The sequence below is a fragment of the Nocardioides convexus genome (assembly GCF_011090295.1).
The window spans coordinates 4317129-4371186 of record NZ_JAAMYA010000001.1 but is presented as its reverse complement, the minus strand read 5'-3'; the positions used below and the strand labels follow the sequence as shown (position 1 = coordinate 4371186).

Below are 54058 nucleotides of genomic sequence, written 5' to 3'. Positions count from 1 at the left end.
AGCACCCGCTCGACGATCTGGGCGGCGCGGGCGGCCTGGTCGCGCTGGGCGACGCGCAGGTGCAGCGTGGAGCCTGCCGACGCTGGTCTTGAGTCTGCTCGGGCGTGCCCTCGGCCACCTTGCGGCCGCGGTCGATGACCGCGATCCGGTCGGCGAGCCTGGTCGGCCTCGTCGAGGTACTGGGTCGTCAGCAGGATCGTCGAGCCCTGCGCCACCAGGCTCGCGGATGGTGTCCCACATCTGGCCGCGGGTGCGCGGGTCCAGGCCGGTGGTCGGCTCGTCGAGGAAGATCAGCGGCGGCCGGGCGATCAACGACGCCGCGAGGTCCAGGCGCCGGCGCATGCCGCCGGAGAAGTTCTGGATCTGCCGGTTCGCGGCCTCCTCCAGCCCGAAGCGCTCGAGCAGGTCCGCGGCCGTGCGCCGGGCGTTGCCGGTGGACTGCCCGAGCAGCCGGGCGAAGAGGATGAGGTTCTCCGCGCCGGTGAGGTTCTCGTCCACCGAGGCGTACTGGCCGGTGACGCCGACCAGCCTGGCGGATCTTGTGCGGCTCGCGTCGTACGTCGACGCCGAAGATCCGCGCCTCGCCCCCGTCGATCGGCAGCAGGGTTGCCAGCATCCGCAGCGTCGTGGTCTTGCCGGCACCGTTGGGCCCCAGCACGCCGAAGATCTCTCCGGGCCGGACCTCGAGGTCGATGCCGTCGACGGCGTGGAAGGTACCGAAGGTCTTCACGAGACCCTGGGCCTGCACGGCGTTCGTCGTGGTCATGGTCGCTCCTTCTCGCCGGGGATCGACCCGGCTGACGAGGGAAGCGTGGACCCGCGCGGTTTCACGGTGGTTTCACCGCGCCTTCGCGACCGCCACCTGCGCGTCGCGGGCCCGGCCGGGGGCGCCGCTCGGCGGCTTCGACGGGGACCCCGCCGCCGGCGTCGGCCGGGCACGGGACCGGGATCCTGCTCGCGAGCCGGCGGCACCCCGAGGCGCCGGCGAGCGGTGCCCCCGTCCTGTGCCACAACGCGCACGTGGCCGCCCCGAGCCGGGGACGGCCACGTGTCAGGCGAGAAGCGTCAGGAGATCCGGTGCATCCAGCCGAAGGTGTCCTCGTTGCGGCCCAGGCCTGCACGCCGACGAGCGCCTCGCGGATCCGCATCGTCAGGTCCTGGCTCGCCGGGGCGGGGACCTCGCCGCCGTCGTACTTGAGCGAGCCGACCGGGGTGACGACCGCGGCGGTGCCGCACGCGAAGATCTCGGTGATCCGGCCGCTCGTGACGCCCTCGCGCCACTCGTCGATGCCGAAGCGGCGCTCGGTGACCTGGTGGCCCATCTTGCCGGCGAGTCTCGATGATCGAGGCACGGGTGATGCCCTCGAGGATGGTGCCGGTCTCGGGGGTGACGATGGAGCCGTCGTCGAAGACGAAGTACATGTTCATCCCGCCGAGTCTCCTCGACGTACTTGCCCTCCTGGGCGTCGAGGAAGACGACCTGGTCGCAGCCCTGGGCGTAGGCCTCCTGCTGTGCGACGAGCGACGAGGCGTAGTTCCCGCCGGTCTTGGCCGCACCCATGCCGCCGCGGCCGGCGCGGGTGTACTCCTCGGTCAGCCACAGGGTGACCGGCTTGACGCCGCCCTTGAAGTACGCGCCAGCCGGGCTGGCGATGACCATGAAGGTGACGTGCTGCGCGGGCCGCACGCCGAGGAACTTCTCCGAGGCGAACATGAAGGGCCGCAGGTAGAGGCTCTTCTCGCCATCGTCGGCGTTGGCGGGCACCCAGCGGGCGTCGACCTTGACGAGACTCGGCGACGGCCTCGACGAAGTCGGGGACCTCGAGCACGGGCAGCGCCAGCCGGTGGCTGGAGCGCTTCATCCGCTCGGCGTTGGCCTCGGGGCGGAACAGCCACAGCGAGTCGTCCGCGTGGCGGTAGGCCTTCATCCCCTCGAAGGTCTCCTGCGCGTAGTGCAGGACGGCCGCCGCGGGGTCGAGGGTGATCGGGCCGTACGGCGTGATGCGCGCGTCGTACCAGCCCTGCTCCGGCGTCCACTCGACGGTGAACATGTGGTCGGAGAAGTGGGTGCCGAAGCCCGGGTTGGACAGGATCTCTGCCAGCCGGGCGTCGTCGGTCGGGTGCGCAGAGAGCGTGGTGGTGATCTGCATGGTCAAGAATCTAGTCCTCTCGGGGCGTGGGTACGAGTTGACGACGTGACCCACGCCACCGGGAGTCCGCAGGCGTGGATCAGCCGGCTACTCGTGCCGCGATCGCGTCGCCCACCTCGGGGGTACGACGCTGCGTGGCGGGGTCCCGGTCGGTGAGGTCGGCGAGCACCGCGGCCTCGATCCGGGCGGCCGCCTCGGGGTGGCCGAGGTGGTCGAGCAGGAGCGCGCCGGAGAGGATCGCGGCGGTGGGGTCGGCGACCAGGCTGGCCGGCGATGTCGGGGGCCGAGCCGTGCACGGGCTCGAACATGGACGGCGCGGTGCGGTCCGGGTTGACGTTGCCGGACGCGGCCAGGCCGATGCCACCGGTGATCGCGGCGGCGAGGTCGGTGACGATGTCGCCGAACAGGTTGTCGGTGACGATGACGTCGAAGCGCTGCGGGTCCGTGGCGAGGTAGATCATCACCGCGTCGATGTGGCTGTAGTCGGTCGTGACGTCGGGGTACTCCTGCGCCACCTCCTGGAACAGCCGCCACCACACGGAGCCGGCGTTGACGAGGACGTTGGTCTTGTGGACCAGGGTGAGACTTCTTGCGGGGGCGCTTCTGGGCCCGGGCGAAGGCGTCGCGGATGACCCGCTCGACACCGAACGCGGTGTTGACCGACACCTCGGTGGCGACCTCTGCCGGCGTACCGACCCGCAGCGCGCCGCCGTTGCCGGTGTAGGGGCCCTCGGTGCCCTCGCGGACGACGACGAAGTCGATGTCACCCTTGCCGAGCACCGCGTCGGAGAGCGGCGCGACCGAGCCCGGGAAGAGGCGCGAGGGGCGCAGGTTGACGTAGTGGTCGAGCTCGAAGCGCAGGCTTGAGCAGCAGGCCGCGCTCGAGGATGCCCGGCGGCAGGTTCGGGTCGTTGGGCTTGCCACCGACCGCGCCGAGCAGGATCGCGTCCTGGCCCTTGATCTCGGTGAGGACCGACTCCGGCAGCACCTCGCCGGTGGCGAGGTAGCGCTCGGCACCGAGGTCGTACTGGGTGCGCGAGAACTTCAGGCTCCGCGGGCGCGGCGACCTCGAGGACCTTGAGGGCCTCGGCGGTGACCTCGGGACCGATGCCGTCTCCGGGGATGACGGCGAGGTCGACCTGTCCGGTCGCGGGCGTGAAGGGGGTGGCGTCGGTCATGGCGAAAAGGCTAGTTGTCGTCCGGGAAGGCGTCGTCGCCGTCTCGCAGGGCAGTCCCGAAGGACGTGTCCGCGTCGTGCAGACGGGGCTGCTCGGGGTCGTGGCGCGCGGGGCCCCACTCCGAGGAGCCGGCGCTCAGGCTGGCGTAGCCGGTGGGGTTGGTACGACGGTCGGTGCTGAACATCGCTGGTCTCTCCTGGGATGAGCCTGGCTGGGCTGGGCTGGGCATGGTGCGTGGTGCAAGCCCTGACCTCTCCCACCGCGGCGGGTGGGCGTCAGCCGTGGGTCTCACGGGAGTCGACTGCGTCGGGGAGGCGGATCGCGCTGGTTGCCGATCGGTGGGCCCGCCGCGGTTGCGTCGGAGAAACGCCAGGGCTTCTGTTGGATCGAGAAGCCCGACGCGGTATCGGGGAACGCCGCGTTCACCGCGGCGAGGTGGCCTCTCTCAGGCCTCGCCGCGGCGCACGATTACGAGAAGGGCGCTCCGCATGATGGAGGAACCCTAACCCGCTCCCCCGCCCGTTGTCGCGCCACGTCCCACGATGCGGGCGCCCCGGCGCGTCTCTCCATCCGAGATCGCGGTCCCGCCCCTTGAACGCGGGGTGAGACTCGATCCATGAGCGCGCCCCCGGAGCCTTCCCGACATCGTCACCCGCGCGTTCGACGTGTCCCGCCGCGCGGGCTACGTCTCCTTCTGCCGCAACGAGACCGGTCGCCTGCTCGCCGCGCTCGCCGCGACCCGAGAGGGGACGATGGCCGAGTTCGGCACCGGGTGCGGCGTCGGCACCGCCTGGCTCCGCTCGGGCGTGCGCAACGACAAGGCCCGGATCCTCACCGCCGAGCTCGAGCCCCGGCTGGCCGCGGCAGCGGGTGAGATCTTCACCGACGACCCGCTGGTCGACGTGCTCGAGGCGGACTGGTCGACGCTGCTCGACAAGGGCCCGTTCTCGCTGCTCTTCCTCGACTCGGGCGACCCCTCCGCCGTTCGGGTCGACAAGGTCGGCGGACCTCGTCGAGCCCGGCGGCATCGTGGTCCTCGACGACTTCGTTCCCTGCGAGATGTGGCCGCCCATCACCGGCGGCCGGGTGGACACCCTGCGCGAGGAGTGGCTGACCGACGAGCGGTTCACCACCGTCGAGGTGATGGTCGCCCCGGACGCCTCGGCGCTGATCGCCACCCGGCGCTGAGCCGGTTCAGCCCTCGCCGGCGGCCTTCCGCTCGTCGTTCGCGACGTTCCGCGCGCTCGTCGAGCGGCCCAGCGCCCGCACCTCGGCGTCCATGCGAGGCAGGATGTCGGGGACGAGCCGCAGCACGGGCAGGTTGCCGACGGCGGAGTTGATGACGTTGCGGTTGAGCCCGGCGCCGCGGACCCAGCCGGGGCAGTAGACGTGGCGCGAGCGCTTCTCGACGCCCTTGACGAACGCCTTGACGCACGCGTCCACGTCGGTGGTCTTGTTGAGCGGCGGCGGGAGCTCGCTGAGCAGACTCGGCGAAGGTGGACAGGTCGCTCTTCGCGTCCTGCACGAGCGGGGTGTCGATCCACGACATGTGCGCGCAGCCGACGCCGATGCCGAGGTGGGCGACCTCCGGGCGCAGCGCGTTGGCGAAGTGCTCGACACCTGCCTTCGAGGCGTTGTACGCCGCCAGGCCGGGCGCCGCCGCGAAGGCGGCCAGGGAGGAGACGACCAGCAGGTAGCCGTCGGTCTTCTCCAGGCTCCGGGATCGCTGCGCGCGCGGTGTTGAAGACACCGACGACGTTGATGTCGAGGGTGCGCTGGAAGGCCGCCGGGTCGATCGCCAGGACCGAGCCGTAGGCTCGCGATGCCCGCGTTGGCGAGCACCGAGTCGAGCCGCCCGAAGCGCTCCACGGCCGCCGCGACGGCCGCCTCCATCGCCGCCAGGTCGGTCACGTCGGCGACGATGCCGAGCGCCCTGTCCGCGCCGATCGCGGCGACCGCCTCGTCCAGCGCGGGGCTGTCGAGGTCGGTGAGCACGAGCCTCGCTCCGCGGGCGGCGAGGGCCTTCGCGGTCTCGAGGCCGATGCCCCGGGCGCCGCCGGTGATGAGGATGACCTGGTCGTTGATCGCCATGCAGACGACTCTGTCAGATCTCCCCGGGTTCGGCCCGGCGGACCACGATGCGGGTCCAGGCCCCGAGGTAGACCCGTGCGTCCGCGCCGATCTCGCGCTTCTCCCCCGCCGGGATCGGGTCCTTGGGCAGCGCGCCGGTGCTCGTGCCGAGGTAGGTCCCGTTCGAGGAGCCCAGGTCCTCCACCCACCAGCGGGTGCCGTCGGTGGTGAGTCTGGCAGTGCCGGCGGCTGATGCCGTTGTCGGCGGTGAGGTCGATGTCGGGGTGGATGCCGCGGCTGCGCGAGGTGCGGCCCACCAGCACCGACGTCGCCCGCAGCGGTACGACGCTCGGCACGCCCGCGGACGGCAGGGGGTCGCTGGACTCCTGGTCGGCGTACCAGTCCGGGTCGATCCAGACCTCCGCCACCCACGACTCGGCGAGCGGGGGTGCCACCGGCTCGGCGGGTGCGGGCACCGGCTCCGCCGCGGCGGGAGCCGGGGTGTCGAGGTCGAGCGGCGAGGGGACCACCGGGCGCGGCATCGAGCCGGTGGTGAAGTCATAGCCACAGGCCTCGCAGAACAGCGCGTTCGGCGGGTTGGCCGCCTGGCAGTTGGGGCAGGCCGTCGTGGTCGGCTCCGGCGCCGCGGCCGGTTGCGGCTCCACGGCGGGTGCAGGAGCCGGCGACGCCGCCGGCGTGGAGCCGGCGACGATCGGCAGCCCGCAGACGTCGCAGTAGTCGTCGGACGCCGACTCGTGCCCGGACGGGCAGGTGCTGGTCACGAGGACTCCTTGCGGATCCGGGTGGTCTTGGTGGAGGCGGTGTCGAGGGCCATCTCGTCGGCCTTGTCGACCGCCCGCTTGAGCCGGACGGTGCCGGTCTCCTCGCTCTCGACGTCGACGACCTTGCGCAGGCTTGGAGGTGGCCTCGTCGTTGCCGGTCTCGGCGGCGAGCCTGGACGGCTCGGCCGAGCCTTGGTCGTCGCGGTCGCCTCGTCGCCGGACGCCTTGGCCGCCAAGCCCTCCTGGATCATCTGGGCGAGCTCGGCCTGGCCGGTGTAGTGCGCGACCTGCTGGTCGATGCGGGTGGTCAGGCTCGGAGTTGTTGGACCAGGTCGCCTTGACCAGGCCCTGGGCGACCACGTCGTCCCCGAGCGCCAGCTGCACCCGTGCGGCGAGCCTGCTCCTGGCCGATCGCCTTGGCGGGCACCCGGATCGCCACGTGGTAGTCGCGCGACTCGTCCGCCCACGCGCCGGTCGGGTAGTCGCCGGTCAGCGGGTTGACGACCGTACGACGCGCGGTGAGGTCCTCCACGGTCGGCGAGACCTGCCGCACGAACAGCACCTCCGCGCCCTGCGGCGTCCACATCCGCAGCGAGGCGTCGGCGACGCCGCGGGACATGGCGTTGCGCATGATCTCCTCGAACTGCGCCTTCATCTGCGCGGGGCTCGGGATGATGTCGACGGTGCCGAGCAGTGCCTGCGCGATCCGGCGGATCTCGGCGACCTGCCAGTCGGTGCCGGCGCCGCGGCAGTCCGCCTGGAAGTAGCCCGTGGCCCGGTTGATCGCCTCGTCGAGACGGCCCGGGCGCTCGCGGTTCTCGCCGTCGGTCAGCAGCAGCACGTGCCGCTGGGTGACCTCGGTGACCGAGGCGAAGAGCCTGGCCGGCGAGGTCGAGCCAGGTGCTGATGGCGGTGCCGCCGCTGCCGACGAAGCGGCCGATCGCGGCGGACGCGGCCTGGCGCGTGCTCGCGTCCATGCGCACCATGCCGGGGCCGCTGGAGACCTGCGGAAAGGCGAGCATCGCGCGGTCGGCACCCGCGATGACGGCGAACCACGTGCCGTCGACGATCTCCGCCAACGCGGCCTGGGCGGCCTCCTTGGCGGCCGACATCGTCGAGGGCCCCATCGAGCCGGAGGTGTCGACGATGATGATCTCGCCCGCGGCACCGGAGCCGGACTGGCCCGCCGTACCCGCGCCCTTGCAGGTGACGGTGACGATCGCGTTGACGTCCGTCCCCCCGTCGGGCAGGAACTCGTTCTGGTAGACGGCAGCGCTGAACTCAGCCATCGCTCGGCTCTCCTCCTGGGGTCGGCGTCCTGTCATTCTGCCCGAGGCCCACACGGGCCACCGCGGCGGTGATGTTGTCGTGGCCGCCCGCGGCGTTGGCGAAGGCGACCAGGGCGAGCGCGAGACTCGACGGGCTCGCTCGTGCCCGCGGCGTGTACCTGGGCGGCGAGCGCCTCGGGCGTCGAGGCGTAGTTCCACAGCCCGTCGGAGCAGGCCAGCACCCAGCCCGGCTCGGTGACGTCCAGCGCCCCCACGGTCGGTACGACGTCCTCGGAGTCCCGGCCCAGCCACTTGGTGATCGCGTGCGCCTGCGGCCCGGTCTCGGCGACCTCGCGCGGCACGCCGCTGGCCATCTGCGCCTGGGCGACCGAGTCGTCCACCGACAGACTGCAGCGGCACGCCGGCGTCGGGGATCCAGTACGAGCGCGAGTCGCCGATGTTGGCCCAGGTCAGCCGGGTGCCCTCCACGACGACCGTGGTGAAGGTGGCGGACGCGGGGTTCGGGGAGTCCGGGTCGGTGACCGCGACGATGGCGGTGTTCGCGGCGGCGGCCGCGTCGGTGAACACCTTGCGCACGGCGGCGTCCCGGCTCTGCGGCGTACCCATCCCGGAGGGCAGGGGCATCCGCAGGACCTCCCGCGCCGCGCGGGCCCCGGCGAGCGAGGCGACGTCGGAGTCGATGGAGTTCGAGACGCCGTCCATCACGACCAGCACCGCACGCGAGCCCGGCTCCGCGCCTGCCAGGAGAGCCATCGCGTCCTCGTTGCGGCTCTTGCGCAGCGCCTTGTCACACACCCCGGCCACCCAGGAGGCGGGCTGCTCGCGGAAGTGGTCGCGCTCGCTGGGCGCCTTGGTGCCGCACTCGAGGCAGTAGAGATCGGGTCCGACCTCTCCCCCGCACTCCGTGCACGGGCGCCGCCCCGGCGCCGGCGGGTCCGGCAGCGCGGCCGCGGGCTTGCGGGTGGGCGCGCTGATCGGGGCGTCGCCGAGCGGGTGGTCCGCGGACGCCGCGGGCAGCCCGGCGTCGGGGGCGGCAGCCGCGCCGCCGAGCCTGGGCGCCGCAGTTCTCGCAGAACCGGGCGCCCTCGGTGAGCGCGGCGCCGCAGGTCGGACAGACTCACGTGAGGCTCCAGTTCCGTACGGCGTTGGCCTGGTTGACCAGGCTCACCCGCTCCTGCAGGTCACTCGTGTCGCGGGCGAGCGCACGCAGGGCGTTCTCCAGCCCGTCGCGGACGCCGACCTCGGTGGCGGCCACCGAGCCGATCCGCGCACCGTCGGGCAGCCTTCGTGCCTGAGGTGACGACCGGCAGCGCCTCGTTGAGGATCCGCACCGTGTAGCGCTGCCGGGTCGGCCCGTCCACGCTGGAGGACTCGATGGTGCGCATCGCCTGGTCGAGCACGGCGAGGTCCTGCACCCCACCGGACAGCAGCACCTCCGCGCGCTGCTGGCGGCTCTCGGTGTAGCCCCGGCTGGTGTTCGGCACCAGGTCCAGCGCGGCGACCGCACCGGCGGTGTCCTGCCGCTCCGCACGAACCCGGGCCATCCCGAAGGCCGCCGGCGGGACGTACGCCGCGTCGGTGGACGCGCACACCTGGTAGAGCCCCTCGGCCACCTCGGGCAGGCCGCCGCGCTCGCAGGCGAAGGCCAGCGCCAGCCTTGGGCGCGAGCTCGCCGGGGACCTGCTGGTAGACCGCGTTGAAGGATGCCTTCGCGGTCTCCCAGTCATCGGCCTGGACCGCGGCCAGTCCCTCGATCCACAACGCCCGCCACTCCCACGGGTCCTCGGTGAGCAGCGACTGCGCGTGCGCCTTCGCGGTCACCGGGTCGCCGAGGTCGAGCGCCGCGCGGGCCCGGGCGAGCCACACCTCGGCGCTGTCCTGCGGCGCCTGCTGCAGGTCGGCGAGGCGCTGCCGCGGGTCGTCGGTGCCGATCGAGGACAGCCAGGCGTACTGCGGGTCGGTGGTGTCCTCGCGCAGGCTTCGGCGACTGGCTCCACGAGGTGATCGGCCGCGCGGTCGCCGGTGACTCGAAGAGCACGGAGGAGGCCGAGGTCATCGCGGTGCCCTGGCGCTTGCGCGCGACGACCTCGCGCAGCACGCCCAGCACCTGCGAGCGCATCTCGTCGACGGAGGCGAACCGGTCGGCCGGGTCGGGCGCGCAGCACTTGGCGATCAGCCTGGTAGAGCGAGTCGTTCTGCTGGAACAGCGGCGTCGCGTCCACCGGCGGCAGGCTGTGCAGGTAGGTGCCCTGGTAGCCGCGGAACTCCATCGTCAGCACGACCAGGGTGCGCCCGATCGTGTAGATGTCGGAGGCCACCGACGGGCCGATCTCGGCGACCTCGGGGGCCTGGTAGCCGACCGTGCCGTAGATCGCCGACTCCTCGTCGTCGATGCGCCGGACGCCGCCGAGGTCGATCAGGCTTCATCGCGTCGCCGACCTGGATCATGTTGTCCGGCTTGAAGTCGCAGTAGACCAGGCCGAGGTCGTGGAGGTACTGGAAGGCGGGCAGCAGACTCGAGGATGTAGGCCAGGGCCTGGTCCACCGGCAGCGGGTCGTACTCCCCGTTGTTGGCGCTCATCCGCTGCTTGAGGATCTGCTTGAGGGACTTCCCGCCGACGTACTCCATGACGATGTAGCCCGCACCCTCGTGCGTCACGAAGTTGTAGATCTCCACGATGAGCGGGTGCTCGACCTGGGCGAGGAACTGCTGCTCGGCGATCGCGGCCGCCAGCGCGTCCGGGTCGCCGGAGTTGAGCAGGCCCTTGAGGACCACCCAGCGGTTGGAGACATTGCGGTCGCGGGCGAGGTAGATCCAGCCCAGGCCGCCGTGAGCGAGCGCACCCGCGACCTCGTACTGACCGGCGACGAGGTCGCCCGGGTGCAAGCTTCGGGGTGAAGGAGAACTGGGTGCCGCAGGCTGGGGCAGAAGCCCTCGCTGCGCCCCGGCTGGCCGTCGATGCTGCGGCCCACGGCGTGCCCGCACTTCGCGCAGGAGCGCTTGTCCTCGGGCACCTGCGGGTTGGCCATGATCGCCTTGGCGGCATCGACCGGTGGCGCGGGCGGGACGACGGTGAGGCCGGCGCCGAGCCGCGCCGAGCGCATCCGCTGCGACCCGGTGCGGGTACGACGCGTGGCGTAGCTGCCCGTCGTACCGGCCCGCTTGGAGCCGATCGCCGCCGACTGCACGCGGCTGGCGGCCGTCGCCGAGGTGCCCTCGCGGCCCGAGAGCGGCTGGGACTCGGCGATCGCCGCGGCCTCGGCCACCCGGGCACCGGGCAGCGCGGGCGAGCCGCACACGTCGCAGTAGCCGTCGAGGATCTTGCCGGTGCAGCCGGGCTGCTCGCAGGGGTCGCCGTTGGCGGCCCGGGTGCGCTTGGAGGTCGTCTCCGGCGCGACGCCGGCGGGTGCGGCGGCGTCGGCCGAGCTCGCCGCGACCCCCGCCATGCCGCAGACGTCGCAGTAGCCGTCGACGATGCTTCCGGTGCAGCCGGGCTGGGTGCAGGCCGTGGCGCTCATGGCGACTCCTTCGTGAGCCAGGCTTGGTAGGTCGTGACGAGTCTGCTGGGCGATGGCCATCGGACAGGGCCGGCGCTCCAGCAGCGCGCGAGCGGCGCGCTCGCTCTCGGCGAGGTCGGGATGGGTGTCGATGCCGACGGCCTTCGCCTTCGCGACGTAGCCGTCGAGCAGGCCGACCAGCCGCACGTGCTCGTCGAGCGCGGCGGCGTAGGCGTGCTGGGCGAGACTCGAGGGCCTGCGAGACCCGGTCGAGCCGCTGCAGGTAGGGCTCGATCCCGTCGGGCGTCACCGGCACCGGGCCGAGCGCGTCGACGTCGGGGATCGCGTAGCGGGGCGCGGGGTCGACGGTCGCCACGCAGGTCGCGGCGAGCTTCTGCAGGGCCGCCTCGCGAGCCTCCAGGTCCGCGCGCGCTCCCGCGCGGAGATCACCTTGCTCCGGGCGTCGCGGCGCCGGGCGTTGCCGACGATGAGGTCGCGCTCGAAGGTCGTGGCCTCGGCCTCCATCGGCCCGAGCAGGCCGCCCACGTCGCCGCCGCGCTCGGCCTTCGCCGTGATCACCTCCAGCCGCGACAGCAGCCCGGCCAGCGTCTCGATCGCGGCGTCGCGGGTGTTGGCCGGCTCCAGGCCGACCTGGTCGCGGATCCGCTCCAGCCTGCGCGCGCAGCCCCCGGATCCGCGCCGCCGACTCGTCCGCCCCCGGCACCAGCGCCAGCCGGCTGCGCAGGCTGGCCGGTCAGCGCGTCGCACAGCCGCCCCGCCTCGGGCAGCGACACGGCCAGCCCGCCCGGGGGCTCGGTCGCGCCGTCGAGGCGCCCCCAGATCAGCGCCGAGATCCGCTCCCGCTCCTGCTGCAGCACCCGGCCGCCGTCCCAGGTCGCGAACACGAGCCTGGTACCGGTCGGAGATCGCCTTCCACAGCGCCAGGGCGAGCGACATGTCACCGGCCAGGCTCGCCCCCGCGACCCGCCCCGATCGCGGCCTGGTCCAGGCTCGTCGAGCTCGGAGCGCCGTACCCGCAGCCAGGTGTCGAGCGCGCCCAGGTACTGCTGGATCGCGGCAGGGTCCAGCGCGTCCCCGAGCCTTGCCGGGGGCGTGCGGCGCGGCGGTGGTGGTCTGCTGCACGCTCACCGGCCGTACGTCGGGGCCGGAGGCTTGGCCTCGCCCAGGTAGGCCTTGAGCCAGGTGTCGTAGGACTTCTGCCACGCCCCGTCGCCGCGACGCTCGTCGAGCACCGAGTTGATGTACTTGATCAGGTCGACGTTCTCTCGGGCGACACCGACGCCGTAGGGCTCGGTGGTCAGCCTTCTCCTGCTGAGGCACGCGGGCGTAGGGGTCCTGGGCGGCGAGGCCGGCGAGCACCGTGTCGTCGCCGGTGATCGCGTCCACGGCGCCCTGCTGGAAGAGCACCAGGCAGGCGGTGTGGTTGGCCGCGCCGACCGCCTTCGCCGTGGACTCGATGGTGGTGATGTTGTCGAGGCTGGTCGATCCGGTGGGTGCGCAGACTCGCTTGTTCGCCAGGGACTTCACGCCGTCCTTCTCGAACGCGGCGACGTCGTCGGTGCGGACCAGCACCTTCTGGGCGGCGTTGTAGTAGACCGAGGAGAAGCCGATCTTCGTCCAGCGGTCGCAGTTCATCGTCATGTTCCGCACGACGATGTCGACCTCGCCGGACTGCAGCAGCGGGATCCGGTCGGCAGCCGTGATCACACGCAGCCGGAGGCCGACGCCGAGCGCGTCGGCGATGGCCTTGGCGACGTCGATGTCGAAACCCTCGATCGCGAACTTGTTGAAGGGGTTGGCCGAGCCGAGCCTTGAGGGTGTCAGCGGAGACACCGACGACGAGCAGGTCGTTGTTCTTCAGGCTCCCTGCGTGCCGCCGTGCGATCGGTGCTGGGCGCGTACGACGTGGTCGCGTCGTCGCACGTCACGGGGGCCGCCGGAGCAGCGCTCGAGGACGCGTCGCCGGCCTCCTTCTTGGGAACCGTGGTCTCGTCGTACCCGCAGGAAGTGAGCAGCACCAGGCTGCCCGCCAGCACTCCCGCCAGGAGCCGGGTGCGCCTCATGAGAACTCCCTCCGTCGCTCGCCGATACCTCGCGCCACCGCGACCGCCGCGCCGACGCCGAGCAGGAGGGTCAAGATGCTGGTGGCGAGCGCGATGGAGCGCCCGCTGTCGAGACTCGTGGACCGCAACCTTCGACTTCTTGTCGGCCTCGGCCGCGATCACCGAGTCGAACTTCTTGAAGGGCTCGTTCTCGTCGCCGCTGCTGCCCGTCGCGAGGTTGCGCGCGGTGGCCCAGTCACCCTTGTCGTCGGCGGCGACCACCTTCTGGTGACGCTCGACGTACGCCTTCCAATCAGCGACCGCGTCGGCGCGGCCCAGGCCCTGCTCGACCTTCTCGGCCGCGGCGTTCCAGGCTCTTCTCGGCGGTCGCGCCCGAGCCACGCTGGATCAGCCGCAGGCTCTCGATCGCCTTCGCGTCGTTGGCCGCGGTCCGGGTCTCGGCAAGACCCACCGCGGCCGCGAACTCGTTGTCGCGCAGGCTGTCGTTGGGTTCGTCGCGGACGAACGCAGCGGACACGGTCACCACCGTGACGCCCAGCACGATCAGCGCCGCGATCGCAACGCCCCGGTTGAGGCGACGGTGGAAGGCCTGGGCGAGCCTGGCGGTTCAGCAGGACGAGCGCGGCCAGCACGAGGATCCCGACGAGCAGCAGCCAGAACGGGTGCTGGCCCGCCATCGAGCCCTCGGCACGATCGGTGTTGGCTGCCACGAGGGCGTCGAGGATCGGGATCGCGACAGCACGCAGGTCGGCACTGGCACCGCCGAGGTACTGCGCCCCGAGCGGGTAGCCGAGCCGGTTGTTGGCCCGGGCCTGGGCGACCGCGGTGGCGTAGTGGGTGACCGCGACGTTGAGGTCCTTGAGGACGTCGAGATCCGCTTCCTGGGCACGTGCGGCCTCAGCGATCTGCTTGAGCACCTCGTTGATCGCGGCGTCGTAGTCCGCGCGCTGGACCGGGTCCTCCAGACCTCCGACCAGGAAGCCGTTGGTGGCGAGCGCGTCCGCGTTCAGCAGCGTCGACTTGATCTGCTGCACCCGGCCGAGCTGCGCGGTGTCGTCCGCTGCGCGTCCGTCGGCCTGGTAGGAGACGAACTGCACCAGCGCGCTAAGGAGCCCGAAGACGATCGCGGCGCTCATCCCGATCAGTCTGCCACTGGTTGAGCCGGCGCGGGGTGTCGACGTACGACGGCGTGGTGGCGGCTGCGTCGGCCGGAGCCGTCGCAGCGACAGCAGCGGCCGGCGTGGGCGGCGGCGGGGCCGCCTGGGGGGTGGCGGTCTGGCTCACGACTCCTCCTGGGGGGCGCCGGGCCGGTCGGGCCGGCGCGGGTGCTGGGGCAGGGTGGTCTCGGTGCCGAACGGACCGGCGGCCTCGCGGGCCGGCGGCGCGGGCGGAGGCGGCGGAGGCGGCGTGCTCGCGGGCGGAGGTACGGCGCCCGGCCGCACGATCACGGTGGGCTCGGCGCCCAGCGGCGCGGCATCGGGGGCGGGTTCGGGCACCGGCTCGGGCTCGGGCGAGAAGGGCTCGACCGGGGCGGCCGGCTCGGCGTGCTCGGGGGGGACGACCTCGCCCTCGGCGGCGGCACCGGCAGCGGTGCCGGCGTCGTTCGGGTCGACGACCAGGTCCTCCGGCTCCAGGGTGCGCAGGCTGCTCGAGGGTCGGCTCGGCGATGTCGCGCAACCGCCAGGCGTGGCGGCCGACCGCGGCCTCCATCAGGTTGCGCACGAACCGCGCGTTGCCGAAGGACGGGCCGCGCTGCGCGGTGCCGAGGATCTCGCGGAGCCGGCCCAGCACCGGCTCGCCCGCGTCGTAGTCGGCGCCGGAGACCATCGAGGAGAAGATCTCCGCGAACTCGTCGTCGGTGTAGTCGGCGAAGTCGATGGTGGTGCGGAACCGGCTCTCCAGACCGGGGTTCTCGGAGATGAAGACGGCCATCGGGAGGGGGTATCCCGCGACGATCACGACGAGGTCGTCGCGGTTGTCCTCCATCTCCTTCACCAGGGTGTCGATGGCCTCCTTGCCGTACTGGTCGCCGGAGAGGGAGTACGCCTCGTCGATGAACAGCACGCCACCCTTCGCGGAGGCGACGACCTCGGCGGTCTTCGCGGCGGTCTGGCCGAGGTAGCCCGCGACCAGACTCGGAGCGATCCACCTCGACCAGGCTGGCCCTTGGTGAGCAGCCCGAGCGCGCGGTAGATCCCCGCCACCAGGCGAGCGACCGTGGTCTTGCCGGTGCCGGGATTGCCGTTGAAGACGAGGTGGCGGGTGATGGTCGGGGTGTCCAGACCGGCCTGCTTGCGCAGCCCCTCCACGCGCAGGACCGCGGCCTGGCGGTGGATCTCGCCCTTGACGTTGGCCAGTCCGGTGAGCGCGTCGAGCCCGGCGAGCAGGCTCCTCGACGGTCTTGGTCGGCTCCTCGGGCTCCACCTCCTCCGCAGGAGGTACGACGGGCTCGGCCGCCTGGGTCTGCACGCCACCGGCCTCCGGGGGCACCGACGGCGCGGGTGCCGGGGTGTCCGGGGCGGCCGGCGGGGCGGGCGTGCTGCTGTTGAGCGCACTGGCTGGCGGCGCACCTGGTCCCCGACGCGGCGTACCTGGTCCAGGACCTCGGTGCCGATGCCGGGCACCGGCTGCCGGGTGGGCAGGTCGAAGGCGCCCGGCGTCGAGGCGGGCACGTTCAGGGAGGCGCCGCCGCCCATCTGCGCGGTGGTCACGGTGGTCGCGGCACCGACGGCGTCCGGGCCGGGCTCGCCGAGCCGGGAGCCGGCGAGGGCGACGTCGGCCAGCGCGCCGGCGTAGTCGGCCGAGGCGGCGGACTTGGCGAGCAGCAAGCTCGGCCATCAGCGGCGTCGGGCCGGCCCGGAACCTGTTGCCGCGCTTGGCCGCGAGCCTGGTGCTCCTCGGCCGAGACGGCGCGACCGGTCTGCTCCGACCATGCCACGAAGGCACCCCGGGAGCGCTCGGAGACGGTCGCGGCGACCACCTCGCCCTCGGCACGCGCGGCGGCCTCGTCGAGACCGGCGGCACGGGCCGTGGCGACGAGCGCGTCGAGGGCGTCGGCGAGCGTGGTCATGGGGTTCCTAGGGTGAGGTCAGGGCCATCGGAGGAGTGGCCGAACTTGGCGTCGAGGAAGCGGCTGTGCGCGATCAGGGCCTGCGCGTCGGCTCGGTTGGCGGCGTCGAGGATCTGGTCCATCGTCACGCCGAGGAGCCTCGAGCGCCTCGATGAGCACCATCAGTGCGGTCTTCGGCCCGTCGATGGGCCGGGTGTCCGCCCAGTCCCGCGGCAGCCGGAGGTAGGACTGCAGCGCCTCAGGGAGGTAGTCGGTCGCGGTCGCCACCACCGAGTAGGCTCTCCTCGCTGCCCAGGCCCAGCCTGGCTCAACCGCGGCAGCGTGGCGTTGATGGTCCGCGCGATCCGCTGCACCCGGGACCGTACGACGGGCGGGGCGTTCTGCTGGTCGAGCAACGCGTTGACCTGGTTGAGGGCAGCACGGATGTCCTGCTCCGTCGGTGCCGGCGGCACGACGTATCCCTGCTCCGCGGCGCCTCCCCGGTTCCTGCGCCACCACGACCTCAGCCCCACGCGCGTCTCGGTCAGCCGATGTCGAGCGTGCCGGCGGCGTTGCGGGCGTCGTGCTGCTGCACCCGCTCGAGGTAGGCCTTGGACTTCTGGACCTCGTTCTCCAGCACGCCGATGGTGGTCGACATGTTGTCGAGCGCCTTGAGCCTTGAACTCGTCGATGGAGTCCATCGTGGCGTAGATGTTGGCGAAGGCCGCCTGCAGGCTGCTCGATGCCGATCGTGGAGGACGCGGCCTGCTCCTGGATGGCCGCGGAGTTCTCCTTGAGCATCTCCGAGGTGCGCTGGATCATCGCCGAGGTCGTCGTGTTGAGCGCGGTGATCTGGTCCAGGACGAGCTTCTGGTTGTTGAGTGCCTGGGCGACGATGACGGCCGTGCGCAGCGCCGAGATCGTCGTGGTGGTCGCCCGGTCGACGCCCTTGATGAGACTCGATGTTGTTCTTGATGATGATGTCGATCGCCAGGTAGGCCTGGATCGACACCGCGAGCCTGGGTGAGCAGGTCCTGGTGCTTCTGGCGGACGTAGAAGAGCACGTCCTGCGACAGCGTCTTGGCCGTCTCCGGGTCGCTCAGGCCCAGGCTCCGCGATCTTGGCCGAGAGCCTCGCGTCGAGCTTCTCGGCGACGTAGATGTACTGGTTCAGCCGGCCCATCACGCCCCAGAGGTTGGTCTTCTCCAGGTTGAGCGCGACGTTGTCGCGGGTCAGGCTCGTCCTGGCCGCTGCGCAGCGAGTGCAGGATGCCGTTGAGCCTGGGACTGCGAGGACTGGTACTTGCGGAAGTAGTCCTCGACCTTGTCGTTGAAGGGCAGGCTTGTCCCACCACTTCTTCACGCCGGTGGCCTGGCCCGGGTCCAGGTCCTCGACCGTGCGCCGCAGGCTCCAGCAGGGTCTTGCCGACCGTGGAGCCCTGCGCGATCCCGCCCTCCTTGAGCGCGTTGACCGGCCGGTCGAGCATCCGGTTCGAGGTCTCCGCGGCCTTGCGGATGTCGGCGTCGCCCATCGTGCGGACGTTCTCGGCCTGGGCCGCGAACTCCGGGCTGCCGGCCTTGGTGGAGGTCAGCGAGGTGAGGAAGTTGTCGACCTTGGCGTCGAGACTCGGGCACCACCGCGGCGTCCACCTGGGGCGCCATCTTGGGCGCCTGGGTCTCCACGACCGGGGCCGGGGCCTCGGGCGCGGTGAGGGTCAGCACCGGCTCGGGCGGGGCGAGCGGGCTGGGCTCGGGGGCAGCGGCCTGGGAACCGTCGGTGGTCATGCCCCGGAGCCTATCCAGGGACACCACCGGTTATGCAGGCTCAGCAGGGCAATTCAGGGACCGATCAGGGGCAACCCCGGGAGCCGGCGCGAGGTCTACCAGGAACCACGGCATCATCCACTGCGCGATCGGCCCGATGGTGAGCGCGTAGGCGACCGTGCCGAGGCCGAGGGTGCCGCCGAGCGCCAGCCCGATCAGCACGACGGTGATCTCGATGCCGGTGCGGACCAGCCGGATCGACAGCCCGGTACGACGCGCGAGGCCGGTCATCAGGCCGTCGCGCGGTCCGCGGCCGGGCTGGGCGCCGATGTAGAGCGCGGTCGCGAAGCCACACAGCACGATGCCGCCGACCATCAGCGGGATCCGCGCCAGCATCGATGCGGGGGCGTCGAACATCGCGAGCGTGGCGTCGGCCGCGATCCCGACGACCAGCGCGTTGGAGACCGTGCCGAGACCGGGCTTCTCGCGCAGCGGGATCCACAGCAGGAGCACCACGAAGGAGAACACGATGACCGCCTGGCCGAGCGAGATCGGCACGTGCTCGGTCACGCCGGAGTGCAGCACGTCCCACGGGGCCAGGCCGATGGCGCCGAGCACCATCAGGGCCAGGCTCACGCCGTAGAGCCAGAGGCCGGCGTACAGGCCTGGACGAGGCGGCGGGGCAACCGGCCGGCACGGAGCCTGGGCGATCGGCCCGAGGTCGGCGAGGGGGGTCGTGGACATGACTCCATGGTGAAGCCGATTGGACTGTTCCTCAATAGCCAATTGTGCAAGAGTGGCCTGCATGGCGCAGTCCACTCTGTCCGCCGGCCGGCTGGCCGTCCTCGTCGAGGGCTTCGACCGCTCCCCGGCCTACGCCGGCCTGGCCGATGCGCTGCGCGAGCCTGATCGGCGACGGCCGGATCGGCTACGGCACCCGGCTGCCCAGCGAGCGCGACCTGACCGACGCCCTCGGCGTCTCGCGCACCACCGTCACCCGGGCCTACGCCCTGCTGCGCGAGACGTCCTACGCCGAGGCGCGTCAGGGCGCCGGCACCTTCACCCGCCTGCCCGGCGGGCGCACCCGCGCGCTGGACCGGGCACTGTGGCCCAGCGACGTCGGCAACGGCGTCATCGACCTCGTCTGCGCGGCCGCCACCGCGCCGCCCGGGATGGCCGCGCGCTACGCCGAGGCCGCCGCCGAGATCCCCGCCCACCTCGGTGGGCACGGCTACTTCCCCGCCGGCATGCCCGCCCTGCAGGCCGCCGTCGCCGCGACCTACGACGCCCGGGGGCTGCCCACCGACCCGGAGCAGATCATCGTCACCCCCGGCGCGCTCGCCGCCAGCGCCGTCGTCGGGGCCGCCCTCGCCGGGCCGCGCGACCGGGTGCTGATGGAGTCGCCGACGTACCCCAACGCGGTGCGGGCACTACGCACCGGCGGCGGCCGGCTCGCCACCTCGACCCTCGACCCGTCCGGCTGGGACCTCGACGCGATCGGCAGCGCGCTGGCGCGGCACCGGCCGCGCCTGGTGCACCTGATGCCGGACTTCCACAACCCGACCGGGCTGGTGATGAGCGAGGCCGAGCGCGCGGCCTACGCCCGCCTGCTGGCGAAGCACGAGGCCATCGCGGTCGTCGACGAGGCGCACCACCTGCTGCACCTCGACGACGTGCGGGCCGGGCGGCCGTTCGCGTCGTACGCCGACGACGCGATCTGCGTCGGCAGCGCGAGCAAGAGCGTGTGGGGTGGGCTGCGGCTGGGCTGGATCCGCGCCCCGCGCGGGCTCGTGGACCGGCTGACCCGGGCACGGGTGGGGCTCGACCTCGGCGTGCCGGTCCTCGAGCAGACTGGTCCTCACCCGACTCCTCACCGACGGGTACGACGACCTGGTCGGCGTCCAGCGCGAGCGGCTCCGCGAGCAGCGCGACGCCCTCGTCACGGCCCTGCGCCAGCGGCTCCCCGACTGGACCTTCCGCCCGCCCGCGGGCGGGATGGTGCTGTGGTGCCACCTCCCGGCGGCCGGCGCCACCGCGCTGTCGACCGAGGCCGAGCGGCACGGCGTGCTGCTAGCGCCCGGGCCGTCGTTCGCACCGGAGGGCGGGCTGGACCGCTACGTCCGCCTCCCCTACGCCATCGCCGCCCCGCAGGCTGGTCGAGGCCGTCGACCGCATCGCCGACGCCTGGGCGGTCGTCACCTCGGGCCGCGCGTCGAAGCAGGCCCGCGGCGGCAGCGAGCCCTTCCTCGTCGCCTGACGACACGGTCGGCGTCCGCGGGACGCGGTCGGCTCGGAGCCGGAGGAAGCGACGAAGGAGCGACCGGAGGCGCAGGGAGAGGGCGTCCCGCGGGCCGACAGGCTTGCCGCCAGGCCGAGGCGGGACCTACGTGAGCCAACTGCGCGCGCGGCAGCGCGGCGCGGGGGACGAGCGACGCGGTCGCGCCATCCGGCTCAGAGGTCGACGGCGCGGATGGAGGTGGCCTCGATGGCGATCTCGATCTCGGCGAGGGTCTCGGCGGAGATGGCGGAGTCGACGGACAGCGCGACCAGCGCCTCGCCGCCCTTGTCCTCCCGGGAGACCTGCATGCCGGCGATGTTCACCCCGGCCTGGCCGAGCACCTGGCCGACGGTGCCGACCATGCCGGGCCGGTCGACGTAGGTGAAGAACGCGAGGTGGTCGGTCGGCTCGATGTCGATGTCGAAGCCGTTGACCTCGACCAGCCGCTCGCGCTGGTGGATGCCCACCAGGGTGCCGCTGACCGAGACCTGCGAGCCGTCGGCGAGGGCGCCGCGCAGGGTGATCAGGTTGCGGTGGTCGGGGCTGTCGCTCTCGGTGATCAGGCGCACGGCGAGGCCGCGCTCGGCGGCGAGGAGCGGCGCGTTGACGTACGACACCTGGTCCTCCACGACGCTGCTGAACACGCCCTTGAGCGCGGCGAGACCGAGCACCTTGACGTCGGTCTCCGCGATCTCGCCGCGGACCTCGACGTCGAGGCTCTGGGCGACCTCGCCGGCGACGGCGGTGAAGACCGGCCGAGCTTCTCCGTCAGCGGGATGCCGGGGCGCACGTCCTCGGCGATGACCCCGCCCTGGACGTTGACGGCGTCGGGGACCAGGCTCGCCGGACAGGGCCAGGCGGACCGACTTCGCGACGGCGATCCCAGCCTTCTCCTGGGCCTCGTCGGTGGAGGCGCCGAGGTGCGGGGTGGCGACGACGTTCTCCAGGCTCGAAGAGCGGGCTGTCGGTGCACGGCTCCTGGGCGAACACGTCGAGACCCGCGGCACCGATGCGGCCGGTCTTGAGGGCGTCGTACAGCGCGGCCTCGTCGACGATGCCGCCGCGGGCGGCGTTGACCAGCACCAGGTGCGGGCGGGCGGCGGCCAGGCTCCTCGGCGCCGATCAGGCCGACCGTCTCGGGGGTCTTCGGCAGGTGCACGGACATGAAGTCCGACTCGGCCATCAGGGTCTCGAGGTCGACCGGGCGCACGCCCATCTGGGCGGCGCGACCGGGCTGGACGTAGGGGTCGTAGGCGATCACGTTCATGCCGAAGGCGGCGAGACGCTGCGCGACCAGGACGCCGATCCGGCCCAGGCCGACGATGCCCACGGTCTTCTCGAACGAACTCGATGCCGGTGTACCTCGAGCGCTTCCACTCCCCGTTGCGCAGCGCCGCGTGGGCGGGCGAGACGTGGCGGGCGGCGGCGAGCATCAGCGCGATGGCCAGGCTCGGCCGCGGAGATGATGTTGGAGGTCGGCGCGTTGACGACCATCACGCCGGACTGGGTCGCGGCCCTCACGTCCACGTTGTCGAGGCCGACACCCGCCCGCGCGACCACCTTGAGCCGCTTCGCCGCGGCCAGTGCCTCGGCGTCCACCTTGGTCGCGGAGCGGACCAGGATCGCGTCCACGTCGGCGATCGCGGGCAGCAGGCTCGGCCCGGTCGGCGCCGTTGCAGGACCGGATCTCGAAGTCCGGGCCGAGTGCCTCCACCGTGGCGGGGCTGAGGCTCTTCGGCGATGAGTACGACGGGGCGAGCGGTCACAGCGTGGTCCTTCGGAGGTGGTGCGGGAGAAGGCGTGGCACGGCGCTGTGCGACCCTGCCAGCCTACCCGCTCCGCTCAGGCGAAGAGCGCCTGTCCGACGTACTCCCCGTCGGCGACACCGGGCGGCACGGCGAACAGTGCCTGGCCGGTGAAGCGGAGGTACTCCATCAGCGCGTCCTGCTTCGACATCGCCCGCTGCAGCAGGATGAAGTGGGTGCGCGGATCGCGCAGGTAGGCGATGAAGAACAGCCCCGCGTCCAGGCCGCCGACGTCGTTGCTGCCGTCGACGAAGTTGTAGCCGCGGCGCAGGATCCGGACCCCGTCGTTGAGGTCCGGGTGGACGACCCGCACGTGGGAGTCGACGGGCATGACCGGGCCGGTGCTGCCCTTCATGTCGAAGTCCGGCGCGGTCATCTCCTCACCGCCCGACAGCGGCGCGCCGCTGCCCTTGGTGCGCCCGACGAACTGCTCCTGGGCATCGAGCGACTGGCGGTCCCAGACCTCGATGGTCATGTTGATCCGGCGGGTGACGAGGTAGGAGCCGCCGGCCAGCCAGCCGGCCCTGGCGTCGTCCCCGGGCGCCACCCACACGTGCTGGTCGAGGGCCTCGCGCTCCTCGGCCTTGATGTTGGCGGTGCCGTCCTTGAAGCCGAACAGGTTGCGCGGCGTGGACTGGCTGGTGGAGGTGGTGGACGTACGACCGAAGCCGAGCTGCGACCAGCGCACCGCCGTCGTGCCGAAGCCGATGCGGACCAGGTTGCGGATGGCGTGGACGGCGACCTGCGGGTCGTCGGCGCAGGCTTGGATGCAGATGTCACCGTCGCTGCGAGCCGGGTCGAGCACGTCACCGGAGAAGCGCGGCAGCTTGCTCCAGCGCCGCCGGTCGGCGCTCGGCGATGCCGAAGCGGTCCTTTCCGTCCTTGGTGAACAGCCCCGGCCCGAAGCCGAAGGTGATGGTGAGCCGGTTGGGCGCCAGGTCCAGCGCCTCGCCGGTGTCGTCCGGCGGCGCGTTGCTCGGGCCGTCGACGGCCCCGACCGGGCCGGCCGAGCGCCCCTGGGTCATCCGCGCGGCGGCGTCGGTCCACGCCTTCAGCAGCGCGACGAGACTCGTCGCGGTCCTCGGTCGTGACGTCGAGCGCGACGAAGTGCAGCCGGTCCTGGGCGGGTGTGACGATGCCGGCCTGCCGCTCGCCGTGGAAGGGGTACGACGCCGCAGGCCCTGCCACCGCAGTGGTCTCCGGCGCGCTGATCCGGCCCGCCGCGAAGACGCCGGCCACCCCGGCGGCGGCCGCGCCACCACCGAGGAGACCGCGCCGGCTGACGCGGGAGGTCCCGGTCAGGAGGTCACCGCCGCGGTCAGCCTCGACAGCGGCTCCGAGAGCGCGTTGACGGCGTCGGAGAGCTGCTTGACCTGGTCCTTCGACAGACTCGGTGTAGAGCACCCAGCCGTCGCCGGACTTGTGGGAGTCGAGGATCTTCTGCAGCGCCGCGAACTTCCCGGTGAGCTCCTTGGCGAGCGCGGCGTCCTTGGTCTCCAGGAGCGGCCGGACGCCCTCGTAGGCCACCCGGGCGCCGTCGACGTTGCCCTGGAAGTCCCAGAGGTCGGTGTGCGACCAGGCCTCCTCCTCACCGGTGATCTTGCCGTTGGCGACCTCCTCCAGGAGACCGATCGAGCCGTTGGCGATGGAGGCGATCGGGTAGGTCAGCGCCTTGGCGCCGGTGGCCTGGATCCGGCCGTCGAGGTCCTTGGTGTTGGCGAGCAGGTCGTCGGCGTACGTCGCCCGCTCCTTGGCGCTCAGCGCGGTGTAGCCCTTCGCGTCCTGCGGCCACAGGTCCTTCTCCAGGCGGTGCCAGCCGGTCCACTTCTCGCCGGCGGCGAAGTCCACGTCGGCCTCACGGGCGTCGGTCTTCGGGTCGAGGTCGCCGAAGGACTCCGCGACCGTCTCGATGCGCTCCCAGTGCTGGCGCGCGGCCGGGTAGAGCGCCCGCGCCTCGTCGTCCTTGCCGGCCTTGTAGAGCGCGACGAACTGCTGGGTCTTGGCGAGCAGACTGCGTGGACTGGTCCTGGATGTAGGCTGCGGTAGTTGTCCTGCGCCTGGTCGATCAGGCTCCTGGTCCGACGCACTGACCTCCTGCTCGTCGTCGGAGTGGCTGACGGTGAACGCGGCACGGATGCCCTCGCCGACCATGCCCGGCTTGCAGGCGGTGAAGTACTTGCCCTCGGGCACGTTGACGGTGAGCTTCTTGGTGAGGTTCGGGCCGATGTTCTCGACCTCGCCGACGATCCGCAGGCCGTCCTCGCCGAGCAGGTAGAACTCGGTGACGTCGGTGCCGGTGTTGGTCACGTCGAAGGTGAGCGTGCCGGCCGGTGCCGTGCCCGCGGAGACCTCGCAGGAGTCCTTGCTCGAGGTGACGCTCAGGGCGCGGTCGTCGCCACTCTTGTCGCCGCCGCCGGAGGCGTTCTCGGTGCAGGCCGCCAGGGCAGGGACGACGGCGAGGGCCGCCACCGAGGCGAGCAGGGTCTTGCGCATGGGTCGGGTGCTCCTGGTTCAGGACGACGCGGGCGTCGTCGTACGGGGTCGGGAGAGTCGGGTGCGGAACAGGAAGAGCGCGCCGACCGGCAGGACGTAGAGGGTCCAGACCAGGGCCTCGAGCCTTGGTCGTGGCCGGCGAGAAGTTGAAGACGCCCTTGAGGATCGTGCCGTACCACGAGGACGGCGGGATCGCGTCGGAGACGTCGAAGGCGAGGTCGTGCAGACCCGGCAGGATGCCGGCCTCCTGCAGGTCGTGGACGCCGTAGGCGAGCACGCCGCCGGCCACGATGATGAGGAAGGCACCGGTCCAGGTGAAGAAGACGGTGAGGTTGAGCCGGATCGCACCGCGGTAGATGAGGTAGCCCAACGCCACCGCGAGGAGCAGGCCGAGCAGCGCGCCGACGAGCGGCTCCCAGGTCGGCGTGACCGAGCCGGCGCTCTCGCGGGTCCCGGCCTGGGTCGCGGCCCACAGGAAGAGCGCGGTCTCCAGGCCCTCGCGGCCGACGGCGAGCGCCGCCACGACGGCCAGCGACCAGCGCGCGCCCTCGGCGGCCTTGTCGATCTGCCCGCGCAGGCTCGGCGCCCAGGCCCCGTGCGGCCTTGGACATCCAGAAGATCATCCAGGTCACGAAGCACACCGCGAGGATCGACAGGGTGCCGCCGATCGCCTCCTGCGCCTCGAAGGTGAGCCCGCGCGGACCGAAGGTCAGCGCGGCGCCGAACGCCAGCGAGACCGCGACGGCGAGGCCGACACCGGCCCAGATCCGCGGCAGCAGGCTCGCGGCGCTCGGACTTGACGAGGTAGGCCACCAGGATGCTGACCACCAGCGCAGCCTCGAGGCCTTCACGCAGTCCGATGAGGAAGTTGGCGAGCACAATCGCCCAGGGTACGCCGCTTCGCTTAGCCTCACCTAAATCGTGTCCACTCCTGGGTCTCCCGCGCGCCGTCGCGCCCACGGTGCGGCGTTGCGCCCCCGAGCCACCGGATGTGCCCTAGGGTCGGGCGCACCGACTTCACCGACGACGAAGGAGTCCATGGCCATGCGGGTGTTCACCACGTTCGAAGAGGTCGCCGAGGCGGCCGGCACCGAGCTCGGGTCCAGCGAGTGGGTGACGATCGACCAACGCCGCGTGAACCAGTTCGCCGACGCGACCGGTGACCACCAGTGGATCCACGTCGACATGGAGCGGGCGAAGGAGGGGCCCTTCGGCGGCACCATCGCGCACGGCTACCTCACCCTGTCGCTCGTGCCGTGGCTCGGCAGCCAGGTCTTCACCCTGCGCACCCCCGGCGCCAAGGCTCAACTACGGCGTCAACAAGGTCCGCTTCCCGAACCCGCTGCGCGTCGGCAAGCGGATCCGGCTGCACGTGAAGATGGGCGAGGTCGTCGACATCCCCAGCGGCAAGCAGGCTCACCGTGCAGCACACGGTCGAGATCGAGGGCGAGGACAAGCCCGCCTGCGTCGCCGAGACGGTCGTCCTGCTTCTCCCCTGAGGCCCGGCAGCCCGAGGGTTCCTGACGTGTTCCTACGGTTCTTGGCCGTTGCAACGGCCAGGGAACCGTAGGAATCCCCCGGTAAGTGGGGATTCCTGCAGCGCCCCGAGCGCTCAGCCCGCGCGGCTGGCCCAGGCCTGCTCGAGCGCCTGCTCGAAGACCTCGGCCGGCTGCGCGCCGGAGATGCCGAAGCGGCCGTCCAGCACGAAGAACGGCACGCCGGAGGAGCCGTAGGCCCGTGCCTGCGCGACGTCGGCCATCACCGCGTCGCGGTACTCGTCGCTGCCCAGCACCTCCTCCACCCGGCTCGCGTCCAGGCCCGCCGCGGCCGCGGCGGTGCGCAGCACGGCGAGGTCGCCGAGCGACTCCCCGCGGGTGAAGTACGCCGCCAGGAGCTCCTCGACCATCGCGTGCTGCCGGCCCTCGGCGGCCGCGAGGTGGATCAGCCGGTGCGCGTTGAGGGTGCGCGCGTGCAGGGCGTCGGCGTGGGCGAAGGTGAGCCCCTCGGCGGCGGCGACCTCGTCGGCGCGACCCATCATCTCCCGGGTCGCCGCCTCGTCGGCGCCGAACTTGCGGCCGAGCACGGTCACCGTGGACTCGGTACCGGTCTCGGGCGCGAACGGGTCCAGGCTCGTAGGAGCGGTAGACCACCTCGACCTCGTCCCCGTGCTCGAACCCGGCGATCGCCTTCTCCAGGCGTCGCTTGCCGATGTAGCACCACGGGCAGACCACGTCGGCCCAGATCTCGATACGCACGAGGGGCCCAACGCGGCATACCCCCGATTGCTTCCCCCGAGGACCCCGGGGTCGGGTCAGGGTCGCATCAGGGGCGGGTCAAGGGATCCACCGGAAGCGGCGCACGGCCCGGCCGGACGAGGCTTCGGGTCATGATCACAGTCGAGTCCCTCTCCAAGAGCCTACGGCGGCTTCACGGCCGTCGACAACGTGTCGTTCACCGCCGCACCAGGCCGGGTGACCGGCTTCCTCGGGCCCAACGGTGCCGGCAAGTCCACCACCATGCGAGTCATGGTGGGCCTGACCGAGCCGGGCAGCGGCGAGGTCCGCGTGCTCGGCCGCCGCTTCCGCGACCTGCCCGACCCGGGCCGCGAGGTCGGCGTCCTGCTCGACGCCTCCGCGCAGCACGCGGGGCGCACCGGCCGCGAGATCCTCACCATCGCGGCGCTGACCATGGGCCTGCCCCGCACCCGGGTCGAGGCGATGCTGGAGCGGGTCAGCCTGACCGACGACGAGGCCAGCCGCCGGGTCCGCAACTACTCCCTCGGCATGCGCCAGCGCCTGGGCATCGCGACCGCGCTGCTCGGCGACCCCGAGGTGCTCATCCTCGACGAGCCCGCCAACGGCCTCGACCCCGCCGGCATCCGCTGGATGCGCGACCTGCTGCGCGGCTTCGCCGACGACGGCGGCACCGTGCTGCTCTCCTCGCACCTGCTGCACGAGATCGAGGTCGTCGCCGACGACATCGTCGTGATCGGCAACGGCCGGATCGTCGCCCAGGGCACCAAGGAGGAGCCTGCTGGCGGGTGCCGGCACGCTGGTCCGCGCCGCCGACGGGACGACGCTCGCCGCCGCCCTCCAGGCCGCCGGCATCACCGCGCGGCCCACCTCCGGCGGCGCCGTGCTCGCCGAGGCCGACCTGACCCGGGTGGGCCAGGCGGCCTTCGCCGCCGGCATCGCCGTCACCGAGCTCCGGGCCGCCGAGGGCGCGGGCCTGGAGGAGATGTTCCTCGCGCTCACGGCCGAGAGCCAGCGCGAGACCCCCACGAGCACCGAAGGAGCGGCGGCATGAGCACCACCACCGAGGCGATCCCCTCCACCGTCGTACCGGCCGGCGGGCGGGCTGCGCGCCCCGCGCCCGCCGCGACCCCGTTCCGCCGGGTGATGCACGTCGAGCCTGCGCAAGATGTTCGACACCCGCTCCGGCTTCTGGCTGATGGCGAGCATCGTCATCGTCTCGGCCATCGCGACCACGCTGACCGCCCTGCTGGGCGACCGCGACAGCCTCACCTTCGAGTCGTTCGCGGCGGCCATCGGCAGCCCGATGTCGATCATCCTGCCGGTGATCGGCGTGCTCGCGGTGACCAGCGAGTGGAGCCAGCGCACCGCGCTGACCACCTTCACCCTGGTCTCCAGCCGGCCCCGGGTGCTCGCCGCCAAGGCTGATCGACATCCTGCTCGTCGGCGTGGTCGCGATGTTCGTCGCACTCGGCGTCGGCGCACTCGGCACGGTGGTCACCTCGATGATCACCGGGTACGACGCGCAGTGGGACATCAGCGTCGCGGCCTTCGCCCAGATCATCCTCGCCAACAGCATCGGCATGCTGCTCGGCTTTGCGTTCGGACTGCTCTTCCGCAGGCTCCCCCGCCGCGATCGTCGCCTACTTCGTGGTCAACCTGGTGCTGCCCGGCCTGTCCGGCGCGCTCGGCGCGGCCCAGGAGTGGTGGGCCGACCACGCCGCGTGGTTCGACCTGAACGAGACCCGCTTCCAGGCTCTTCGACGGCGCCGTGCACGGCCAGGACTGGCTCCAGGCTCGCGATCACCGCGCTGCTGTGGATCGGCCTGCCGCTGCTGGTCGGCCTGCGGCTGGTGCTCCGCTCCGAGGTGAAGTAGCGCTACCGTCGTACGGCCCGGTCGCTCCCGGCGGCCGGGCCGTTCCGACGTCCCGCACCGGAGGTGTGCCCGTGGAGCCTGACCTCGACCTGGTGGTTCTGGGCCCTGCTGTCGGCGGTCTTCGCCGCGCTGACGGCGATCTTCGCCAAGGTCGGGGTGAAGGAGATCGACTCCGACGTCGCGACCTTCGTGCGCACCATCGTCATCCTGGTGACCCTCGGCCTCATCCTGCTGGCGCTCGGCAAGTTCCACTCCCCCGGCGAGGTCGGCGGGCGTACCTGGCTGTTCCTGGTGCTCTCCGGGCTGGCGACCGGGGCGTCGTGGATCTGCTACTTCCGTGCCCTCAAGGTCGGCGACGCCTCGCTCGTCGCGCCGGTCGACAAGGCTGAGCGTGGTGCTGGTCGCGATCTTCGGCGTGACCCTGCTCGGCGAGCGGCTCTCGCTGCTCCAGTGGGGCGGGGTCGCTCTGGTCGGCGCCGGGGCGGTGCTGCTGGTCCTGAGCGGGTGAGTCTCAGCCCACGTCGTGGGTGAAGACGCAGAAGGTGTGCCCGGCCGGGTCGGCGTAGACCCGCAGCGGCTCCTCGGGGTCGTCCACCCGGTCCAGCCGTACGACGGCGCCCGACTCCAGGGCGCGCCGGTGAGTCTCCTCCAGGTCCGCCCGGGTGTCGACCAGGAAGTCGAGGTGCAGCTTGCTGGGGCACCTCCGCGCCGGGCCAGGTGGTCGGCGGCAGGGTCTCCACCTGCTGGAAGGACAGCCGCTCGCCACCCGGGCCGAGGATCGCGAGCCAGTCGGTGACCCCCTCGACGTCGTAGCCCTCCGGGTAGGACCAGCCGAGCAGCAGGCGGTAGAACTCCGCCAGCCGCGGCACGTCGGTCGTGTCCAGCACGACGCTGCGCAGCCGCGGGCGGCCCATCAGCGCGCGTCGCCCAGGTCCGGCTGGAAGTCCGGCAGCAGGTCCGCGAGCGGGACGTCGAGCACCTGGCTCAGGGAGACCAGGGTCAGCAGGCTGCGGGTTCATCGGGGTGCCGGGGCGCGACTCCCCCTTCTCGTACTTCTGGTAGGTGAAGCCGGCGATGTTCGCCAGGTGCGCGACTCGCTCCTGGCTCAGCCCGCGCGCGGCGCGGGCCTTCTGCAGGTTGAGCCCGAGGGCACGTGCGTAGGCCAGCCAGGAGTGGTCGGTTGCCATGGCGCCATCATCCGCGTATGCCCATGCCCTGACGACCATACCTGCATGGGTACCCGCGCCGGCCGGCCCCAGTCAGGCCGCCGGCGGTCCCGCCTCGAACGGCGGCAGCAGGCTCGCGCACCGGCACCCCGAACCCGTGGGCGAGCCTGCAGCAGGGTGGACAGGCGAGGGTTGGCCGGCGTGCCCGGCCGGGACTCGCCCTTCTCGTACTTCTGGTAGGTGTAGGCACTGATGCCGGCCCGGTGCGCCAGGCTCCTCCTGGCTGAGGCCGCGGGCGATCCGCATCCGCTGCAGGGCGAGCCCCAGGCTCGATCGCGCAGGAAGGCCACCCGTAGTCCGCCCGAAGGCCCGGATCCTCGTTCGTCATGCGTCCATCATCTTGGTATGGGCACTTCCCCACGACCATACTGGTATGGGAATATCCGAGCACCGCAGTCGCGCCTGTGGATGACGGAGGGCGAGCGGGGGTTTGTGTCGCACCCCCCTCGTAAGGTGCGCGACACGGATCGACATCTTGGGGGATGACACACATGACCGGAGCAGACGCACCGACCTGGCTGGCGGAGGGGTGTCCGGCCTGGTGCGCGCGGGAGCACCAGGAGGACGACCACCCGGAGGACCGCTACCACCACAGCGAGCCAGCGCTGGTGCCCGCGGTCGCGGCCACGGCCGACACGCTGCCGGTCACCGCGTCCCTGGAGGCGATGACGCTGGTGGTCTGGCTCGGTCGTCACGTCGGCGAGCACCTCACCTGGGTGGCGGTGGAGCCGGCCGAGCGGCGGCAGCCACGGCTGGTGCTCACCGAGGCCTCCGCCCGGGCGCTGCACGAGCAGGCTCGGTCGTCAGGCTCGCGCTCGCCGGGCCCTGAGCCCCGGCCCGGGACGCACGAGCGCCTCCGGCCGAGGGGCCGGAGGCGCTCGTCGTACGACGGGGAGGGACTCAGCGCGCGGCGGAGCCCTCGGTGTAGTCGTCGTCGCTCTGCTTCCAGGAGAAGTGCGCCCGCAGCGCCTTGCCGGTCGCCTCGATCGGGTGCGCGGCCTCCTCCTCGCGGAGGCTTGAGGAACTCGGCGCCGCCGTTGTCCTGGTCGGCGATGAACCGCTCGGCGAAGGCACCGCTGCGGATGTCGTCGAGGATCGCCTGCATCGACGCCTTGACCTCGGGGGTCACCACGCGCGGGCCGGAGACGTAGTCGCCGTACTCCGCGGTGTCGGAGACCGACCAGCGCTGCTTGGCGATGCCGCCCTCCCACATCAGGTCGACGATCAGGCTGAGACTCGTGGAGCACCTCGAAGTAGGCGATCTCGGGCTGGTAGCCCGCCTCGGTGAGGGTCTCGAAGCCGGCCTGCACCAGGTGCGAGACACCGCCGCAGAGGACGGCCTGCTCACCGAACAGGTCGGTCTCGGTCTCCTCGGTGAAGGTCGTCTTGATGACCCCGGCGCGGGTGCCGCCGATGGCCTTGGCGTAGGACTTCGCGAGGTCCCAGGCGGCGCCGGAGGCGTCCTGCTCGACCGCGATGATGTCCGGGATGCCGCGGCCGGCGACGTACTCGCGGCGGACCGTGTGACCCGGAGCCTTCGGGGCCACCATGATCACGTCGACGCCCTCGGGCGCCTTGATGTAGCCGAAGCGGATGTTGAAGCCGTGGCCGAAGACGAGGGTGTCGCCGCTGGTCAGTGCCGGGGCGATGTCGTCGGCGTACGGCTTCCGCTGGTGCTGGTCGGGGGCGAGGATGACGATGACGTCGGCCTCCTCCGCGGCCTCGCGCGGCGTGAGGACGCGCAGGCCCTCCTCCTCGGCCTTGGGACGGCTCTTCGAGCCCTCCTTGAGGCCGACGCGCACGTCGACGCCGGAGTCGCGCAGGTTGAGCGCGTGGGCGTGGCCCTGGCTGCCGTAACCGATGACCGCGACGTTCTTGCCCTGGATGAGCGACAGGTCCGCGTCGTCGTCGTAGAAAATCTCAGCCACTGGGGCCTCTCCTTGCTGTGGGTGGGTTGGGGATTCAGGCGTGCGCGGCAGGCGGCACCGGTACGGCGACGGGCTTGCCCCGCTCCGAGATGGAGCGCGAGCCCCTGCCGATGGCGACCATGCCGGACTGCACGAGCTCGCGGACCCCGAAGGGCTCGAGCACGCGCAGGAAGTCGGTGATCTTGTCCGCGTTGCCGACCACCTGCATGGTGATGGCGTCCGCGGCGACGTCGATGACCTTGGCCCGGAAGAGTCTGGACCACGTCGAGGACCTGGCTGCGGTTCTCGGCGGTGGCGCCGACCTTGACCAGCACCAGGCTCCCGGGTGACGGAGGCGGCGTTGTCGAGACTCGACGATCTTGATCACCTCGACCAGGCCTTGTTGAGTCTGCTTGGTGACCTGCTCGAGCGGCGAGGAGTCGACGTTGACCACGATCGTCATCCGGGAGATCTCCGGGTGCTCGGTCGGGCCGACCGCGAGCGAGGTGATGTTGAAGCCGCGGCGGCTGAACAGCGCCGAGATCCGGGCCAGGACGCCGGGCTTGTCCTCGACGAGGACGGAGAGAGTGTGCTGGGCCATCACAGATCGTCCTCGTCGAACTGGGGCGCGAGGTCGCGCGCGTACTTGATCTCGTCGTTGCTGGTGCCGGCGGCGACCATCGGCCACACCATCGCGTCGCGGTGCACCCGGAAGTCGACCACGACGGGCACGTCGTTGATCTCCATCGCCTTCTCGATGGTGGCATCCACGTCCTCGGGCGACTCACAGGCCAGGCCCACGCAGCCGTAGGCGTCGGCGAGACTTGACGAAGTCCGGGATCCGCTTGGACTGCAGGTCGGTGTTGGAGTAGCGGCTGTTGTAGAACAGCGTCTGCCACTGCCGGACCATGCCGAGCGACTCGTTGTTGATGATCGCGACCTTGATCGGGATGTTGTTGATCGCGCAGGTGGCGAGGCTCCTGGTTGGTCATCTGGAAGCAACCGTCGCCGTCGACCGCCCACACGGTCTGGTCGGGCATGGCGACCTTCGCGCCCATCGCGCCCGGGACCGCGAAGCCCATGGTGCCGAGGCCGCCGGAGTTGATCCAGGTGTTCGGCTGCTCGTAGGCTGACGAACTGCGCGGCCCACATCTGGTGCTGGCCCACGCCGGCGGTGTAGATCGTGCCGGGACCGGAGATCGCACCGAGGCGCTCGATGACGTACTGCGGAGCGAGGCCACCGTCGGCGGGCTTGTCGTAGCCGAGGGCGTACTTCTTCTTCACCCCGGCGCAGAAGGTCACCCAGCCCTCGTAGTCGCCGGTCCGGCCGGCCTCGGCCTCGGTGCGCAGGGCGGTGACCAGGTCGACCAGGACCTCGCGCACGTCGCCCACGATCGGGACGTCGGCGTAGCGGTTCTTGCCGATCTCGGCGGGGTCGATGTCGGCGTGGATCACCTTGGCGCCGGGCGCGAAGGAGTCGAGGTTGCCGGTGACCCGGTCGTCGAAGCGGGCGCCCAGGCTGATGATCAGGTCGCTCTTCTGCAGCGCGGCCACCGCGGCGACCGTGCCGTGCATGCCGGGCATGCCGAGGTGCTGCGGGTGGCTGTCGGGGAAGGCTCCGCGCGCCATCAGCGTGGTGACGACGGGGATGCCGGTCAGGCTCGGCGAGGGTCGCCAGGCTCCTTGGCCGCGCCCGAGCGGATGGTGCCGCCGCCGACGTACAGCACCGGCTTGCGCGACTCCAGGATCAGCCGGGCCGCCTCACGGATCTGCTTGGCGTGCGGGCGGGTGACCGGGCGGTAGCCGGGCAGGCTGATCTCACTGGGCCACCGGAAGCCGGTCGAGGACTGCAGCGCGGACTTGGTGACGTCGACCAGCACCGGGCCGGGACGCCCGGTCGAGGCGATGTGGAAGGCCTCGGCGATCTTGGTCGGGATCTCGGCGGGGTCGGTGACCAGGAAGTTGTGCTTGGTGATCGGCATCGTGATGCCGCGGATGTCGGCCTCCTGGAAGGCGTCGGTCCCGATCAGCGAGGCTCCGACCTGGCCGGTGATCGCCACCATCGGCACCGAGTCCATGTGCGCGTCCGCCAGCGGGGTGACGAGGTTGGTCGCGCCCGGGCCCGAGGTCGCCATGCAGACGCCGACCCGGCCCGAGGCCGAGGCGTAGCCCTGCGCGGCGTGGCCCGCGCCCTGCTCGTGGCGCACCAGGATGTGGCGGATGCTGCTGTCCATCAGCGGGTCGTACGCCGGGAGGATCGCGCCCCCCGGGATGCCGAAGATGTCCGTCACGCCGGCCGCCTCGAGTGACCGGACGAGGCTCTGCGCCCCGGTGATCGACTCGGTCGAGCCCTGCTGCTCCGTCATCCGACTCATTCCTGTTCTGTGCTGTGCCGGTTCTGTGCTGTCCCGGTGGGGGTGGTCGTGCGACAAACAAAACCCCTCGGTTGCCGGGCAACGAGGGGCGGGACGCGTCGACTGACGAGGTCAGGCGGCGCGTCCGGTGCGTACGAGAAGCCTGGTCGAGCATGGCCCCACCGTACGCCGTCCGTCGTCGGCCGTCGAATAAGTGTGCCACCCCGTCCCACATCGCAAGACGGCTGTCTCACGAGTCGGCACGCTCGCGCAGCGCGGCGAGGTGCGCGTCGAGCCCCGCGATCGCGACGGCGGCCACCTGCTCGGCGTATGCCGCCAAGGGCTCCGCGCCGCACCGCCGCGCGTGCTCGGCGAGCAGCAGCGCGTCCCGGTGGTCGCCGAGCACGCCCTGCACCTGGTGGCCGAGCTTCCCGAGCGCGGCCGCCCGCGCGTGGACCGCAGCCACCGCATCCGCGGTGTGCCGCAGCCGCCGGGCGGCCTTGCGCAGGTCGTGCTCCGCGCCCCGGTCCGACCGGGCGAGCACCCGGCGGACCTGGCGTCGTACCGCCTTGCGGGCGACCCTCGCCGCCGGGCGCCGGGCCCGCTTCGTCAGCGGCGGCTCCTGCGCCCAGCGGTCCAGCAGCGCGTCGAGCGCGGCGGCCTCCGGACCCGCGTGCCACTCGACGAGGACCGCGTGCGCCGCCGCGTGGACCTGCTCCAGCGGCGCGACCACCACCGGTCCCAGGCTCGTCGGCGAGGCCGAGGTCCGCCAGCGCGGCACGGGCGTCGGCCGCCCGGACCTCCAGGTCCCGGCACTCCCCCAGCAGCCCGCCGTACGACGCCAGGGCCGCTCCGAGACTCGGCCGCCTCGGCGGAGTCGAGGCAGCGCCGGAAGGCGGCGAGCAGGTTCCGCAGGCGTCGTACCGTCGTGCGGAGCCTGGTGGACCGCGTCCGGCTCGTCGGCGAGCGCGGCCGCCCGGCCGCTCCGGATGCCGGCGGCGAGCTCGGCCACGACTGCGGCCAGCAGGTCGCCCGCCGTCGCCGTCACGGAAGAACTATGGCACTCAACCGGGGGTCCGGGTTGTGCGCGACCTCCCACCGGAAGCCGTCGGGGTCGGCGAAGTAGCCGGTGTAGCCGCCCCAGTCCCGCCGGACGCCGTCCTGCACCTCGGGCGAGCCGGCGGTGCGGGCGGTGGCGAGCACCGCGTCGACCTCCTCGGGGGTCGCGACGTTGTGGGCGAGCGTGATCGGCGCGAGCCCGGGGCCGGCCGCCAGCGCACCGACCTCGGCCTCGAACTCCGCGCGCGCCCACAGCGAGAGCACGGTCGCGGCCCGGCGCGGAACATCATCACCTCCCCGGGCACGTCGAGCTCGGGAACCCAGCCGAGGCCGTCGACGTAGAACCGCCGGGTGGCGTCGAGGTCGGCGACGGCGAGGGTGACGAAGGCTGATCCGCTGGTCCATGCGGACGAGTCAAGCACCGCTCTCCGACAACGACGAGGGGCGGCGAGGGAACCGGGGGCCTGCTGCCGGACCCTCCCTTGTGTGACCCTGTCCAGCACCGACCGACCATCGCGAGGAGACGTCTTGCCGAGCGCCGCCGACGCCGAGCAGTGGGAGCGCCTGCGCACCGGCGACTCCGCGGGGCTGCGGGCGGTCTACGAGGCCCACGTGGACGCCGTGTTCCGGTTCGCCTTCCGTCGTACGGCATCGGTGGCGAGCGCCGAGGACGTCACCCAGGCCGTCTTCGCGAGCGTGTGGCGACAGGCCCGCACCGGACGCCTGCCCGCGCTCACGCTGCCGACTCCCCGGCCGCTGCTGCTGCGGATCGCGCACAACGAGTGGCGCAACCTCGAACGCTCCGGCCGGCGCCGGCGCGCACTGCAGGACCGGCTGGAGCACACCACCGGGCGCGAGGTGGCCGACCACGCCGACGAGGTGGTGGACCGGATCGACGACGAGCGCCGCATGGCCGAGGTACGACGCGCGCTGGCGGCGCTGCCCTCGGGTCAGCGCGAGGCAGTCGAGCCTGGTGCTCTGGGAGGGACTCACCATCGCCGAGGCCGCGCACGCCCTCGACGTCGCGGAGGGAACCGTCAAGTCCCGCGTCTCGCGGGCCCGCAAGCGGCTCGGGGAGATGCTCTCCGCTGCCGGACAGGAGAACCGATGAACCTCACCGACCCCGGCCAGTCGCCCGACCCCACCCTGGACCCGGTACGACGCGCGGCGATCCTCGACCAGGTCCTCACCAGCACCTCCCCGGCCCGGCGTCGCTCGCCCTGGCTCCCGGCGCTCGCTGCGGCCGCGGCGGTGGTCGCGGTGGCCGGCGGTGGGTACGCGCTGTCCGTCCGCGACGACGACCGGCCCGCCCCCGCCGCCAAGGCCCCGGCGCCGACGCGGGCGACCGAGCCCGCCGTTCCCTTCACCCTCGGACCGCTCGCCGCGCCCGCCCGCTCCCGCCAGGCCGAGGCCTGCAACCGCCAGACCCCTGATCCGGAGGCGACCGTCACCGTGCCCTACGCCCAGCGCGTCCGGACGCCCTACGGGACTCGCGCCGCCGTCGTCGTGGAGCAGGCAGCCACCGCCTCGGCGTTCTTCTGCAGCGAGGACGGGACGTTCAGCACCCTCACTGCCCGGGACATGCGCCCGATCGAGCCGCCGACCCTGACGCGACCGGTGACGGTGGTCGACGGCGGCGGGACCAGCGCCAGCACCCGGAAGCGGACGATCACCACCCTCTTCCACGAGATCCTGCTGCGGGTGCACCCCGTGGTCGCCCGGGTCGAGATCCGGGTCGGCACCGCCGCGCGCCCCGGCACCTGGCACCGCTCGACGCCCCAGGGCGGCTACGTCTACGCGGGCGCCTGGCTCGAGGGCGACGTACCGGAGTCGACGCCGCTGTTCGTCGAGATCCGTGCCTACGACGCCGCGGGCGCCCTGCTCCGCGCGCCCGGGCTGGGCCGCGAGCGGCTCCGGCTCTACCTCAGGCACTCCGGGACGATGATGCCCGGAGCGGGCTGAGTCTGGCGCCCGTCGGCGTCGAAGCTCGCCGGGTCCAGCCAGCGCTCGTGCGCGGCGCGCACGGCCGGCCACTCCGCGTCGGTCACGGAGAACCAGTCGGTGTCGCGGTTGCGGCCCTGGGTCACCATGTGGTTGCGGAAGCGGCCCTCCTCGACGAAGCCCAGCCGCAGGGCCGCACGCCGCGAGGGCTCGTTGAGGCTGTCGCACTTCCACTCGAAGCGGCGGTAGCCCAGGTCGTCGAACGCGTGCCTCATCAGCAGTGAGATCGCCTCGGTCGCCGCGCGGGTGCGCTGCAGCGCCTTCCCGAACAGCACGCCCGCCACCTCGACCTGGCCGTGCGCCTCCTCGATCCGGGTGTACGACGCGATGCCGCTCGCCTTCCCGGCCCGCTCCCCCTCCCGCGGCACCAGCGCGAAGGTCACCAGCGCGGGGTCCTCGAGGTGCGCGGCGAGGTGCATCCACAGGCCCGGGAGGGTCTCCGGGCGCGGGATCGGCCGGTAGGTCCAGAGGTCGTCGTCGCTGGGACCGCACGTGGCGGCGTGCAGGTCGGCGTACTGGGCGGAGGTCAGCGGGCGCACCTCGACGTAGCGGCCCGGGAGGGTGATCGGCTCGGGGCGCGGACGCGGCTCCCAGCCGGGGACCGGCTTCCCGACGGGCAGGCCGGTCATCCCTCGGCCGGCTCGGGGTCGAAGTCGAAGGCGGGCAGGCCGTCGATGCTGGTGCGGTTCTTGCGGCGGCGGTACTCGGCCGAGCCGTCCGGCCCCTTGCGATCGAAGTACGGCGCGAGCAGGTCGCGCTCGCCGGCGTACTCCATCAGCGGGACGCCGTAGCCGCAGGCATCGGAGATCCGCTCGATGTCGACCACGATGACCGCCCGGGCGCCGGGCAGGCTCTGCGAAGCGGGCCGCGAGCCCGGCGTGCTCCTCGTCGTAGATGGTCACCACCCGGCCGCGGCCGTGGAAGCGCACGATGTTGGGCGCGCCCTCGAAGGCGCAGAACATCACCGCGATCCGGCCGTTCTCCCGCAGGTGCGCGATCGTCTCGCTGCCGCTGCCGCTGGTGTCGACCCAGGCGAAGGTCGTCTCGTCGAGCATCCCGAAGGTTCCGGGGATGCCGCGCGGCGACAGGTTGACGTGACCCTCGCCGGCGAGCGGCGCGGACGCCACGAAGAACATCCGCTGCCGCTCGACGAACTCCCGGAGCCGACCCTCGACCCGGGCGTGGACCTTGGCCACGGCTCAGTCCGGGACGCGGCGGTAGGCACCGTCGGAGGCGGCGGTCGCCATGGAGGCGTAGGCCCGCAACGCCGCGGAGACCGTGCGCTGCCGGTCGAGCGGGGTGTAGGGCTTGTCGCGCTTCTCCTGCAGCACCCGGCGCTCGGACAGCGTGTGCTCGTCGACGTCGAGGTGGATCGTGCGGTTCGGGATGTCGATCGAGATCGGGTCGCCGTCCTCGATCAGCGCGATCGTGCCGCCGCCGGCCGCTTCGGGCGAGATGTGCCCGATGGACAGCCCGCTCGTCCCGCCGGAGAACCGGCCGTCGGTGATCAGCGCGCACTTCTGGCCCAGCCCGCGGCCCTTGAGGAAGGCGGTCGGGTAGAGCATCTCCTGCATGCCGGGGCCGCCCTTGGGGCCTTCGTAGCGGATGACCACGACGTGGCCCTCCTGCACCTTCTTGCCGAGGATGCCCTCGACCGCGGCGTCCTGTGACTCGAAGACGATGGCCGTGCCGTGGAAGACCAGGCTCTCCTCGGGGACGCCGGCCGACTTCACCACGCAGCCGTCGACGGCGACGTTGCCGGTGAGGATCGCCAGCCCGCCGTCCTCGGAGTAGGCGTGCTCGAAGTCGCGGATGCAGCCCTCGGCGGCGTCGGTGTCGAGCGTGCCCCAGCGGTTCTCGGTGGAGAACGGCTCCGTCGTGCGCACGCCACCGGGTGCGGCCTGGAAGAGCTCCAGCGCCTCGGGCGAGGGGTCCTCGCCGCGGATGTCCCACTTGCCCAGCCAGTCTGTCGAGGTCGGGCGAGTGCACCGAGTGGACGTCCTCGTGCAGCGCGCCACCGCGGCGCAGGCTCGCCGAGCAGTGCGGGGATGCCGCCGGCGCGGTGGACGTCCTCCATGTGGAACTTCGGCGAGTTCGGGGCGACCTTGGACAGGCAGGGCACCCGGCGCGAGATCGCGTCGATGGCGTGCACGTCGAAGTCCAGGCTCGGCCTCGCGGGCCGCGGCCAGCAGGTGCAGCACCGTGTTGGTGGAGCCGCCCATCGCGACGTCGAGCGCGACGGCGTTCTCGAACGCCGACCGGCTGGCGATGTTGCGCGGCAGCACCGACTCGTCGTCGTCGCCGTAGTAGCGGTTGCAGAGGTCCATGACGACCCGGCCGGCCTCCTCGAAGAGGGCGCGGCGCTTGGCGTGCGTGGCCAGGGTCGAGCCGTTGCCCGGCAGGGGACAGGCCGATCGCCTCGGTCAGGCAGTTCATCGAGTTCGCCGTGAACATGCCCGAGCACGAGCCGCAGGTCGGGCACGCGGAGCGCTCGATCACGTCGAGTCTGCTCGTCGCTGACCGCCTCGTTGGCCGAGGCCACCATCGCGTCGACCAGGTCGAGCTTGGAGTGCACGACCCCGTCGATCGCGGTCGTCTTGCCGGCCTCCATCGGCCCGCCGGAGACGAACACGACGGGGATGTTGAGCCGCAGGCTCGCCAGCAGCATGCCGGGGGTGATCTTGTCGCAGTTGGAGATGCACACGATCGCGTCCGCGCAGTGCGCCTGCACCATGTACTCCACCGCGTCCGCGATCAGGCTCGCGGCTCGGCAGGGAGTAGAGCATCCCGCCGTGGCCCATCGCGATCCCGTCGTCGACGGCGATCGTGTTGAACTCCTTCGCGACGCCGCCGCTGGCGACGACGGACTCCGCCACGATCTTGCCGAGGTCGCGCAGGTGCACGTGACCGGGGACGAACTCGGTGAAGGAGTTCGCGATGGCGATGATCGGCTTGCCGAAGTCCGAGTCGGTCATGCCGGTCGCACGCCACAAGGCGCGCGCCCCGGCCATGTTGCGGCCCGAGGTGGATGTCGCGGAGCGAAGGGTGGGCATGGGACAAGGCTACGCCTGCCGGACCAGCCCCCGGATCGACCGCCTCGCAGGTGGAACGGTGGCGGCTCAGGCCTCCGCGGCCGCCTTGAGCGAGGCCAGGCCCTTGGTGAAGTCCTTGCCGATCGCCTTGTCGAAGAACAGCCGGCCCATCACCGCGAACGCCAGGTTCCGCTCCCCGCGCATGGTCCAGGCCACGTGGGTGCCCGCGCCCGCCGGGGTCAGGTCGAAGACGACCTCGTTGCGCGCCTTGAACGGCTTGAGGAACTCCAGGTCCACCGTGATCCGCTCGGGCGTGATCGAGGTGAACGTCATCGAGCCCTGGCCGGCCTTGCTGTTGCCCGACCAGGCGTAGCGCGCACCGACGCCCGTGCTGTCGTACGTGCGCTGCAGGTCGGGGTCCAGGCCCTCCCACGGCGACCACTTGACCCACTCGTGGAAGTCGTCGATCAGCGCGTGGACGACCTCGGGAGACGCAGCGATGGTCGTCTCGTGGGTGTGGGAGAAGGCGGGCATGCCCGCACCCTAGGCGACGCCGACCTTCACCGACATCACGTCGGGCAGGTCCGCGGCGATCTGGCGCCAGGACTCGCCGTCGTCGGCGGAGGCCCAGACCGAGCCGTTGCGGGCGCCGAAGTAGAGCCCGGCCGGGTCGCCGGAGTCGACGCAGAGGGCGTCGCGCATGACACCGACGTAGAACGCGTCCGGCAACCCCTCGCCGTACGACGCCCAGGACTCCCCCGCGTCGTCGGAGCGCCACACCCGAGCCTTCGCCTCGGGCGGGTAGCGGCGCTCGCCGCCGCCGAGCGGGAACACCCAGATCGTGTCGGGCCGGTGCGGGTGCACCACGATCGGGAAGCCGAAGTCGCTCGGCAGGTCGTCGCCGATCGAGGTCCACGAGCCGCCCTCGTCGTCGGAGCGGTAGACGCCGCCGTGGTTCTGCGCGTAGAGCCGCTCGGGGCGCGAGGGGTGCCGAGCCACCTTGTGCACGCACTGGCCGAACTCGGGGTAGCGCTGCTCCTCGGGCAGGAAGTCGGCCCGGATGCCCTGGTTGCGCGGCGCCCAGGACGCGCCGCCGTCGGTGGTGCGGTAGACGCCGCCGGTGGAGATGGCGACGGTCAGCGAGTCCGGGTCGGCGGGGTGCGGGAGCACGGTGTGGAAGGCCTGTCCCCCGAAGCCGGCATCCCACCGGGGCCGGTGCGGGTGGTTCCACAGGCCCTCCTCGAGCGCGAAGGACGCACCGCCGTCACGGGAGGTGAACACCGCGCCCGGCTCGGTGCCGGCGTGCAGCACGCCCTCCTCGACCCCGGGCACCAGGCTGCCAGATCCGCTCCACGCTGGCGCCCGCGCCCTCGGGGAACCGGATCGCGCCGTTCGGCGTCTCCTGCCAGGCTCGCACCGAGGTCGTCTGACCAGCGCAGCCTGCGGGCCCAGCCAGGCTCGACGAGGCACCGGCGAAGAGCCGGGGCGTGCCGCCACGGGTGTCGACCAGGCAGGAGTAGACCTCCTCCATGTCGTGGTGCGGCCCGGTGAAGGTCCACTCGTCGCGGTCCGGGGAGGTGCCCACCCACAGCCCCTTGCGCGTGCCGACCATGAGGATCGTCGTCATCCCAGTCTCCTGTCCGTCGCCTTCTCCCAGGATGACCCCGCCCGGGACCGGAAGTCATCGGTCGGGCGCCTAGGTTGTCGGGATGACCCCCACGCACCGGCCCTCGCTGCCCACCGCGGTCGGTCTGGTGCTGGTCGGCGTGGCCTCGGTGCAGGCTCGGCGCCGGCTTCGCGAAGCCTGCTCTTCTCCGACATCGAGCCCGACGGCGTGGTCTGGCTCAGGCTGGCAACCAGCGCCGTCGTGCTGCTGGTGTGGGCACGGCCCCGGCTCAGGGGGCCGCTCGCGGGCGGACTGGTGGGTCGTCGTCCGGTACGGCGCCTGCCTGGGCACCATGAACTGGGCGATCTACCAGTCCTTCTCCCGGATCCCGATCGGCGTCGCGGTGACGATCGAGTTCGTCGGCCCCCTGGTGCTGGCCGCCGTCGGCTTCCGCCGGCCCCGCGACCTGGCGTGGGTGCTGCTCGCCGCGGTCGGCGTGGTCCTGCTCGGGTTCGAGCACGGCCACCTCGACCCGGCCGGGATCGGCTTCGCGCTGCTCGCGGGGGCGGCCTGGGCGGGCTACATCCTCTCCAGCGCCGCGACCGGGGCCCGCTGGCAGGGCATCGACGGGCTCGCGGCGGCGGCCCTGATCGCGGTCGTCCTGGTCTCCCCGCTCCTGGTGACGGTCGACGGCGGCGACCTGGCCGACTCGCGCATCCTGCTCATCGGGGCCGCGGTCGGCCTGCTCGACTCGGTGGTGCCCTACAGCGCCGAGTCTGGTCGCCCTGCGCACGCTGCCGGCGGCGACCTTCAGCGTGCTGCTGAGCCTGGAGCCGGCCGCGGCCGCGCTCGCCGGGCTGGTCGTGGTCGGGGAGGACCTGGCGCCCGTGCAGTGGCTGGCGGTCGGCTGTGTCGTGGTCGCCAGCGTCGGCGCGACCCGGGCCACCCGGCAGCCGATTCACCCAGATGTCACCCCGGAGTGACCCGGGGCACACCACCGGCTCCTAGCGTGGGACCTCCCACCCGCCACCGCCCCGGAGGCGTCACCATGTCCCTTCTCTCCCTGTCCCGCGCCTGGGCCCACGACACCGAGCACCGGGCCCAGGCTGAAGGCCCGCCGCAACGCGATGATCGCGCTGACGGCCTGCACCCGGCGCCGTGCCGAGCGGGAGGAGGTGGAGCGCTTCCTGGCCGAGCGTGCAGCCACCTCCGCCGCGGCCCGGCGCGACGCCCCCGTCTCGCTCCGCGCCTAGCCGCGAGGCCCCGCACGCGCGGGTCGGGCAGAATCAGGGCATGGCGACCCCTGCTCCCCGCCCGCCACAGGTCGTCCGGACGACGTCCCTGGCCTTCCGCGACATCCTGTCCGACGACGGCACCCACGTCCGGGCCTGGACCAACGACCCCGACGGGGTGATCGACGGTCCGACCGTGGTGCTGTGCAACGGCCTCGGCACCAACGCCTACCTGTGGCCGTGGCTGCTGGACCCCGAGTGCGGTGTCCGGATCGTGTCGTGGAACCACCGCGGCGTCGGCGGCTCCGAGCGCCCCCGCGACAGCAGGCACGTCGAGATCGAGCACTTCGTGCAGGACGGCCTCTCGGTCATGGACCACTTCGGGATCGACCACGCGGTGCTCATGGGCTGGTCGATGGGCGTCAACACCGCCTTCGAGCTCGCCTACCGCCACCCCGAGCGGGTGCGCGGGATCTTCGCGATGTGCGGCGTCCCCGGAGACACCTTCGCCACCATGCTCGCGCCCTTCCACCTGCCCCGCTTCGTGGCCCGCGCGATCACCGTCAACGCCTGCCGGGTCGCCGCGCACGCCGGCCTGGTCGCCAACCCGATCGCCCGGCGCCTGCCGATGGGCCCGCGCACCGTGAGGCTGCTCGGCCACACCGGCTTCATGTTCCCCGTGCCCGACCCCGACGCCGCCGCGATCGGCCTCCAGGAGTTCGTCACCACCCCGGTCGACTGGTACGCCCGGCTCGCCATCGCCACCTCGCGCCACACCCGGGTGCGGCTGAGCAAGATCGACGTGCCGACGATGTTCGTCGCCGCGACGTACGACGTCCTGGCCGGTGCGCGGGACATGGCCACGGCCTCCCGACGGCTCGCCGAGCGCGGCGTCCCGTCCGAGTACGTCGAGTCTGCGCGGCTCCCACTTCGTCCAGGCTCGAGCAGCCCGAGCGGGTGCACCAGACTGCTGCTGGACTTCCTCGAGGGCATCGGATGAACCGCCGCTCGGTGGCCGGTCTGCTCGTCGTCGGGCTGCTGGCCGCCGGGTGCGGCCAGGGTGGCAACGAGTCGCGGATCGAGGTCGCCGGCACCTCCGCGCCGACCGGGAGCACCGCGGACGGCGCGAGCACGGTCGTGATCGACGGCGTGCCGGACGTCGTGGCGACGATCGCCACCGGCCTGGCCACCCCGTGGGGGATCGGATTCCTGCCCGACGGCAGCGCGATCGTCACCGAGCGCGACTCCGCCCGGGTGCTGCACGTGACCCCGCCGCCGCTCACCGACGGCACCTCGAAGCAGCAGGGCGAGGTCGTCGAGCTCGGGAGGATCCCGCAGGCCGACCCGCAGGGCGAGGCCGGCCTGCTCGGCGTCGCCGTCTCCCCCGCCTTCGCCAGCGACGGGCTGCTCTACTTCTACGTCAGCACCGCCGAGGACAACCGCGTCGTGCGCGCGCGCCTCGACGGCGAGAGCCTGGGCACGCCCGAGCCGGTGCTCACCGGCATCCCGGCCGGGCTGCGCCACGACGGCGGCCGGATGGTCTTCGGGCCCGACGGCTATCTCTACGTCTCCACCGGCGAGACCGGCGACGACCGCCTGGCGCGCGACAGGAAGTCGTTGGCCGGCAAGATCCTGCGGATCACCACCGACGGCAAGCCTGCTCCCGACAACCCGTTCGGGACGGCGGTGTGGTCGTGGGGCCACCGCAACGTGCAGGGCCTCGCCTTCGACCCCGACGGCTCGCTGTGGGCCACGGAGTTCGGCGACAAGAAGGCCGACGAGCTCAACCGGATCCTGCCCGGCGAGGACTACGGCTGGCCGGTGGTCGAGGGCTTCGGCGGCGCGAAGCGGTTCACTCCCCCGCAGCCTGACCTGGAAGACCTCCGAGGCCTCGCCCTCGGGCCTGGCGTACGCCGGCGGGTACCTCTGGATGGCCGCGCTCCGCGGCGAGCGGCTGTGGCGGATCAAGGTGGCGGGCGGCCAGGTGAGCGACCCGACGGCGTACTTCACCGGCGGCGAGGGCGACGAGGGATACGGCCGGCTGCGCACCGTCGTCGCCGCGCCGGACGGACGGCTCTGGCTGACCACGAGCAACAAGGACGGCCGCGGCACGGTCGGTGCCGACGACGACCAGATCCTGCTGATCGACCCCTAGCCCCGGTCAGGCGCCGGAGTGCGCGTGATCCGCGCCCGCCGCGAGGCCCGGCGCAGGGTGGTCAGCACCGCCGGTCCGAGCAGGGCGATGGCGAGCGCGTTGGTGATCGCCCGGCCGGTGTCCCAGCCGCCGGTGGAGGTCAGCACCGTGTAGACCAGGAAGTGGTGCAGGTTCTCCAGCACGGGCGCCCCCGGTGCGTACGACACCGCGGTCGAGTCCTGCCCCGGCACCTGCACGCCGGCGATGAACGGCCAGCCCTGGAGGTTCATCAGCAGCCCGTAGAGGTAGGCCGACAGCACGCCGTACGCCGCCAGCAGGACGATCTCCGCGCGCCCGGTGAAGCGTCGCGGCAGCAGCCCGGCGCCCATCCCGACCCAGCCCGCGACGAGCATCTGGAACGGCAGCCAGGGGCCGGCCCCCGCGGTCATCAGTGCGGAGGCGAACAGCGAGGTGCAACCGAGCACGAAGCCGAAGCCCGCGCCGAACACGCGGCCGCCGAGGATCAGCAGGAAGAAGACGAGCTCCAGGCCCGCCGTACCGGCGCTGAGGAGGCGGAGCACCGCGTTGACGGCGCTGAGGACGCCGAGCAGGGCGAGCACCCGCGCATCCATGCCGCCCTCGCTCAGGCTCGGCGGCGACCACCGCGAGCAGCAGCGGCAGCAGGGCGAGGAAGAGGAACGGCGGGTCGACGCGCTGGGCGCTCGGGTCCACGTCGAGCAGCAGCGGCCAGGCCAGCATGAGCAGGCCGATCACCGAGGTGAGCACCAGGACCACCCGGGAGCGGGCGGCGAGCGGGACCGCGACGCCGTCGCTCATGGCTGCTCCAGGGCGGCGGCGACCTCGGCGACCGTGAGCCAACCCGGTCCGAGCACCTTGGTGACCTGGGGCGCGAAGGCCGGGGACGCGGCGACGGCGTCGGCGACCGGGCCGTGGGTGACCACCTCGCCCTCGGCCAGCACGACCAAGCTCGTCGGCGACCTGCGCCACGAACTCCACGTCGTGGGTCGCCACCAGCACGGCCCGTTCGGCGGCGTGCTCGGTGGCGAGGTCGCGGACCACGGCGGCGAGGGCGTGCTTCGCGGGGTAGTCCAGTCCGCGGGTCGGCTCGTCGAGAAGCAGCACCGGCGGCCGCGCGGTGAGCACGATCGCGACGGCCAGCGCGAGCCGCTGACCCTCGGACAGGTCGCGCGGGTGCCGGGTCTCGTCGATACCGGGAGCGAGCCGGTCGAGCAGGTCGCGGCAGGTGCCGTCGGCGGCATCGGCCGACCGGTCCGCGACGGCGCACTCCTCGGCGACGGTCTCCAGGTAGAGCAGGTCGGCCGGGCTCTGCGGCACCAGCCCGGTCGTCGTACGGCGCTGCTCGGGCCGCAGCGCCGCCGGGTCCTGGCCGGCGACGCGCACCGTGCCGCTCGACGCCCGGTGGCGGCCCTGGAGGGTCCACAGCAGCGTGGACTTCCCTGCGCCGTTGCGGCCCATCAGCGCGGTGACCGTGCCGGGCCGCAGGGTCAGGTCGACCTCGCGCAGGACGGGCGTCCGGCCGTGGCTGACGACGAGCCGGCGGGTCTCCACGAGCGGGGCGGCGGCGGGCGGCACCGGGCGGAGCGGCGGACCGGGCAGCCGCTCGCGCAGCGCGGGCGCGCGGCGGCGGGCATCGCGCACCGTCAGCGGCAGCGGGTCCCAGCCGGCCAGCCGGCCGAGCTCGACCAGTGGTGGTGCGGTCGGGGCGTCGCGCAGCACCTCAGCGGGGTCGCCGACGCGCAGCCGCCCACCCGGCTCGAGCACGCAGAGCCGGTCCGCGAAGGGCACGACCCGCTCCAGCCGGTGCTCGGCGAGCAGCACCGCGACGTCCGGGTCGTGCACCAACCGGGTGAGCGTGGCGAGCACGTCCTCCGCGGCGGTCGGGTCGAGCGCGGAGGTCGGCTCGTCGAGCACGAGCAGTCGCGGGTGGGTCGTCAGCACGGCGCCGATCGCGACCCGCTGCTGCTGGCCGCCGGACAGGGTGCGCAGGTCGCGGTGCCGCAGGCTCGGCGATGCCCAGCAGGTCGAGGGTCTCCTCGACCCGGCGCCGCATCGTCGCCGGAGCGAGGCCCAGCTTGCTCCATGCCGAAGGCCAGGCTCCTCCTCGACCGTGTCGGTGACGAACCACGCGGGCGGGTTCTGCCCGACGTACCCGACGGCGTGGGCGCGCTCGCGGGCCGGCAGCCCGATCACGGTGGAGCCGTCGAGCAGCACCTCGCCGCTCAGCACGCCACCACTGAAGCCGGGGACCAGTCCGGCGACGACGCCGAGCAGGGTGGACTTGCCGACGCCGGTGGGCCCGGCCAGCACGACCAGACTCACCGGGGTCGAGGGTGAGGTCGACACCGTCGAGGACGGGGATGCCGTGCTCGTCGTAGGCGAACCGGACGTCGCGCAGGCTCGATCACGGCGCGCTCACCGCCTCCCTGCTGTGCTCCCGGCTGTGCGCGGTCAGCGGCGGCGGGGCCACCCAGACCGGCAGCACCGCGACCAGGACGGCGACGAGGGCGAGCGGCGAGATCGCCGGTACGCCGGCGACACCTGGGTAGGCCACGTCGGGCTCCCAGCGCTGGACCGCCCACAGGCCCGCACCGGTGGCGAGCCCGGACAGCGCGACGGCGATCTCCGCGGGCCGCCAGCGGTCCGGCCGGTAGCGGGTGCGCTCGACCCGGCGCCCGGCCGAGACGAAGCCCGCCAACGCGACGACGGTGCCGAGGAGCAGCATCGGCAGGGCGAGCAGCCGCGGCGCGGAGGCGTCGAGGAAGGCGTAGACCCCGACCACGACGCCCAGCAGGCCGGCCACCATCAGCCCGCCCGTCGTACGGCGCTGGGCGGGTGTCGCCGCGCCACTGCGGCCGTAGCCGCGTGCGTCCATCCCGGCGGCCAGGGCGAGCGAGCGCTCGAAGGCGTCCTCCAGCACCGGCACGAGGACCCGGCGCAGGCCGCGGACGCGCCCCTCGGCTCCCCCGCGCAGGCTGCTGCGCGGCCCGCACCCGGGCGGCGCTGTCGGCGAGCCTGCGGCAGCACGTTGATGGCGACCGTCATCGCCGTGCCGATCTCGTAGAGGGCGGGCGGCAGCGACTTCATCAGCCGCTTGGGGTTGGCCAGCGCGTTGGCGGCGCCGACCGCGATGACCAGGGTCGAGAGGCGCAGTCCCTCGTAGGTCGCGGCGAGCAGGCTCCTCGCGGGTGAACGGCCCGAGCAGGTCGATCCCCGCCACCCAGTCCGGCAGCGGCACCGAGGGCAGGGTGAAGAGCACGTGACCCGGCACGTCACCGCCGAGCAGGACCCGGAACACGATCCGGATCACCACCAGCACCACGCCCAGCCAGACGTAGAGCCGGAACGAGCGCGCCCACGGCTGGTCCGAGCGGCAGGTGAGGACGCTCAGCGTGATCGCGCCGAGCAGGAGGGCGAGCAGGAAGGGGTTGGTCGTGAACGACGTACCGACCGCCAGTCCCAGCGCCCAGACCCACCAGGCGACGGGATGCAGGTCCCGCGGGATCCTCATCGCCGTCCGTCAGCCCAGCCGGCGCCGGATCAGCGGTACGGCGCCGGCCGCGCCCAGCACGACCGCGCCCGTGCCGACGCCGATCCAGGTGCCCAGGGAGGAGTCTGTCGTCCTCGGCGTGCGCGGTGTCGGTCTCCGGGCCGGCGGTGATCTCCGCGACCTCCGGCAGCGCGCTGCTGCTCGCTGCGCCCGGCGTACCCGTCGTGGGAACGGCCGTCGTCGTCTTCGGCGTGGGCTTCGCGGTCGGTGTCGCGCTCGGTGTCGCGCTCGCCGCGGCGCTCGAGGCTGTCGGCGTCGCGGACGGGGCCTGCTTCGGCCCGCCCGCGGAGCCACCGGTCTTGGCGCCCTGGGTGGCCTTGGTGCTCGGCGCGGACGAGGGCGTCGGGGTGGCCTTCGGCACCCGCGGGGTCGGTACGGCGTCCGGCGGGCTCGCCTGGCCGGCGCCCTGGTGCCAGGCGAAGGCGACGTAGCCACCGGCGGGGACGCGCAGGCTGGTGACGCCCCGGGTGGCGAACGTCCACCTCCCACTCTTGCCGTCGGAGACCCACAGGCTCCAGAAGGCGTCCGTGGCCGCGCAGTCGCGGTCGGCCGGCTGGCTGTTGATCTGGCAGGTGAAGCCGGGGTCGGTCGCCCGCGGGGTGAGGGAGAAGCCGGCGTTGGCGAAGTTGTCGACGGCGCGCGCGCCCGGCTGGCTGTCGCAGCCGACCTGGACCTCCGCGCCCGCCGGCAGGCTCGTTGAAGTCCACGACGACCGTCACGCCGGTCGCGCCCGGGCAGGCGCCGCCTGCCGCGGAGGCGGGCGGCGGTGAGAGGAACGCCAGCCCGGCCGCCGCGAGGACGCTCACGGCGACCGGCCCGAGCAGCCGGGTGACCCGCACGGTCAGCGCACCACCCGGAAGGTGGTCGCGCCGCGCCGGTTCGAGAACTGGCCGAGCACGACCACGCTCTTGACGCCCTTGACCCGGCCGACCCGGAAGCTCACCCGGGCCACGCCGGTCGAGGTGGCGGTGGCGGTGCGGATCGCGCGGCCGGCGTACCGGACGGTGAAGCGCTCACCCGGTGCCAGGCCGGTCACGGTGACGACCTGCAGGCCGCCACGCTTGACGCGGAGGGTGCGCAGGCTTCGGGCGGAAGGTCTTGGCACCCAGCGACTTGATGGTGGTGGTGACGCCGCCACCGAGCCAGCGCAGGGCGAGGACCCGGTTGCCCGTGGTGGCCGGCAGCCTGCACGGTGGAGTAGCCCGGACCGGCGATCGTCCGGGCGTTGCCGAAGCCGGCGAGGCAGGCACTCTGGCCGGCGCGCAGGCCGGTCGCCCGGACGGTGACGGTGGTGCCGGAGCGGACGTAGCCGGTCGGGCCGTAGACGCGGCCGCTGACCGGGTTGCCGAGGTAGGCCAGGCCGGCGAGCGCCTGTGCGCTCGGCCAGATCCACTGGTAGCCGCGGTCCGCGGGGTCGATCTTGCCGGCGGTGCGCGCCTGCTTCAGGTCCTCGTCGCCGTAGGCGATCGCGCCGTGCTCGCTGTCGAGCGGCGAGGCGCACCCGGTCACCCGGACCAGGCTGGCGCGCCGCGACGTACGACGCCGCCTTGGCCGCCGCAGGGCGCCCGGCCTCGCCGAGCGCCCACGCCACCAAGCCGGTGCTCTGGGTGTTGATCGGGGTCCACATCGACTCACCGATCCCGCCGTCGGGGGCAAGGCTCGCTCTCGAGCCACCCCACGGCCTTGTCGATCGCGTCGGACACCTGGGGGTCCTCGTCGAAGGGCAGCAGGGCCAGCACGGCTCGCGCGGTGGTGTCGTAGTCGGTGCCGTCGCCGCACGCCACGCCGTAGCCCCAGGCGCCCGAGGTGCACTGGTCGGCGCGCAGGTAGCCGGCCGCAGCCGCGTCCTCGGCGTTGCCCGCCGCGTGCAGCGCGGAGACGCCCCAGACCTGCTGGTAGGCCTGACCGCCGTCGAACTTGCCGGTGGCGTCGGTGGCGTCCGCGACCGCCTGGACGAAGCCGCTGTCGGCGCTGCCGACCTGGGCCTGGAAGGTGACGACCTCGGCGACCAGGGTCGGGCTTCCGGCGGCGATGTCGGCGTGCTTCGTCTCGATCCCGGCGCCGAGCCTGGGCGAGCAGACTCGGGGGTGTCGGTGCCGCTGGCCAGGGCGCTGAGCCCGAAGTCGACGGTCTGGCCGACGTTGCCCGACAGCAGGCCGTCGACGAGCCTGGGCCTTCAGCCAGGCGGTCGTCGCGGCCGCCTCGGGCGACGGGTTGTCGGCGGCGTGGGCCGCCGGGCTGGGGCCGGCGAGGGCCAGGCCGGAGGCGACGAGCGCTCCGCCGGCGAGCAGGGCGCCGGCGCGCGTACGGATCGACATGAGGGTTCCTTCCCGCTGCAGGCAGCGGGCGCCGGGGAGACCGTCGACCGCTGCGTCCACGACAGCGTGGTGTCAGGACGTCCGGTGCGGGTGCTCCGGCTCGCCACCCTCGAGATGGCCTACGGTTGCGGGTCAGCGCCGGACTTCGACCGGCTTCCCCCACCACGGACGCGTGGTGAGTCTATCCCGCGCAGCGTACCTTTCGCACGCCCCGCCGGCCCCATCCCGGCCGAATCAGGCGGTCAGCAGCGACCGCGGCTCCTCCCGGGTGAGCCGCCAGCCGGCCCGCGACTCCAGCACGGGGAGGCTGGTGGCGAAGGCGCCGGTGAACCGGGTCAGCGCCAGCCGTACGTCGGCGGCGGTCATCGTGAGGCCGACGCTCCCCAGCAGCGTGAGCAGACTCGGCGTCGAGCAGGAGGAAGACGAGCGCCGGGTCCACCGCGATCAGCGGCACCACGGCGACCAGGCCGAGGACGAGCAGGGCGCGGCGCTTCATCTCTCGATGATGTCCCACAACTTTCCGGCGAAACCCAGCGTCTGTCTGGGAGCAAGCACCTCCTCTCGGAAGGCAGAACCATGAACCGTCATCTCGCATCGCTCGGCGCCGCCGGTCTCGTCGCCGCCGCCTCGATCGTCCTCGGCGCCGCACCGGCGCCCGCCGCCCCGACGTACCAGGGCCGGGTGGTCGCCAGCGGTGGCGTGGTCCAGCGAACGGCCCCCTCCACCCACGTCGGTACGACGGGCGCGGGCATCCGCAAGGGCGCGGTCGTCACCCTCGACTGCCAGGCTCAACGGCACCGTGGTCGGCGGCAACCAGCGCTGGTACAAGATCCACGGCCGCGACGCCTGGATCGCGGCCCGCTACGTGCAGAACATCGGGCGCGCGCCGGTCGCGTGCACCGGTGGCCAGTGGGCCTACCGGGCCCGGACCGGGGTCAACATCCGCCGCGGCCCGAGCACCCTCGACGCGCGGATCGGCTCGCTGCCGCGCGGCGCCGAGGTGCTCAGCCGCTGGGTGACCCGGCGCGGTGAGTCGCAGGGAGGCAACCGCACCTGGGTGGCGGTGGAGACCCCGAACGGCAACCGTGGCTGGATCTCCGTGACCGGGCTGCGCGAGACGACCTGAGGCTCAGCGGTACTGGAAGTAGTAGTAGCCGTTGCTCTGGCGGTAGCAGCTGCCGACGTAGCTGAAGCCGCCGTCGTGGACGTAGGTCAGCCGGCTGCTGTTGCGACTCGACAGCGAGCCGTAGGGGCCGGCGACGTAGTTGGCCGCGGACGCGGGCGCCGCACCGGCGAGGGCGACGCCTCCGGTGAGGGCGATGCCGGCGAGGGCGGTGACGATGGTGCGCTTCATGTTGTTCCCCTGTCTCTGGTGAGTCCGGGTACTTCCCGAGGCCAGCCACCGTGGCACGGGGCGCCCCGGGCCACCACCGGTGCACGCACGAAGGGCGCGGATTCCGGACGTCTGTCCGGAATCCGCGCCCTCCACGGTGGATCCTCTTGACTACGAGAGCCTTCTCCAGGATCAGGCTCGCGCACCCGGGCGGCGTCGGCCTGGCCGCGGGTGGCCTTCATGACCGCACCGATGACGGCACCCGCGGCGGCGTGGTTGCCGCCGCGGATCTTCTCGGCGATGTCCGGCTGGGCGGCCAGCGCGTCGTCGATCGCGGCGAGCAGCGGGCCGTCGTCGGAGACCAGGGCCAGGCCGCGCTTCTCGATGACCTCGGCGGCGGTGCCCTCGCCGGCGATGAGGCCGTCGAAGACCTGGCGGGCGAGCCTTGTCGTTGATCGTCTTGGCGTCGACCAACGCCTGCACCTCGGCGACCTGCTGCGGCGTGACACCGACCTCGGCCAGGCTCGACGCCCGCGTCGTTGGCACGGCGCAGCAGGTCCGCGACCCACCACTTGCGCGCGGACTGCGGGGAGGTGCCGGCAGCGACCGTCGCCTCGATCAGCGGAAGCGCACCGGAGGCCCACACGTCGCGCATCTCCAGGTCGGAGAAGCCGTACTCCTCCTGCAGGCGGGCCCGCTTGGTGGCGGGGTTCTCCGGCAGGGTGGCGCGCAGGCTCCTCGACCCACTCCCGGCTGGGAGCGACGGGCACCAGGTCCGGCTCGGGGAAGTAGCGGTAGTCCTCGGCGTCGGACTTCTCGCGGCCCGAGGAGGTGGAGCCGTCGTTCTCGTGGAAGTGCCGCGTCTCCTGGAGGACCGAGCCGCCGGCCTCGAGGATGCCCGCGTGGCGCGACATCTCGTAGCGCACCGCCCGCTCGACCGAGCGCAGCGAGTTGACGTTCTTGGTCTCGGAGCGGGTGCCGAGCACGTCCGAGCCCTTCGGGGCCAGCGAGAGGTTCACGTCGGCGCGGATCGAGCCCTGGTCCATCCGGGCGTCGGAGACGCCGAGGGCGACGATCAGGTCGCGGATCGCCGAGACGTAGGCCCTCGCGACCAGCGGCGCCTTCTCCCCCGCCCCGAGGATCGGCTTGGTGACGATCTCGATGAGGGGGATGCCCGCCCGGTTGTAGTCGACCAGCGAGTAGTCGGCGCCGTGGATCCGGCCGTCCGAGCCACCGACGTGGCTCGACTTGCCGGTGTCCTCCTCCATGTGGGCGCGCTCGATCTCGATCCGGAACGTCTCCCCATCGACGTCGACGTCGAGCCAGCCCTCGAAGGCGATCGGCTCGTCGTACTGGGAGGTCTGGAAGTTCTTCGGCATGTCCGGGTAGAAGTAGTTCTTCCGGGCGAAGCGGCACCACTCGGCGATCTGGCAGTTGAGCGCGAGGCCGATCCGGATCGCCGACTCCACGGCCTTGCCGTTGACGACCGGCATGGCGCCCGGGAGGCCCAGGCAGGTCGGGCAGACCTGCGTGTTGGGCTCGCCGCCGAAGGTCGCCGGGCAGCCGCAGAACATCTTGGTGTTGGTGTTCGACTCGACGTGGATCTCCAGGCCCAGCGCGGGGTCGTACGCCGCCACGACGTCGTCGAAGGGAACGAGCACGTCGCTCATCGGGTACCTCCCAGGTCCGGGGCCTGCGC

General features: G+C 72.7%; 54 protein-coding genes, 19 pseudogenes and 1 riboswitch (2 of these 74 only partly in view). Of the genes and pseudogenes, 15 read left to right on the top strand and 58 right to left on the bottom strand.

All coding sequences use genetic code 11. From position 1 onward, the window contains the following. The 5 genes and pseudogenes from G5V59_RS38205 to G5V59_RS32260 form a co-directional block, all read right to left on the bottom strand. Positions 1–215 carry the 5' portion of a hypothetical protein gene (locus G5V59_RS38205; RefSeq protein WP_341351084.1) on the bottom strand. 208 nt of this gene lie to the left of the window's left edge, so the window shows 215 of its 423 coding nt (coding positions 1–215); it begins with the start codon at positions 213–215; its stop codon lies beyond the left edge, outside the window. Beyond that, positions 188–766, bottom strand: coding sequence for an ATP-binding cassette domain-containing protein (locus G5V59_RS38200; RefSeq protein WP_341351083.1), 579 nt, complete (start codon positions 764–766; stop codon positions 188–190). The genes G5V59_RS38205 and G5V59_RS38200 overlap by 28 nt, the downstream gene beginning before the upstream one ends. Positions 767–1065: 299 nt before the next feature. Further along, positions 1066–2150 (bottom strand): annotated as a pseudogene (locus G5V59_RS32270) (branched-chain amino acid aminotransferase). 79 nt (positions 2151–2229) lie between these two features. After that, positions 2230–3328, bottom strand: a pseudogene (locus G5V59_RS32265) (3-isopropylmalate dehydrogenase). A 10-nt stretch (positions 3329–3338) separates the two neighbouring features. Next, a complete protein-coding gene (locus tag G5V59_RS32260) occupies positions 3339–3512 on the bottom strand; it encodes a hypothetical protein (protein ID WP_278259173.1) in 174 nt (57 codons plus the stop codon). Between the two features lie 432 nt (positions 3513–3944). Here G5V59_RS32260 and G5V59_RS32255 point away from each other — a divergent pair, with 432 nt between their 5' ends. Further along, positions 3945–4202: a hypothetical protein gene (locus tag G5V59_RS32255; protein ID WP_278259172.1), complete on the top strand. Its 258-nt coding sequence runs from the start codon at positions 3945–3947 to the stop codon at positions 4200–4202. Further along, positions 4199–4516, top strand: a complete 318-nt coding sequence (locus G5V59_RS32250; protein ID WP_278259171.1) for a hypothetical protein — start codon at positions 4199–4201, stop codon at positions 4514–4516. The genes G5V59_RS32255 and G5V59_RS32250 overlap by 4 nt, the downstream gene beginning before the upstream one ends. Positions 4517–4522: 6 nt before the next feature. On the opposite strand, the gene G5V59_RS32245 is transcribed toward G5V59_RS32250, so the two are convergent. Next, a complete protein-coding gene (locus G5V59_RS32245; RefSeq protein ID WP_278259170.1) occupies positions 4523–5419 on the bottom strand; it encodes an SDR family NAD(P)-dependent oxidoreductase in 897 nt (298 codons plus the stop codon). 13 nt (positions 5420–5432) lie between these two features. Continuing rightward, positions 5433–5603: a hypothetical protein gene (locus G5V59_RS32240; RefSeq protein ID WP_278259169.1), complete on the bottom strand. Its 171-nt coding sequence runs from the start codon at positions 5601–5603 to the stop codon at positions 5433–5435. A gap of 83 nt (positions 5604–5686) precedes the next feature. Here G5V59_RS32240 and G5V59_RS32235 point away from each other — a divergent pair, with 83 nt between their 5' ends. Further along, positions 5687–5962, top strand: coding sequence for a hypothetical protein (locus tag G5V59_RS32235; protein ID WP_278259168.1), 276 nt, complete (start codon positions 5687–5689; stop codon positions 5960–5962). 214 nt (positions 5963–6176) lie between these two features. Here G5V59_RS32235 and G5V59_RS32230 read toward each other — a convergent pair whose 3' ends face one another. The 16 genes and pseudogenes from G5V59_RS32230 to G5V59_RS32155 all read right to left on the bottom strand — a co-directional run bounded on the left by G5V59_RS32230 (position 6177) and on the right by G5V59_RS32155 (position 18607). After that, entirely contained in the window at positions 6177–8222 is a 2046-nt protein-coding gene (locus G5V59_RS32230; protein ID WP_278259167.1) for a VWA domain-containing protein, read from the bottom strand. Between the two features lie 34 nt (positions 8223–8256). Beyond that, positions 8257–8556 (bottom strand): annotated as a pseudogene (locus tag G5V59_RS32225) (hypothetical protein); the annotation flags it as partial. Positions 8557–8586: 30 nt separating this feature from the next. Further along, a complete protein-coding gene (locus G5V59_RS32220) occupies positions 8587–8679 on the bottom strand; it encodes a hypothetical protein (RefSeq protein WP_278260199.1) in 93 nt (30 codons plus the stop codon). Next, complete coding sequence (locus G5V59_RS32215) at positions 8651–9196, bottom strand: tetratricopeptide repeat protein (RefSeq protein WP_278259166.1); 546 nt, start codon at positions 9194–9196, stop codon at positions 8651–8653. Before G5V59_RS32215 ends, G5V59_RS32220 begins: the two co-directional genes overlap by 29 nt. A gap of 10 nt (positions 9197–9206) precedes the next feature. Then, a pseudogene (locus G5V59_RS32210) lies at positions 9207–9401 on the bottom strand (tetratricopeptide repeat protein); the annotation flags it as partial. A 240-nt stretch (positions 9402–9641) separates the two neighbouring features. Then, complete coding sequence (locus tag G5V59_RS32205) at positions 9642–9917, bottom strand: hypothetical protein (protein WP_278259165.1); 276 nt, start codon at positions 9915–9917, stop codon at positions 9642–9644. Further along, positions 9886–10455, bottom strand: a complete 570-nt coding sequence (locus G5V59_RS32200) for a protein kinase (RefSeq protein WP_278260198.1) — start codon at positions 10453–10455, stop codon at positions 9886–9888. The genes G5V59_RS32205 and G5V59_RS32200 overlap by 32 nt, the downstream gene beginning before the upstream one ends. Next, a pseudogene (locus G5V59_RS32195) lies at positions 10428–10916 on the bottom strand (serine/threonine protein kinase); the annotation flags it as partial. The gene G5V59_RS32200 and the pseudogene G5V59_RS32195, both read right to left, overlap by 28 nt. A 357-nt stretch (positions 10917–11273) precedes the next feature. Further along, positions 11274–12821, bottom strand: a complete 1548-nt coding sequence (locus G5V59_RS32190; protein WP_278259164.1) for a transporter substrate-binding domain-containing protein — start codon at positions 12819–12821, stop codon at positions 11274–11276. Then, the gene (locus tag G5V59_RS32185; protein WP_278259163.1) at positions 12809–13213 is read right to left on the bottom strand and encodes a hypothetical protein; all 405 of its coding nucleotides are present in this window, start codon (positions 13211–13213) and stop codon (positions 12809–12811) included. Before G5V59_RS32185 ends, G5V59_RS32190 begins: the two co-directional genes overlap by 13 nt. After that, complete coding sequence (locus G5V59_RS32180) at positions 13210–14187, bottom strand: hypothetical protein (protein WP_278259162.1); 978 nt, start codon at positions 14185–14187, stop codon at positions 13210–13212. Before G5V59_RS32180 ends, G5V59_RS32185 begins: the two co-directional genes overlap by 4 nt. Beyond that, on the bottom strand, positions 14156–15475 hold the full coding sequence (locus G5V59_RS32175) for an AAA family ATPase (protein ID WP_278260197.1): 1320 nt from the start codon (positions 15473–15475) through the stop codon (positions 14156–14158). The genes G5V59_RS32180 and G5V59_RS32175 overlap by 32 nt, the downstream gene beginning before the upstream one ends. A gap of 283 nt (positions 15476–15758) precedes the next feature. Next, positions 15759–16121 (bottom strand): hypothetical protein, encoded by a 363-nt coding sequence (locus tag G5V59_RS32170; protein WP_278259161.1) that lies wholly within the window; start codon positions 16119–16121, stop codon positions 15759–15761. Positions 16122–16139: 18 nt separating this feature from the next. Next, the gene (locus G5V59_RS32165; protein WP_278260196.1) at positions 16140–17282 is read right to left on the bottom strand and encodes a toxic anion resistance protein; all 1143 of its coding nucleotides are present in this window, start codon (positions 17280–17282) and stop codon (positions 16140–16142) included. Then, positions 17200–17631: a hypothetical protein gene (locus G5V59_RS32160; protein ID WP_278259160.1), complete on the bottom strand. Its 432-nt coding sequence runs from the start codon at positions 17629–17631 to the stop codon at positions 17200–17202. The genes G5V59_RS32165 and G5V59_RS32160 overlap by 83 nt, the downstream gene beginning before the upstream one ends. Before the next feature lie 283 nt (positions 17632–17914). Then, entirely contained in the window at positions 17915–18607 is a 693-nt protein-coding gene (locus G5V59_RS32155; RefSeq protein ID WP_278259159.1) for a hypothetical protein, read from the bottom strand. A 61-nt stretch (positions 18608–18668) separates the two neighbouring features. Here G5V59_RS32155 and G5V59_RS32150 point away from each other — a divergent pair, with 61 nt between their 5' ends. Further along, positions 18669–19937, top strand: coding sequence for a hypothetical protein (locus tag G5V59_RS32150; RefSeq protein ID WP_278259158.1), 1269 nt, complete (start codon positions 18669–18671; stop codon positions 19935–19937). A gap of 377 nt (positions 19938–20314) precedes the next feature. On the opposite strand, the gene G5V59_RS32145 is transcribed toward G5V59_RS32150, so the two are convergent. The 10 genes and pseudogenes from G5V59_RS32145 to G5V59_RS38195 all read right to left on the bottom strand — a co-directional run. Further along, positions 20315–20992, bottom strand: a complete 678-nt coding sequence (locus G5V59_RS32145; protein ID WP_278260195.1) for an ACT domain-containing protein — start codon at positions 20990–20992, stop codon at positions 20315–20317. After that, positions 20910–21224, bottom strand: a complete 315-nt coding sequence (locus G5V59_RS32140) for an NAD(P)-dependent oxidoreductase (RefSeq protein ID WP_278259157.1) — start codon at positions 21222–21224, stop codon at positions 20910–20912. The genes G5V59_RS32145 and G5V59_RS32140 overlap by 83 nt, the downstream gene beginning before the upstream one ends. 88 nt (positions 21225–21312) lie before the next feature. Beyond that, positions 21313–21471 (bottom strand): annotated as a pseudogene (locus G5V59_RS32135) (NAD(P)-dependent oxidoreductase); the annotation flags it as partial. After that, the gene (locus tag G5V59_RS32130) at positions 21405–21740 is read right to left on the bottom strand and encodes a hypothetical protein (RefSeq protein ID WP_278260194.1); all 336 of its coding nucleotides are present in this window, start codon (positions 21738–21740) and stop codon (positions 21405–21407) included. The pseudogene G5V59_RS32135 and the gene G5V59_RS32130, both read right to left, overlap by 67 nt. Positions 21741–21983: 243 nt before the next feature. Continuing rightward, the gene (locus G5V59_RS32125) at positions 21984–22751 is read right to left on the bottom strand and encodes a Dyp-type peroxidase (RefSeq protein ID WP_278259156.1); all 768 of its coding nucleotides are present in this window, start codon (positions 22749–22751) and stop codon (positions 21984–21986) included. 1 nt (position 22752) lies between these two features. Continuing rightward, on the bottom strand, positions 22753–22971 hold the full coding sequence (locus G5V59_RS32120; RefSeq protein ID WP_278260193.1) for a Dyp-type peroxidase domain-containing protein: 219 nt from the start codon (positions 22969–22971) through the stop codon (positions 22753–22755). A gap of 373 nt (positions 22972–23344) precedes the next feature. Next, positions 23345–24439 (bottom strand): annotated as a pseudogene (efeO, locus tag G5V59_RS32115) (iron uptake system protein EfeO); the annotation flags it as partial. 199 nt (positions 24440–24638) lie between these two features. Next, positions 24639–24962: pseudogene (locus G5V59_RS32110) on the bottom strand (FTR1 family protein); the annotation flags it as partial. A gap of 130 nt (positions 24963–25092) precedes the next feature. Beyond that, a pseudogene (locus G5V59_RS32105) lies at positions 25093–25290 on the bottom strand (hypothetical protein); the annotation flags it as partial. Then, positions 25265–25318, bottom strand: a pseudogene (locus G5V59_RS38195) (hypothetical protein); the annotation flags it as partial. The pseudogenes G5V59_RS38195 and G5V59_RS32105, both read right to left, overlap by 26 nt. Positions 25319–25489: 171 nt before the next feature. Here G5V59_RS38195 and G5V59_RS32100 point away from each other — a divergent pair. Next, the gene (locus G5V59_RS32100; RefSeq protein WP_278259155.1) at positions 25490–25963 is read left to right on the top strand and encodes a MaoC/PaaZ C-terminal domain-containing protein; all 474 of its coding nucleotides are present in this window, start codon (positions 25490–25492) and stop codon (positions 25961–25963) included. 88 nt (positions 25964–26051) lie between these two features. Here the strand turns inward: G5V59_RS32100 and G5V59_RS32095 are convergent, their stop codons facing one another. Together G5V59_RS32095 and G5V59_RS38190 are read right to left on the bottom strand one after the other, a co-directional pair. Next, on the bottom strand, positions 26052–26528 hold the full coding sequence (locus G5V59_RS32095) for a DsbA family oxidoreductase (protein ID WP_278259154.1): 477 nt from the start codon (positions 26526–26528) through the stop codon (positions 26052–26054). A 94-nt stretch (positions 26529–26622) separates the two neighbouring features. Further along, a pseudogene (locus G5V59_RS38190) lies at positions 26623–26670 on the bottom strand (hypothetical protein); the annotation flags it as partial. 213 nt (positions 26671–26883) lie between these two features. Between G5V59_RS38190 and G5V59_RS32090 the strand changes: the two are divergent. From G5V59_RS32090 to G5V59_RS32075, 3 genes are all read left to right on the top strand, one after another. Then, a complete protein-coding gene (locus tag G5V59_RS32090; protein ID WP_341351082.1) occupies positions 26884–28119 on the top strand; it encodes an ATP-binding cassette domain-containing protein in 1236 nt (411 codons plus the stop codon). 29 nt (positions 28120–28148) lie between these two features. Beyond that, positions 28149–28568: a hypothetical protein gene (locus G5V59_RS32080; RefSeq protein ID WP_278259152.1), complete on the top strand. Its 420-nt coding sequence runs from the start codon at positions 28149–28151 to the stop codon at positions 28566–28568. 63 nt (positions 28569–28631) lie between these two features. Beyond that, positions 28632–29099 (top strand): EamA family transporter, encoded by a 468-nt coding sequence (locus G5V59_RS32075; protein ID WP_278259151.1) that lies wholly within the window; start codon positions 28632–28634, stop codon positions 29097–29099. On the opposite strand, the gene G5V59_RS32070 is transcribed toward G5V59_RS32075, so the two are convergent. The 3 genes and pseudogenes from G5V59_RS32070 to G5V59_RS32060 all read right to left on the bottom strand — a co-directional run bounded on the left by G5V59_RS32070 (position 29080) and on the right by G5V59_RS32060 (position 30040). Then, on the bottom strand, positions 29080–29334 hold the full coding sequence (locus tag G5V59_RS32070) for a VOC family protein (RefSeq protein WP_278259150.1): 255 nt from the start codon (positions 29332–29334) through the stop codon (positions 29080–29082). The genes G5V59_RS32075 and G5V59_RS32070 overlap by 20 nt on opposite strands. A 22-nt stretch (positions 29335–29356) precedes the next feature. Next, a pseudogene (locus tag G5V59_RS38185) lies at positions 29357–29755 on the bottom strand (helix-turn-helix transcriptional regulator); the annotation flags it as partial. Positions 29756–29827: 72 nt separating this feature from the next. After that, entirely contained in the window at positions 29828–30040 is a 213-nt protein-coding gene (locus G5V59_RS32060) for a hypothetical protein (RefSeq protein ID WP_278259149.1), read from the bottom strand. A gap of 283 nt (positions 30041–30323) precedes the next feature. Here G5V59_RS32060 and G5V59_RS32055 point away from each other — a divergent pair, with 283 nt between their 5' ends. After that, on the top strand, positions 30324–30623 hold the full coding sequence (locus tag G5V59_RS32055) for a hypothetical protein (protein WP_278259148.1): 300 nt from the start codon (positions 30324–30326) through the stop codon (positions 30621–30623). 71 nt (positions 30624–30694) lie between these two features. Here G5V59_RS32055 and ilvC read toward each other — a convergent pair. The 5 genes and pseudogenes from ilvC to G5V59_RS32030 form a co-directional block, all read right to left on the bottom strand. Next, positions 30695–31722: pseudogene (ilvC, locus tag G5V59_RS32050) on the bottom strand (ketol-acid reductoisomerase). A gap of 34 nt (positions 31723–31756) precedes the next feature. Continuing rightward, complete coding sequence (ilvN, locus tag G5V59_RS32045) at positions 31757–32302, bottom strand: acetolactate synthase small subunit (RefSeq protein WP_278259147.1); 546 nt, start codon at positions 32300–32302, stop codon at positions 31757–31759. After that, a pseudogene (locus G5V59_RS32040) lies at positions 32302–34067 on the bottom strand (acetolactate synthase large subunit). The gene ilvN and the pseudogene G5V59_RS32040 overlap by 1 nt, the downstream one beginning before the upstream one ends. A gap of 238 nt (positions 34068–34305) precedes the next feature. Further along, positions 34306–35067, bottom strand: a complete 762-nt coding sequence (locus G5V59_RS32035; protein ID WP_278259146.1) for a CHAD domain-containing protein — start codon at positions 35065–35067, stop codon at positions 34306–34308. Positions 35068–35099: 32 nt separating this feature from the next. Beyond that, a complete protein-coding gene (locus G5V59_RS32030) occupies positions 35100–35519 on the bottom strand; it encodes a VOC family protein (protein ID WP_278259145.1) in 420 nt (139 codons plus the stop codon). Between the two features lie 123 nt (positions 35520–35642). Here G5V59_RS32030 and G5V59_RS32025 point away from each other — a divergent pair, with 123 nt between their 5' ends. Further along, on the top strand, positions 35643–37076 hold the full coding sequence (locus G5V59_RS32025) for an RNA polymerase sigma factor (protein ID WP_278259144.1): 1434 nt from the start codon (positions 35643–35645) through the stop codon (positions 37074–37076). Here the strand turns inward: G5V59_RS32025 and G5V59_RS32020 are convergent. From G5V59_RS32020 to G5V59_RS38180, 5 genes and pseudogenes are all read right to left on the bottom strand, one after another. Next, positions 37034–38311, bottom strand: coding sequence for a GNAT family N-acetyltransferase (locus G5V59_RS32020; protein WP_278259143.1), 1278 nt, complete (start codon positions 38309–38311; stop codon positions 37034–37036). The genes G5V59_RS32025 and G5V59_RS32020 overlap by 43 nt on opposite strands. Positions 38312–38314: 3 nt before the next feature. Beyond that, positions 38315–40168, bottom strand: a pseudogene (ilvD, locus tag G5V59_RS32015) (dihydroxy-acid dehydratase). 66 nt (positions 40169–40234) lie between these two features. Then, positions 40235–40681, bottom strand: a complete 447-nt coding sequence (locus tag G5V59_RS32010; protein ID WP_278259142.1) for an SRPBCC family protein — start codon at positions 40679–40681, stop codon at positions 40235–40237. A 9-nt stretch (positions 40682–40690) separates the two neighbouring features. Next, complete coding sequence (locus tag G5V59_RS32005) at positions 40691–41479, bottom strand: exo-alpha-sialidase (protein ID WP_341351081.1); 789 nt, start codon at positions 41477–41479, stop codon at positions 40691–40693. Then, a complete protein-coding gene (locus G5V59_RS38180) occupies positions 41412–41774 on the bottom strand; it encodes a hypothetical protein (RefSeq protein ID WP_341351080.1) in 363 nt (120 codons plus the stop codon). Before G5V59_RS38180 ends, G5V59_RS32005 begins: the two co-directional genes overlap by 68 nt. Positions 41775–41856: 82 nt before the next feature. Here G5V59_RS38180 and G5V59_RS32000 point away from each other — a divergent pair, with 82 nt between their 5' ends. From G5V59_RS32000 to G5V59_RS38175, 4 genes and pseudogenes are all read left to right on the top strand, one after another. Next, the gene (locus G5V59_RS32000) at positions 41857–43167 is read left to right on the top strand and encodes a hypothetical protein (RefSeq protein ID WP_278259141.1); all 1311 of its coding nucleotides are present in this window, start codon (positions 41857–41859) and stop codon (positions 43165–43167) included. Beyond that, positions 43164–43985, top strand: coding sequence for an alpha/beta fold hydrolase (locus G5V59_RS31995; protein WP_278259140.1), 822 nt, complete (start codon positions 43164–43166; stop codon positions 43983–43985). Before G5V59_RS32000 ends, G5V59_RS31995 begins: the two co-directional genes overlap by 4 nt. Then, positions 43982–44755 (top strand): annotated as a pseudogene (locus G5V59_RS31990) (PQQ-dependent sugar dehydrogenase); the annotation flags it as partial. The gene G5V59_RS31995 and the pseudogene G5V59_RS31990, both read left to right, overlap by 4 nt. Next, positions 44643–45140 (top strand): PQQ-dependent sugar dehydrogenase, encoded by a 498-nt coding sequence (locus tag G5V59_RS38175; RefSeq protein WP_341351349.1) that lies wholly within the window; start codon positions 44643–44645, stop codon positions 45138–45140. The pseudogene G5V59_RS31990 and the gene G5V59_RS38175, both read left to right, overlap by 113 nt. Here the strand turns inward: G5V59_RS38175 and G5V59_RS31980 are convergent. The 7 genes and pseudogenes from G5V59_RS31980 to G5V59_RS31950 form a co-directional block, all read right to left on the bottom strand. Further along, on the bottom strand, positions 45137–45751 hold the full coding sequence (locus G5V59_RS31980; RefSeq protein WP_341351348.1) for an ECF transporter S component: 615 nt from the start codon (positions 45749–45751) through the stop codon (positions 45137–45139). The genes G5V59_RS38175 and G5V59_RS31980 overlap by 4 nt on opposite strands. Before the next feature lie 433 nt (positions 45752–46184). Next, positions 46185–47468 (bottom strand): annotated as a pseudogene (locus G5V59_RS31975) (ATP-binding cassette domain-containing protein); the annotation flags it as partial. A gap of 94 nt (positions 47469–47562) precedes the next feature. Then, positions 47563–48669 (bottom strand): energy-coupling factor transporter transmembrane protein EcfT, encoded by a 1107-nt coding sequence (locus G5V59_RS31970; RefSeq protein ID WP_278259139.1) that lies wholly within the window; start codon positions 48667–48669, stop codon positions 47563–47565. Positions 48670–48698: 29 nt separating this feature from the next. Then, on the bottom strand, positions 48699–49547 hold the full coding sequence (locus G5V59_RS31965; RefSeq protein ID WP_278259138.1) for a hypothetical protein: 849 nt from the start codon (positions 49545–49547) through the stop codon (positions 48699–48701). A 2-nt stretch (positions 49548–49549) separates the two neighbouring features. After that, the gene (locus tag G5V59_RS31960; RefSeq protein ID WP_278259137.1) at positions 49550–50335 is read right to left on the bottom strand and encodes a hypothetical protein; all 786 of its coding nucleotides are present in this window, start codon (positions 50333–50335) and stop codon (positions 49550–49552) included. 4 nt (positions 50336–50339) lie between these two features. Then, positions 50340–51026, bottom strand: a complete 687-nt coding sequence (locus G5V59_RS31955; RefSeq protein ID WP_278259136.1) for a hypothetical protein — start codon at positions 51024–51026, stop codon at positions 50340–50342. A gap of 67 nt (positions 51027–51093) precedes the next feature. After that, positions 51094–51237: riboswitch (cobalamin riboswitch) on the bottom strand. Continuing rightward, complete coding sequence (locus G5V59_RS31950) at positions 51208–51522, bottom strand: hypothetical protein (RefSeq protein ID WP_278259135.1); 315 nt, start codon at positions 51520–51522, stop codon at positions 51208–51210. (Overlaps the previous riboswitch by 30 nt.) A gap of 80 nt (positions 51523–51602) precedes the next feature. Here G5V59_RS31950 and G5V59_RS31945 point away from each other — a divergent pair, with 80 nt between their 5' ends. Beyond that, positions 51603–52058: a hypothetical protein gene (locus G5V59_RS31945; RefSeq protein WP_278259134.1), complete on the top strand. Its 456-nt coding sequence runs from the start codon at positions 51603–51605 to the stop codon at positions 52056–52058. A gap of 97 nt (positions 52059–52155) precedes the next feature. Here the strand turns inward: G5V59_RS31945 and G5V59_RS31940 are convergent, their stop codons facing one another. The 3 genes and pseudogenes from G5V59_RS31940 to gatA all read right to left on the bottom strand — a co-directional run. Next, on the bottom strand, positions 52156–52380 hold the full coding sequence (locus G5V59_RS31940) for a hypothetical protein (protein ID WP_278259133.1): 225 nt from the start codon (positions 52378–52380) through the stop codon (positions 52156–52158). A gap of 176 nt (positions 52381–52556) precedes the next feature. Continuing rightward, a pseudogene (gene gatB / locus G5V59_RS31935) lies at positions 52557–54029 on the bottom strand (Asp-tRNA(Asn)/Glu-tRNA(Gln) amidotransferase subunit GatB); the annotation flags it as partial. Beyond that, a pseudogene (gene gatA, locus G5V59_RS31930) lies at positions 54026–54058 on the bottom strand (Asp-tRNA(Asn)/Glu-tRNA(Gln) amidotransferase subunit GatA); it runs 1492 nt beyond the window's last position. The pseudogenes gatA and gatB, both read right to left, overlap by 4 nt.

Bases quoted from the DNA above. Each gene is read 5' to 3' on its own strand.
- G5V59_RS38200 (WP_341351083.1), bottom strand. From the start codon at position 766: ATGACCACGACGAACGCCGTGCAGGCCCAGGGTCTCGTGAAGACCTTC.
- G5V59_RS32260 (WP_278259173.1), bottom strand. From the start codon at position 3,512: ATGTTCAGCACCGACCGTCGTACCAACCCCACCGGCTACGCCAGCCTG.
- G5V59_RS32255 (WP_278259172.1), top strand. From the start codon at position 3,945: ATGAGCGCGCCCCCGGAGCCTTCCCGACATCGTCACCCGCGCGTTCGA.
- G5V59_RS32245 (WP_278259170.1), bottom strand. From the start codon at position 5,419: ATGGCGATCAACGACCAGGTCATCCTCATCACCGGCGGCGCCCGGGGC.
- G5V59_RS32235 (WP_278259168.1), top strand. From the start codon at position 5,687: ATGCCGCGGCTGCGCGAGGTGCGGCCCACCAGCACCGACGTCGCCCGC.
- G5V59_RS32230 (WP_278259167.1), bottom strand. From the start codon at position 8,222: ATGGCTCTCCTGGCAGGCGCGGAGCCGGGCTCGCGTGCGGTGCTGGTC.
- G5V59_RS32215 (WP_278259166.1), bottom strand. From the start codon at position 9,196: ATGACTGGGAGACCGCGAAGGCATCCTTCAACGCGGTCTACCAGCAGG.
- G5V59_RS32205 (WP_278259165.1), bottom strand. From the start codon at position 9,917: ATGATCCAGGTCGGCGACGCGATGAAGCCTGATCGACCTCGGCGGCGT.
- G5V59_RS32180 (WP_278259162.1), bottom strand. From the start codon at position 14,187: ATGAGCGCCGCGATCGTCTTCGGGCTCCTTAGCGCGCTGGTGCAGTTC.
- G5V59_RS32170 (WP_278259161.1), bottom strand. From the start codon at position 16,121: ATGACCACGCTCGCCGACGCCCTCGACGCGCTCGTCGCCACGGCCCGT.
- G5V59_RS32165 (WP_278260196.1), bottom strand. From the start codon at position 17,282: ATGGGCCGGCTGAACCAGTACATCTACGTCGCCGAGAAGCTCGACGCG.
- G5V59_RS32160 (WP_278259160.1), bottom strand. From the start codon at position 17,631: ATGGGCGACGCCGACATCCGCAAGGCCGCGGAGACCTCGAACCGGATG.
- G5V59_RS32155 (WP_278259159.1), bottom strand. From the start codon at position 18,607: ATGTCCACGACCCCCCTCGCCGACCTCGGGCCGATCGCCCAGGCTCCG.
- G5V59_RS32150 (WP_278259158.1), top strand. From the start codon at position 18,669: ATGGCGCAGTCCACTCTGTCCGCCGGCCGGCTGGCCGTCCTCGTCGAG.
- G5V59_RS32120 (WP_278260193.1), bottom strand. From the start codon at position 22,971: ATGACCCAGGGGCGCTCGGCCGGCCCGGTCGGGGCCGTCGACGGCCCG.
- G5V59_RS32080 (WP_278259152.1), top strand. From the start codon at position 28,149: ATGTTCGTCGCACTCGGCGTCGGCGCACTCGGCACGGTGGTCACCTCG.
- G5V59_RS32060 (WP_278259149.1), bottom strand. From the start codon at position 30,040: ATGCGGATCGCCCGCGGCCTCAGCCAGGAGGAGCCTGGCGCACCGGGC.
- ilvN (WP_278259147.1), bottom strand. From the start codon at position 32,302: ATGGCCCAGCACACTCTCTCCGTCCTCGTCGAGGACAAGCCCGGCGTC.
- G5V59_RS32030 (WP_278259145.1), bottom strand. From the start codon at position 35,519: ATGGACCAGCGGATCAGCCTTCGTCACCCTCGCCGTCGCCGACCTCGA.
- G5V59_RS32010 (WP_278259142.1), bottom strand. From the start codon at position 40,681: ATGCCCGCCTTCTCCCACACCCACGAGACGACCATCGCTGCGTCTCCC.
- G5V59_RS38180 (WP_341351080.1), bottom strand. From the start codon at position 41,774: ATGACGACGATCCTCATGGTCGGCACGCGCAAGGGGCTGTGGGTGGGC.
- G5V59_RS32000 (WP_278259141.1), top strand. From the start codon at position 41,857: ATGACCCCCACGCACCGGCCCTCGCTGCCCACCGCGGTCGGTCTGGTG.
- G5V59_RS31980 (WP_341351348.1), bottom strand. From the start codon at position 45,751: ATGGATGCGCGGGTGCTCGCCCTGCTCGGCGTCCTCAGCGCCGTCAAC.
- G5V59_RS31970 (WP_278259139.1), bottom strand. From the start codon at position 48,669: ATGAGGATCCCGCGGGACCTGCATCCCGTCGCCTGGTGGGTCTGGGCG.
- G5V59_RS31960 (WP_278259137.1), bottom strand. From the start codon at position 50,335: ATGTGGACCCCGATCAACACCCAGAGCACCGGCTTGGTGGCGTGGGCG.
- G5V59_RS31955 (WP_278259136.1), bottom strand. From the start codon at position 51,026: ATGTCGATCCGTACGCGCGCCGGCGCCCTGCTCGCCGGCGGAGCGCTC.
- G5V59_RS31950 (WP_278259135.1), bottom strand. From the start codon at position 51,522: ATGAAGCGCCGCGCCCTGCTCGTCCTCGGCCTGGTCGCCGTGGTGCCG.
- G5V59_RS31945 (WP_278259134.1), top strand. From the start codon at position 51,603: ATGAACCGTCATCTCGCATCGCTCGGCGCCGCCGGTCTCGTCGCCGCC.
- G5V59_RS31940 (WP_278259133.1), bottom strand. From the start codon at position 52,380: ATGAAGCGCACCATCGTCACCGCCCTCGCCGGCATCGCCCTCACCGGA.